This is a genomic window from Pseudomonas sp. S2_A05, assembly GCF_054668485.1.
The window spans coordinates 2,462,669-2,520,339 of the sequence record NZ_CP162775.1 but is presented as its reverse complement, the minus strand read 5'-3'; the positions used below and the strand labels follow the sequence as shown (position 1 = coordinate 2,520,339).

General features: G+C 59.2%; 38 protein-coding genes and 4 pseudogenes (2 of these 42 running past the window's edge). 11 read left to right on the top strand and 31 right to left on the bottom strand.

Annotated features, from left to right (window positions below):
* The 3 genes in view from AB4O12_RS11475 to AB4O12_RS11465 are tightly spaced (at most 9 nt apart) and all read right to left on the bottom strand, a layout consistent with a single transcriptional unit that may run on beyond the window.
* Positions 1 to 784: the start of a SpvB/TcaC N-terminal domain-containing protein gene (locus AB4O12_RS11475; protein WP_460061982.1), read on the bottom strand. The gene continues 3,827 nt to the left of window position 1, outside the view; 784 of the gene's 4,611 nt are visible here — the first part of the coding sequence; it begins with the start codon at positions 782 to 784; its stop codon lies beyond the left edge, outside the window.
* Positions 781 to 5,631, bottom strand: a complete 4,851-nt coding sequence (locus AB4O12_RS11470; RefSeq protein ID WP_460061980.1) for a Tc toxin subunit A-related protein — start codon at positions 5,629 to 5,631, stop codon at positions 781 to 783. The genes AB4O12_RS11475 and AB4O12_RS11470 overlap by 4 nt, the downstream gene beginning before the upstream one ends.
* A 9-nt stretch (positions 5,632 to 5,640) precedes the next feature.
* Positions 5,641 to 9,219: a Tc toxin subunit A gene (locus tag AB4O12_RS11465; protein ID WP_460061979.1), complete on the bottom strand. Its 3,579-nt coding sequence runs from the start codon at positions 9,217 to 9,219 to the stop codon at positions 5,641 to 5,643.
* Between AB4O12_RS11465 and AB4O12_RS11460 the strand changes: the two genes are divergently transcribed.
* The gene (locus tag AB4O12_RS11460; protein ID WP_460061977.1) at positions 9,218 to 9,406 is read left to right on the top strand and encodes a hypothetical protein; all 189 of its coding nucleotides are present in this window, start codon (positions 9,218 to 9,220) and stop codon (positions 9,404 to 9,406) included. The genes AB4O12_RS11465 and AB4O12_RS11460 overlap by 2 nt on opposite strands.
* Positions 9,407 to 9,513: 107 nt before the next feature.
* A complete protein-coding gene (locus AB4O12_RS11455) occupies positions 9,514 to 13,509 on the top strand; it encodes a fibronectin type III domain-containing protein (protein WP_460061975.1) in 3,996 nt (1,331 codons plus the stop codon).
* A 136-nt stretch (positions 13,510 to 13,645) separates the two neighbouring features.
* On the opposite strand, the pseudogene nuoN reads toward AB4O12_RS11455, so the two are convergent.
* The 22 genes and pseudogenes from nuoN to AB4O12_RS11345 form a co-directional block, all read right to left on the bottom strand.
* Positions 13,646 to 15,108: pseudogene (gene nuoN / locus AB4O12_RS11450) on the bottom strand (NADH-quinone oxidoreductase subunit NuoN).
* A 7-nt stretch (positions 15,109 to 15,115) separates the two neighbouring features.
* Positions 15,116 to 16,648: an NADH-quinone oxidoreductase subunit M gene (gene nuoM / locus AB4O12_RS11445; RefSeq protein WP_016775285.1), complete on the bottom strand. Its 1,533-nt coding sequence runs from the start codon at positions 16,646 to 16,648 to the stop codon at positions 15,116 to 15,118.
* Positions 16,649 to 16,687: 39 nt separating this feature from the next.
* The gene (gene nuoL, locus AB4O12_RS11440; RefSeq protein WP_460061972.1) at positions 16,688 to 18,541 is read right to left on the bottom strand and encodes an NADH-quinone oxidoreductase subunit L; all 1,854 of its coding nucleotides are present in this window, start codon (positions 18,539 to 18,541) and stop codon (positions 16,688 to 16,690) included.
* Entirely contained in the window at positions 18,538 to 18,846 is a 309-nt protein-coding gene (gene nuoK / locus AB4O12_RS11435; protein WP_003180046.1) for an NADH-quinone oxidoreductase subunit NuoK, read from the bottom strand. Before nuoK ends, nuoL begins: the two co-directional genes overlap by 4 nt.
* Before the next feature lie 3 nt (positions 18,847 to 18,849).
* Positions 18,850 to 19,350 (bottom strand): NADH-quinone oxidoreductase subunit J, encoded by a 501-nt coding sequence (nuoJ, locus tag AB4O12_RS11430; RefSeq protein WP_007951462.1) that lies wholly within the window; start codon positions 19,348 to 19,350, stop codon positions 18,850 to 18,852.
* 9 nt (positions 19,351 to 19,359) lie between these two features.
* Positions 19,360 to 19,908 (bottom strand): NADH-quinone oxidoreductase subunit NuoI, encoded by a 549-nt coding sequence (nuoI, locus tag AB4O12_RS11425; protein ID WP_016775283.1) that lies wholly within the window; start codon positions 19,906 to 19,908, stop codon positions 19,360 to 19,362.
* Between the two features lie 11 nt (positions 19,909 to 19,919).
* Positions 19,920 to 20,927, bottom strand: a complete 1,008-nt coding sequence (nuoH, locus tag AB4O12_RS11420) for an NADH-quinone oxidoreductase subunit NuoH (RefSeq protein ID WP_039763316.1) — start codon at positions 20,925 to 20,927, stop codon at positions 19,920 to 19,922.
* A gap of 12 nt (positions 20,928 to 20,939) precedes the next feature.
* Positions 20,940 to 23,638, bottom strand: a pseudogene (nuoG, locus tag AB4O12_RS11415) (NADH-quinone oxidoreductase subunit NuoG); the annotation flags it as partial.
* A 136-nt stretch (positions 23,639 to 23,774) separates the two neighbouring features.
* A pseudogene (gene nuoF, locus AB4O12_RS11410) lies at positions 23,775 to 25,129 on the bottom strand (NADH-quinone oxidoreductase subunit NuoF).
* A complete protein-coding gene (gene nuoE / locus AB4O12_RS11405) occupies positions 25,126 to 25,623 on the bottom strand; it encodes an NADH-quinone oxidoreductase subunit NuoE (RefSeq protein WP_003223804.1) in 498 nt (165 codons plus the stop codon). Before nuoE ends, nuoF begins: the two are co-directional and overlap by 4 nt.
* 2 nt (positions 25,624 to 25,625) lie before the next feature.
* Positions 25,626 to 27,411, bottom strand: a pseudogene (gene nuoC / locus AB4O12_RS11400) (NADH-quinone oxidoreductase subunit C/D).
* Positions 27,412 to 27,480: 69 nt separating this feature from the next.
* Positions 27,481 to 28,155 (bottom strand): NuoB/complex I 20 kDa subunit family protein, encoded by a 675-nt coding sequence (locus AB4O12_RS11395; protein ID WP_016775278.1) that lies wholly within the window; start codon positions 28,153 to 28,155, stop codon positions 27,481 to 27,483.
* A gap of 10 nt (positions 28,156 to 28,165) precedes the next feature.
* Positions 28,166 to 28,579, bottom strand: a complete 414-nt coding sequence (locus tag AB4O12_RS11390; protein ID WP_003223812.1) for an NADH-quinone oxidoreductase subunit A — start codon at positions 28,577 to 28,579, stop codon at positions 28,166 to 28,168.
* Positions 28,580 to 29,225: 646 nt separating this feature from the next.
* Positions 29,226 to 30,551 (bottom strand): isocitrate lyase, encoded by a 1,326-nt coding sequence (aceA, locus tag AB4O12_RS11385; protein WP_003223815.1) that lies wholly within the window; start codon positions 30,549 to 30,551, stop codon positions 29,226 to 29,228.
* 475 nt (positions 30,552 to 31,026) lie between these two features.
* Positions 31,027 to 31,788, bottom strand: a complete 762-nt coding sequence (locus tag AB4O12_RS11380; RefSeq protein ID WP_460061966.1) for a secretin N-terminal domain-containing protein — start codon at positions 31,786 to 31,788, stop codon at positions 31,027 to 31,029.
* Positions 31,789 to 32,075: 287 nt separating this feature from the next.
* A complete protein-coding gene (locus AB4O12_RS11375; protein WP_016775275.1) occupies positions 32,076 to 32,501 on the bottom strand; it encodes a GNAT family N-acetyltransferase in 426 nt (141 codons plus the stop codon).
* The gene (locus AB4O12_RS11370) at positions 32,494 to 33,663 is read right to left on the bottom strand and encodes a ribosomal protein uL16 3-hydroxylase (protein WP_016775274.1); all 1,170 of its coding nucleotides are present in this window, start codon (positions 33,661 to 33,663) and stop codon (positions 32,494 to 32,496) included. The genes AB4O12_RS11375 and AB4O12_RS11370 overlap by 8 nt, the downstream gene beginning before the upstream one ends.
* A gap of 86 nt (positions 33,664 to 33,749) precedes the next feature.
* On the bottom strand, positions 33,750 to 35,120 hold the full coding sequence (gene purB / locus AB4O12_RS11365) for an adenylosuccinate lyase (RefSeq protein WP_460061963.1): 1,371 nt from the start codon (positions 35,118 to 35,120) through the stop codon (positions 33,750 to 33,752).
* A 126-nt stretch (positions 35,121 to 35,246) separates the two neighbouring features.
* Positions 35,247 to 35,870 (bottom strand): high frequency lysogenization protein HflD, encoded by a 624-nt coding sequence (hflD, locus tag AB4O12_RS11360; protein WP_039763308.1) that lies wholly within the window; start codon positions 35,868 to 35,870, stop codon positions 35,247 to 35,249.
* Positions 35,867 to 36,991: a tRNA 2-thiouridine(34) synthase MnmA gene (mnmA, locus tag AB4O12_RS11355; RefSeq protein ID WP_041477077.1), complete on the bottom strand. Its 1,125-nt coding sequence runs from the start codon at positions 36,989 to 36,991 to the stop codon at positions 35,867 to 35,869. The genes hflD and mnmA overlap by 4 nt, the downstream gene beginning before the upstream one ends.
* A gap of 59 nt (positions 36,992 to 37,050) precedes the next feature.
* Positions 37,051 to 37,497 carry an NUDIX hydrolase gene (locus AB4O12_RS11350; protein WP_252867866.1) on the bottom strand — a complete coding sequence of 149 codons (447 nt, stop codon included), beginning with the start codon at positions 37,495 to 37,497 and terminating at the stop codon, positions 37,051 to 37,053.
* Between the two features lie 204 nt (positions 37,498 to 37,701).
* A complete protein-coding gene (locus AB4O12_RS11345; RefSeq protein WP_071172899.1) occupies positions 37,702 to 39,927 on the bottom strand; it encodes an NADP-dependent isocitrate dehydrogenase in 2,226 nt (741 codons plus the stop codon).
* 481 nt (positions 39,928 to 40,408) lie between these two features.
* Between AB4O12_RS11345 and icd the strand changes: the two genes are divergently transcribed.
* Positions 40,409 to 41,665: an NADP-dependent isocitrate dehydrogenase gene (icd, locus tag AB4O12_RS11340; RefSeq protein ID WP_056788899.1), complete on the top strand. Its 1,257-nt coding sequence runs from the start codon at positions 40,409 to 40,411 to the stop codon at positions 41,663 to 41,665.
* A gap of 78 nt (positions 41,666 to 41,743) precedes the next feature.
* Here the strand turns inward: icd and AB4O12_RS11335 are convergent, their stop codons facing one another.
* Positions 41,744 to 42,025, bottom strand: a complete 282-nt coding sequence (locus tag AB4O12_RS11335) for a cold shock domain-containing protein (RefSeq protein ID WP_095182061.1) — start codon at positions 42,023 to 42,025, stop codon at positions 41,744 to 41,746.
* Between the two features lie 224 nt (positions 42,026 to 42,249).
* On the opposite strand from AB4O12_RS11335, the gene clpS reads away from it, so the two are divergent.
* Together clpS and clpA are read left to right on the top strand one after the other, a co-directional pair.
* Positions 42,250 to 42,633, top strand: coding sequence for an ATP-dependent Clp protease adapter ClpS (clpS, locus tag AB4O12_RS11330; RefSeq protein WP_011334948.1), 384 nt, complete (start codon positions 42,250 to 42,252; stop codon positions 42,631 to 42,633).
* 30 nt (positions 42,634 to 42,663) lie between these two features.
* On the top strand, positions 42,664 to 44,934 hold the full coding sequence (clpA, locus tag AB4O12_RS11325; RefSeq protein WP_016775266.1) for an ATP-dependent Clp protease ATP-binding subunit ClpA: 2,271 nt from the start codon (positions 42,664 to 42,666) through the stop codon (positions 44,932 to 44,934).
* A 397-nt stretch (positions 44,935 to 45,331) separates the two neighbouring features.
* Here clpA and AB4O12_RS11320 read toward each other — a convergent pair whose 3' ends face one another.
* From AB4O12_RS11320 to aat, 4 genes are all read right to left on the bottom strand, one after another.
* Positions 45,332 to 46,303, bottom strand: coding sequence for an IS110 family RNA-guided transposase (locus AB4O12_RS11320; protein WP_056786210.1), 972 nt, complete (start codon positions 46,301 to 46,303; stop codon positions 45,332 to 45,334).
* Between the two features lie 536 nt (positions 46,304 to 46,839).
* Positions 46,840 to 47,058 (bottom strand): translation initiation factor IF-1, encoded by a 219-nt coding sequence (gene infA, locus AB4O12_RS11315; RefSeq protein ID WP_002553999.1) that lies wholly within the window; start codon positions 47,056 to 47,058, stop codon positions 46,840 to 46,842.
* A 112-nt stretch (positions 47,059 to 47,170) separates the two neighbouring features.
* Complete coding sequence (locus AB4O12_RS11310; RefSeq protein WP_041477071.1) at positions 47,171 to 47,878, bottom strand: arginyltransferase; 708 nt, start codon at positions 47,876 to 47,878, stop codon at positions 47,171 to 47,173.
* A 57-nt stretch (positions 47,879 to 47,935) separates the two neighbouring features.
* Positions 47,936 to 48,616, bottom strand: coding sequence for a leucyl/phenylalanyl-tRNA--protein transferase (gene aat, locus AB4O12_RS11305; RefSeq protein ID WP_095182060.1), 681 nt, complete (start codon positions 48,614 to 48,616; stop codon positions 47,936 to 47,938).
* A 521-nt stretch (positions 48,617 to 49,137) separates the two neighbouring features.
* On the opposite strand from aat, the gene ftsK reads away from it, so the two are divergent.
* The 6 genes from ftsK to cysG all read left to right on the top strand — a co-directional run bounded on the left by ftsK (position 49,138) and on the right by cysG (position 56,811).
* Positions 49,138 to 51,546, top strand: a complete 2,409-nt coding sequence (ftsK, locus tag AB4O12_RS11300; RefSeq protein ID WP_041477069.1) for a DNA translocase FtsK — start codon at positions 49,138 to 49,140, stop codon at positions 51,544 to 51,546.
* Positions 51,547 to 51,613: 67 nt separating this feature from the next.
* Positions 51,614 to 52,234: an outer membrane lipoprotein chaperone LolA gene (gene lolA, locus AB4O12_RS11295; protein ID WP_056788905.1), complete on the top strand. Its 621-nt coding sequence runs from the start codon at positions 51,614 to 51,616 to the stop codon at positions 52,232 to 52,234.
* A 195-nt stretch (positions 52,235 to 52,429) separates the two neighbouring features.
* Positions 52,430 to 53,752, top strand: coding sequence for a replication-associated recombination protein A (locus tag AB4O12_RS11290; RefSeq protein ID WP_051600478.1), 1,323 nt, complete (start codon positions 52,430 to 52,432; stop codon positions 53,750 to 53,752).
* Positions 53,752 to 54,126: a fluoride efflux transporter CrcB gene (gene crcB / locus AB4O12_RS11285; protein ID WP_252884463.1), complete on the top strand. Its 375-nt coding sequence runs from the start codon at positions 53,752 to 53,754 to the stop codon at positions 54,124 to 54,126. The genes AB4O12_RS11290 and crcB overlap by 1 nt, the downstream gene beginning before the upstream one ends.
* 15 nt (positions 54,127 to 54,141) lie before the next feature.
* A complete protein-coding gene (gene serS, locus AB4O12_RS11280) occupies positions 54,142 to 55,422 on the top strand; it encodes a serine--tRNA ligase (protein WP_056788907.1) in 1,281 nt (426 codons plus the stop codon).
* Positions 55,423 to 56,811, top strand: a complete 1,389-nt coding sequence (cysG, locus tag AB4O12_RS11275; protein ID WP_460061954.1) for a siroheme synthase CysG — start codon at positions 55,423 to 55,425, stop codon at positions 56,809 to 56,811. It abuts the gene before it with no gap.
* A gap of 132 nt (positions 56,812 to 56,943) precedes the next feature.
* Here cysG and AB4O12_RS11270 read toward each other — a convergent pair whose 3' ends face one another.
* Positions 56,944 to 57,671: the 3' portion of a glutathione S-transferase family protein gene (locus AB4O12_RS11270; RefSeq protein ID WP_073471294.1), read on the bottom strand. The gene runs 274 nt beyond the window's last position; 728 of the gene's 1,002 nt are visible here — the last part of the coding sequence; its start codon lies beyond the right edge, outside the window — the gene reads right to left on this strand; its stop codon occupies positions 56,944 to 56,946.

The window sequence follows — 57,671 nt, the reverse complement described above, 5'->3', positions numbered from 1 at the left end:
ACTGTTTTTCCCGGCTACCGCTGTCCCAGGCATACAGGTGCGCGGAGGCTTTTTCGTTGCCATAACACACGCGTTTGAGATAGCGCTGAGCACGATAGTCGCGATACTGCGGAGCGACTGGCAGCTCGGTTTCCGCCTTGTATTCGTAGATGATGTGTTCGCCGCGGGTATTGAGGCTTTCGTCGATCATCCAGACGCCGACGCGCTGCGGGTCGGCAGGGTCGGCCCGGCGTGAATTGGCGGTGGTGCCATAGATATGCAGGCTGCCGTCGGCACCGTGAATCAGCCAGAAACCGGCTTTGTCGGTCTCGTTCGACCAATGTTCGATCAAGGCGAATGCACCCTCGACCCGTGGCCAGTGGCGAACGACGTCATACGCTGTCCTCAGGGGCAAGCCGTTGTATTGCTCAGTGGTGCGGAAGATCAATTCACCGGTGCTTTCATTGCGCTCGGGCAGCCATACATCACCGTCAGGCCCCACGACCTGGTCAGTGCCGTCATAAGTCGGCACGCCATTGACCGTGCGCAGGGTCACCGCGTCAACCGTCAACTGCCAGCCAATCCCGCAGGAACTGTTGCCCGTGCCACTGCTATAGCCCAGACCCAATGGCGGGACAAAACCGCGTCCGGTGGAAATCGGCAACGACAGTTCCAGCGACGCAGTGCCTTTGGTACCCACGCCGGCCGATCCCTTGCCAATACTCTGGATGGCGCCGCCGCCCTTGGGCAGGCTCGGTGTGTTGATCTGCATTGTCGACTGTTGCGGCGGCGGCTGTTCGTTCATAGCGAACCGCCTTCGCATCTCGCGGTGTAGCACACATGCAGGATGATGTCGGGCAAGCGCTGGAGTATGTGCTCCTGACCCTTGGGAAACGTCAGGATCCAGCGTGAAATCGCGCCGGTGTATTCGAATGGCAGATAGCGTTCGTCCTGGAAGTTGAGCTGAAACATGCCGTTGTCTTCCAGCGAACTCGACAGGGCGATCTGTTGACTGGATCGCAGGTTTTCTTTGACGCTGCTGCCGACCGTGGGGGCCATTTCAACTTTGCTGTAGGTCTGTTTCAGCACCGCCCGAATATCTTGATAAGGCCCGAGCACGGCCGGTAGCGTCACGCTTATAGTCTTGATCCGGCGCAGGTAATGATTTTGCCCGGCGTAATCATCGTCGAACATTTGCTGAGTCAGTTCCAATTCACACGTGCCGTTGTCCATCAGCGATTGCTTGATCTGTGCCCACGGTTTATTGATGGTTGAACTCGGGTCCTTGCCGGTCAAATCCTTCAGTGACACGGTTTTCCTGATTTCCAGATCGCGGCGGTTGTGCTGCACGTAATGGCTGTACATCTGTTGCAGGCTCATCTTCAACTCTTCCCCGGCACCGAGGCCGCGGTACGTGGCATTCCACGCGCCGGGATGGACAAAGGTTCGGGTGAAATCGCCCATTTCGTATTGCCAGGAGGCCTCAGCGGCCTGGCATAGCGATTGTGCGTTGGTGAAGGCGGTATGGTAGAAACCGGCGAATTTGCTGTTGAGCCAGTCGTAGGTCTGCGATCGGCTGAAACGATTGCTGCTCAGCAGGAAATCGTGGGTGGCCTTGGCCTGGTTGAGTGCTGCTCGCGCCTGGCGCAGTTGCAGTTGCGTGGCTTTGTGTTGTTCGTCGGAGACGGCAAGTTGGGCCTTGATTTGCTCGGCTTCGAGTTTTGCCTGGTCGCGGGCCTGGGTCCATTCCTGGGCGCGGCGCCGGTATTGTTCGATGCGATCCATGGTTTGGCTTGCGCCATACGCAACGTGTGAAAACGCTTGCATATGGGCCGCGAAGCCGTTGGCAGCACCTTCCAGGCGTGCGCCACCGGCCGCCATGCCAAATATGTTCGGTGCTACAGTCATTGCCTGGCCGATTCCGTGGGCAATCGTCGCTCCGGTCTGGCCGAGACTTCCCAGCAGGTAAGAAGCTCCCGCGCCGATTTCCAAGGTGCTGACACCGTCTTTCAGCAATTTCTCGTAATAACTCACTCGGTCCAGAATGGTGTCCTGACTCGCCAGCAACGCCTCCTTGTTTTTTTCATCAATCTTCTCGGCCTGAACCTGTATTTGCACCGCCATCTCCGCGAGGTTCCACGCCTGCTGCTGTTGCAATTCCAGGTACTGCGCCTGCTCCTTGCGTTCGATCAGCGACAGTAGCGTGGCGCCGAACGCGATCACGCTGTCCACCGCGTTCTGCGCGAGTGCGAACATGAAACTGAAGCGACAATGGGGAATCTGCGGGTTCAACAAGCGGCTGAGTGCTGCCCCGGACAAGCCTTGGCCCCAAGCGGCGAGCAGTGCGCGCGGATCCAGCGGCGTGGCGAATAACGGCAGGTTCAGCGGAGCGCCGGCCATATCGAGGTTATGTCGCAGGTTAAACAAGCGGCTTTCGGCTCGATCCCAGTGCATGATCAGTTCGGGGTTGAAGGGCCGACGGAAATACTCAGTGTCCGCGCTCGCCAGTAGCGGGTCATGGCCGTCAGGCCGCAGACACAATAGTGGTGCAGGCTGCGAAGCCGGGGCCCTGCCGATACGCAAAGGTGGCTGTTGTTGCAGCTGCTGGTGGGCGCTGATCAGGCGCTGTTCGAATTGACGCAGTTGCACATTCTTCGACGAACTCAATTCGTCGAGCGTGAGCGGCAACCATTCGTCGATCTGGCGTACATCCGGGCGCGTTCCCAGCAGATCCATGATGTGGACGTAGCGCATCTTGGCTTCAGCCAGGCCGTCCGGCGTCAACTCTGCATACGCCAGATCAGCCTGGCGGCTTTCGATCTCGATAAACAGTTTCCACAGCGCCTTGCGAAAGTGCACCGGAAAACTCAAGGCAATCTGATGCGGATCGTCCGGGTACAGAATGGCCAGGCTGGGGTCGACCGGACCGGGCCATACCGGCTCTTCCAACGGTACGGCCTGCCAGTAACCGGGGTGTCCCGGGTCCGCGCTTTGTCGTGTCGGGTCAAACAGATACGCAAGCCACTGTTTCGCTTCGTCGTACTGCTGCTCTTCGTTCAAGCGGTAGGCCACCAGCCAGGGCAGGTACAGGAACAGTTCCGGGAAATACAGGTAGTAAGCGCCCGAGAAATCCATGGCTTGCGACCCCTGACCGTCCGGGATAGGTGGTTCTGTGTGCTGGGTCTGGGTTTCCCAGCTCAGCAGGGGTTCCATGCCGCTTTCGGCAAGGTTGATCAGTTGCCGGGCGAAGGTGGTGTTCATGCGCACAGCGGCCCGACGTGATCCTTCGGGTTCCTGCCCGTCGCTCAACTCGATGCCGGAGCCGCTGAAGTCAATGAATTGCGCCTTGCCCAAAGAAGGGCTGTCCCCCAGAGACGGGTCGATCATGCTGTTGATGCTGGGCGCTATTTGCAAGTTTGAGGGAGGCACTTCTGCCCATTCAACGGTCAGCGCCTTGAGTGCTCCGCCAATCAGCGTGGTTGCCAAGGAGCCTGCGTGATAAACCAGAACACCATAGATCAGCGGGATTTTCAGTTCCTTTGGATCCTCAGGCCACTCCACTGGCCAGCCGTCGGGCTGGAGGGTGGATTGATCGACCGAAAACGAATAAGTCAGCGAGGAGTCCTTCGACAGGCTATTGACGATGGCTGTAGACGCCAGCTTGCGCATTGCGCTGAATGTTTCAGGCGGCTTTGTTGACAGAACATTCAGCGGGTGTGCGATGAAAAACTGGTAGCCCACGCTGCTGTTATAGCGCCCTGCTGAAGGATGAAGATCGATTTCATTGTGATCGGTGGTAGAACGCCAAAAGGACGTAAACAAAACCATGCTGGAGCCGATCAGTTCATAGAGCACCCTTCGATTTGCATGTTTACCTGCAAGGCACGCCGTTTCTCCTTGCTTGGTGGCGGGTACCGTAAATTCAGTCGGATTCCCGACAGGGTCGGCGATCAAGCTACGCAGCCGATCAGGGTACCCCTTGAAACAGAATGCCGTATCTGCGACATCCATGAAGTCGGTACCAACAGGTTCAATGATGGAGCCTGGAAGTAGCGGAACTTCAAGGTGATTTTCCGAAGGATCGAACACCAGCGTAACTTTGATGAGCTCCTTGTTTTCGTCGTGTTTGTCGAAGACGGAAAGTTTGAAAATCAGGAGGTTGTTGAATCCTGCCGCCAGTCTTGCGGTCAACTCGATATTGGACGCCGCCCGGTTATAGACAAAGTCGACGTCTTTCACGCTGGTCTCGATTCGCGACTGCCACCCCTGATAATCCCAGGTGGTCTTTTCGCTATCCGGTGTCTGGTACTCCACTGCACCAAACATTGGCGTGCCGGAGGGAAGCCAGTATTGGAACCGACCAGCGTTGCCATTGGCGAAAATATTGCCGATCAGCCTCACGTGGGCTTCGCCGTTCTTGAGGACCTCGACGGAGGGAGGTGAGGCCGGTCTGACCTCCGGCGCCATACCGAATGACGGTGGCAGCGGTGTCACATTGAAGTTCTTGTCTATCTGTACCGTTCGCAGAAAATCATAGGTATCTGCATCGCCCGGAATCTCGGAAGGGACGCCCTGATAGTTCGAATACAGCATGAGCACCATCGACTCAGGTGACGTCGAGTGGTCATACACCGCAATGGTCTGGGTTTGCTCCGCAATTTCTTCCTGCGGTTTTTCGATCAGCGCTTTGGTCTGGCAATAACTCTCGATATAGACCCGCGGCGTACTCCAGGTCTCGTCATATTTCTTGTAGCTGGCATATAGGCGGAACCTGGGATTGACCTTGACGCTCTGGTCGGCCTTGCCGTCAACGGGGGCCTGCACGGCGTCCGCATCCTGAAGCTCCAGCTCGGCCCAGATCACGAACAGACGATTGTTGAACCAGCACGGGCGAATGGTGTGTTCCAGCGCCTTTTCCGAAATGGGCACGTTGGCTTTTTGCCAATCCGACCAGGCATTGGGCAGCGGCTTGTCATATTTGACCGGGGTTTCGCCTGCTGCACTCGCGGGCGCTTTGACCGCGCGCTGCGACATGTCCAGTGAGCGCCAGTAATAAGCATTTTCGGCAGGGGATTTGCCGATGAAATAATAAGTACTGTTGGCAAAATCTTCCCCGTCAATGTAGCCATTGCAGATTTTCAGGTTGGCAATTTCTTCGAACCTGGCAAGGTAAGCCAGCACTGCGGTTTGTACTGTTTCGGGCTGAATCTGCGCCTGGTTGAGGTCATTCTCCAGTTGCTCGAAACTGGCGCTCTTGGTCAGGCGCAAAGTCGGGTCCAGATAGATGTCCGGGAACGTGCGCAACTGCTGGAGGGCGGGCCAGATCGAGTAGCGATTGAGGCCGTCGCGCCAGGTGCTGGTTTGCAAAGGCGTAAAGCTGTCATCGCTGTAACCGGGCTCCAGGTTCAACATCATGCTGTTGATTTGCTGTTGGTAGCTGGCAATGGCGCAGGCCACCGGACTGGTCGGGACATCCTGGCTGACCAGTACATCCAGCAACCAGAATTCATAAAGGTCGTTGGCGGTCTTGATCGTTTGAGCCAGCCCTTGCTCGATCAGGTAGGGATCGCTGGGTATTGCTTCGTGCAGATACAGGGCGAGCATCGCGTCACGCAGTGCTTCGTTAAGCGGCGCATCGAAGGCAGTCGTCATGATCGTTCCTCAACCATTGTCACGTGATGGGGCGGCGTTAGAGTGGGCGGCCATGACTCCCTCACCGACGGCTTTCCAGGCCAGCAGATCGCTTTGTTCGCCCAGCGCGGTGGCTTGCAATAGGGTTTTGGCGGCCAAGCCGCTGGCCTGACAAGCGGCCTGGCAACGACGGACCCAGTCGACTTGAGCCATCGAGGTGGCGCGTTTATCGGGGAGCGAGCTGGTCAGCTCGGCAACTTGCGCCTGCGGCCAGTTCAGCAAACGAGCAAGGGCAGCATCGGCCGTTTCGCTGGCGAGCTGGCGCAGGGCCTTGTTTTTCAATTGGGCCTTGGCTGGATTGGCGCAGCTGAAATAACTCAGGACATGGTCTTCGGACTGGCTCTGGCTGTGGAACCAATGACTGAAGCGTTCAAGCAGATAGAGATCGGAAAGCGAAGGCATGCTGTTACTGCCTTCCTCGTATGCCGCGCCACCCAGCCACATCGGATTGATTGCAAACAGGCGCAGAGCGCTATTGCTCAAACGCAGCTCTCTGGCGATCTCGGCGTGGCGAGCCACCCGTTGATAATCCTCGATCAACGCTTGGGGCGGCGGGGTCTTGAGTGCTTGCTGCAAAATGCTATAGGGCGTGGCCCACGCCCAGTGAATGACCGCCCGGCAGCAATCCGGCGCGAGTTTCGCGGTTTCCTGGAAAAGCCCTTCGAGCAACTGGGCCTGACGGTCATGCACATCGAGCAGGAACTTGACGAGTCTGTCTGCGCAAGCATCTTTGACAGGTTGGGCCAGCCCTAGACCTTTGAGCGCTTGCGCGACATCGGCCTGTAACCAGGCAACGGGTTCATCTGTCAGGGTCAGTGTGCGATCAAGGCCAGACAGCAGGCCGTCAGCAGTGATCAGATGGTGTTCGATCAGCAACTGAAACCAGTTGATTTCTCCTCGCTTGCGTTTGCCATCCTCTTGCAGTGGCAGACCCAGCGCATTGACTTGCGCCTCGGTCGCCAGGCTGCGGCGCGTATCGCTCTGCAGCGTGGTCAGACGCGCCCGCAACTCATCGGGCAGGGGAGCTTGCTCGGCCAATCTGATCTGCTGATCATTTTCCTGCTCTTCGGGATTTGGCGGGGCATCGATGCCCAGGCGTTGCAATACCTGCGTCACGGTCTGCTGACTGTCTTTGAGCCAGGCGAAGGCCCAATCCAGTTGCATCAGCACATCGAGGATGTCCGGATTCGCCTCCGCAGTCGTTGCACTCAAGCGGCCGCTGGCCAGTGCGGTTGTGTAAGACGAGCCTCCGAGAAGTCCCGCCAACGCCAGCAGTTCTTCGACCGAGTGACCGAACAACCGGGCTATCCGCGCCTGGCGGTACAACGAGGAAACGGTAGGCAAGTCACGCTTGAGCGCGCCCACGTGCTTTTCGGTCTGACGGGCAATCAACAGCAAAGAGTCTTCGGTGGGTTGCACACCGAGCCCGGCACAGAGTTGCAGCAGGGTTTTCTGCGTCGCGGCATCGAGGGTGGTCAAATCGATGGGTGTTTGATCGAGAATCAGCGGTGTGTCGAACAGTTGCACATGGTTGAACAATTGATCGAACAACGGCACCGCGTCCTTGCCACTGGCATAGGGGCTGAGGTCGTGCAGCAGCGCCGCGAACTCTTCAGGTTCGATGCTGTAGCGCTGGTTCAGGTAGCGATAGACGCCCAGCGCACGCAGGCTGTTTTCGTTGAGCTCCATGCCCAGGTTTGATTCGCCCTCGGCGCGGATGGCACTGCAGATCAACGTGTCGAGCCTGGCGAAAGGAATGCCGCTCCAGCGTTGCAGGCGGATCATCCGCTGAAGACGATCGAGACGATCAAGTGAGGTTTTGGTCAGACGCCATTGTGTGTTGTCACCCGACGCTATCCGCTCCAGTCCTATGGCGTGGTCTGACTCATCGCTCAGGTCTGTTTCCGCGCCCGGTTCCGGCGCGTTGTCGGACAGTTCCGCACCGGGACCGATGCCATTGACGTAGCAGGCACCGTAGTGATTAGGAAAAGGCCCGGTCTGCGGGCCAATCCTGTCAGGGGTCGGCTGCAGGTATGGACAATTAGGCGACAATCGCACTGCAAAGCTGCGGCGGGCCACAAGTTGCTCGACCTGTTCAGCGGTGAGGCCAGTGTGCTGCATGAAGTCGGTCAACAGGGTCAATTGCTGCACAGGCGCATCGCTGGTGACTTCGACACCGTAGGCGCCTTTGAAAAAGTTCTTTTCTGTCGTCGTCAGGCGGTACTGCTCATCGAGCGTAAAGGCGAAGCGCTGTCTGGCCAGACGGACCGGTTGCTCCACCGTCCCGGTGGCGGTGATCAGATCGAATCTGGCTGTGTATTCCTGCTCGGTCGGCGTGGGAAGGGTGGCAGCCTGGAAATGCACAACGATGGGTTTATCTATCGCAGCGTGCAGACGATTTATCAGCCAGCCAGTCCCTGTGAGGTCCGGCACGTTAGAGCTCAGATCGATACTGGCAGGCACGGTCTTGTCGTCTTTACGAAAGGTCAGTGAGACAACGGTTTTGGAGCCGCCTTGATTCGTTGGTGCGTCCGCCAACGGAGTCGCGACCACGTCGTCGGGCTGCCCGGACAGGAGCAAGTAACATCTGCTTGGTGTGGTATGTGGCCGCAGGTAGGCAGTGAGAGGGTTTTGCCAGCCGTTGATGAGATTGCTGCGGGTCAGATAAAAATGGCTGAACACCGGGGGGGCGAGCAGCAATTGCTGTTGTTGTGGGCTCAACCCGCACAGCAACCGTTGTGCCTGTAGCGCCGGTTGCTGCAATTGCCCATAGTCATTGATTGCCACCTGTTTGATCGGTAGCAACAGACTGGCCCGGTAATTCAACTCGCCCAGACGCGGCTTATTATCAGCGAGCCCAAGTTGGCATTGGTGATGATAGAAGTTGTAGGGCAGTTCGAAGGGGTAGCTCCGTTCGGCCAGTACCTGATAGGTGGATTTGCTTTTGTCGGGAAGATTGCCATCCAGATAGGTGCGCAGATGACTTTCCAATACCTGCGTGACAATTTCCAGCATTGGCCTCGGTGTGAAGGTGCTCTCCTGGCTGATCAACAGGTCCTTGAGGTCAGGACGGCGTTGATCCATCAACAGCCGCTTGGGATCCTCACTGGTGGCTTCCAGTTGAAGGGAGAATCTCCGCAGTTCAGTCAGGTAGGCCACCGGACTATCGTTGGCGGCAATGGCTCCGACCTTGGTGAACTCGTCCCAGTTTTCATTGAACATGCGTTGATAGGTAGCGCCCAGCGAAACCAGCGAGCTCACACCACTGCGTTGAGCCAGTTGCTGCAACGTGCAGGAAGAGGTCTGGTATTCCCGATACAGGCGCGAAATGAGCGCCGCATATTTCATCGCATTGTCGTAGGCCACATCGGCGTTCGCGTCGCTGTGAAGGGCGAGCTGGCGAGCGAACGCTGCTTTGGATAGACGGACGATGTCGAAAACTGACGTAAAGCCCATTTGCTGCATGGCGGTGGGGAAGTCGTTGCGGTCTGTCTTCAATCTGGCGTCGGAACTGATGAGGGCGTTCATCAGGGAGGGGGTGTCGGCCATGACTTTGGATCTCCTGCCAGAAGGGGGCATTGGAAAAATGCCTGGGCAGGAACAAAGTAACGACAAAATGAGCTTGGGTAACCTGTCAAACCTGACAGGTTTTCAACAGTTTTTTAGGCCTTATGGAAATCAATCTGATTGCTGTTATGCAGTTTGGAAATGCCGATTTTTCCATGCTCAAGCATGACCGTCCGTCCGAACTGTCACAGTTGACAGGTAGGCGCAAGGGATGCCCGACATCAAGAATCGCGTCTGAAGATCGGCAATTGCGCCGGGATAACGGGAGCGATGGATATGGACGACGAGAACAAGCTGCAACCGAATGGCCTGTGGCCGGCGCCTTTGATTTTGTCACCTTTAAGCAACTCTACAGTCTCGCCAGGCGGGTTCAATATCGTCGCTCTATCTCCTGGAGGAGTCACTGATAGTTGGAAAATCGAATGCTGGGGAGAAGCAACTGACCATCATGGTTCAGAAGATGAGTGGGCAAAGCTTGAGCATTGGGTACCTGATACGTCTTTTGATCGCTTTGGTGCGTACTTCAATTTCAAAGTCAGGTACAAGCAGGTCTGGGTCTGGAGTGAATGGGCTGAATGTCACAATTTGTATGTGCCGCAACCTGTACCGCCCGATCCGGCCAAACCGCCAAAACCGACCATTTATCCGCCACCCAAGCCGGCATCAGTAAGAGAGTCACTGGGCATTGGCGGCGTTTTGCTTAATGCCAAGGTGCACATGTACACCGACAGAGACATACCGGTGCCTGGCATTTACGTTGTCAACACAGGCATTTTCATGCCAACAGCGGAGTGGGTTGCAGGTACCACTCGGGTCAAGGTTGTGCAGATCCTGAACGGCATGGCTTCGGATCCGAGCAATCTGGTTTCCGTTTCAGTGGGGCTATCCAGACCAAGCATTGACTGGCCACCGAACCCGGCCATGGGTAATCAAACGCTAAACATAACCGGCGTAGAGACAGGTGACGTCACGCTGCGAATGTTTACCGAGGCAGACGCACTTGTCGCTGGCAGTTTCACCGGTAGTGGCGCAACTCGCGTATTTACGCCCACAGAGAGATGGCGCGGTGGCACGACCGTTGTATCTGTTGTGCAGACCCTGGGCGGTGTGTCTTCCGATCCAAGCCTTTCGGTCTCCGTTAGAGTGAAGCCATTCAAACCCTACATCTCACTCCCGCCCAACCCGTCTTCCAGTACCCAGTCACTGGAAATTACCGGTGTTGCGAACGGCGACGTTACTTTGCAGATGTCTAACGCCGCCGATGGCGTGGTGGCCGGCAGTTTTACCGGCAGTGACAGCAAACGTACTTTCACCCCAACGGCGAACTGGGCTGCGGGTATCACCCGCGTCAAGGTCGTGCAGACTGTAGACGGTATGCATTCTGATCCGAGTGGACCGGTTTCTGTGCCAGTGAAACCCTCCAGACCAAGCATTGCCGAACCACCGAAACCGGCGTTGGGCAATCAAACGCTAAAAATAAGCGGTGTGGTGAGCGCTGTGGTCAGCCTGCAAATGTATACCGCCGCAAATGCCCCTGTAGCTGGCAGCTTTACCGGCAATGGCGATACTCGCATTTTTTATCCAGCGGTCAACTGGGGTGGGGGCATCACCGTGGTCACGGTTGTGCAGAGTGTTGACGGTATAGCCTCCGACCCGAGCGCCCCGGTTCCTATTGCAGTGAAGCCGTCCAAACTAACCATTACACCACCACCCAGTCCGGCTGCAGCGAAAGAGCCGTTGATCATTACCGGTGTTTCCTCGGGCGTTGCCGTCCTACAAATGTCCACCACCGGAGGTGCGCCGATAGAGGGCGAGTTCGCCGGTAGTGGCACGGAGCGTACCTTTGTATCAAAAACTGGCTGGAAGCCAGGCAGTACGGACGTCTGGGCCGTGCAAACGATAAATGGGATGGTCTCGGATCCAAGCGATCCGGTCACTGTTTCGGTAATAGAGAAGCCTCCCGCCCCCGTAATCATTCAGCCTCTACCCCACACCGTTCATCATGCCGATGTCAGGGTGCAAGGAACGTGCATTGCGGGAGCGACGATCACCTTGCAAAGTGCCGCTGGCACCTCTCTGCAAGGCGACCTGACCTACGATGCAGCGACATGGTCTTTCGAGTACCTGTGGCTGCCCGGTCCTAAACATATCAAGGCGCAGCAGAGTGTGAATGGAGATACGTCTGAAGCAACCGCTGTCCTCGAGTTCTACATCAAGCCAGCTACGCCTGACATCGAGCCGCCAACCGACCCGGCAACACCGAAACAGCCTTTGAAAATCACCGGTGTCGCGTCAGGCGTCGTCACCCTGCAAATGTTCACCCAACCCGATAGAGCTGTGCCTGGCGAATTCGCCAGCAACGGAGCCGACCGCCTCTTCACACCGGCGGAGGACTGGACGTCCGGCGAAAACACCGTCTACGTCATCCAGACAGTAAACGGCGTGGACTCTGACCCCAGTGACTTGTGCACTTTCACCGTGGAAGGGGAGGACAGGCCCGACGCCCCTCAATTCCGGCAGCCACAGGCGGGAGGCATAACCTCAAGGTATCCCACCCTCAAGATCGCCGGCCTGCCAGGCGCGCTGCAAACCGTTCGTTTTGAGAACGGCGCGACGTTGCACGAAGAGACAGCGGGTGCAGACGGGATCCTGACATTCACAGTGGTGGAACCGTTGGATCCAGGCACCATTGTCCTTGAGGCTAAACAGGCCAGCGGTGGGACTGATTCGGATTGGAGCGCGCCGCATCGGTTTACGGTCAAGGCTGCCCCGTCAACTCCATCGATCGAAGCGCCACGGGCGAACTCCGAAACATCACGCTATCCGAGGATTCGAGGCACAGGAGCAACGGGAGGTGAGATTGTCCTGCGTCATGCGCTTGATCCCAAGGAAGAGTTTGCCATCGTCGACGGTTCAACCCGGTGGAATTGGACCGCAGAAAAAGCGTGGCCCCTCGGAGACTACGCCGTGCAGGCCCGGCAGACATTCGACGGCGACTGGTCCGACTGGACTGAGGCTCGCTCCTTCAAGGTCAGCGAATCGCGGTATGCCATTGGCGACGCTACACCCGCCATCGGTACACCGGTGGTGGGCACCGAGCAGAGCGTGCTGTTGCGAATCCAGGTCATCTCCGGTGTCAGCGGGGAGGTAGCGGCTGGCGTGGAGGTGAAGTGGCGCGTCAATGGCGAGGAGGAATTGCTGGCGACAACGCAGACCGACGTCAACGGCTGGACCAGTTATCGCTATACACCTGAGACAGTCGGCAAGCATGAAATTCTGGCGGACGTCACTCAGGATAACGCCGGTGTGATTTTGACCGAACTCTATGAAGTGAATGCCGTACTGGACGATGTCTGGGCGCAGGCAGCAGAGCTTTATCTGGACGGTGAGCGCGTCGACGCTGCAAGCGAACTCGTGCTGTTGAGAAAAAACCTGCCCTATAAGCTGGAGCTGAAGATTGCCGACGACAGTGTTTTGATTGGCTCTACCGTCACTTTGCAGAACTTCTGGGGCGCGAAGGAACGAGGCCTGACTTTCAACCCTGATCTGGGCACGCCGCTGACAATAAACAAAGGATCGTCAATCCATTGGTATATTTCTACCGAAGAGGCGAACAGTGGTTTTTATGGTTTGAGTCTGGCCAGTTCGATACTGCCCGACTGGGAGCTGCCCGGGCGAGTGGAAGCGGGGGATTTGGCTGACGCCGTGAGGTTTGATCTGGATGGGTTCCGCCAGGTGTTCGGTGGCGCCCCGGCGTTCCCCTGTCTTGGGGCGACGCATACATTGACTTTGCGACCTCAGGACAGCAGTTTTTTGCTCGGCCAGGACGTGGTTCTGGAGTTGAGTGCCCACGCGGCCGATCTGGGCGTTACCTTGAGTCCGAGCATCCCGCAAACGCTCGGCGAGGACGGGGTGAGCTGGTTGCTGAACTGCGTCGACAGTACCAGTGCCGGCGATTTCGCAGTCTGGTTGAAGGTGCCGGCGCTGGAATTCAGTTCGCTGGAGTTGCCCATGTCGCTGGCGCATAACAGTGCTGAGGTATCTGAAAGATTCGGCCCTCAGCAAATGGGAGGTTCGGCCTCGTTCTGGAGATATGGCATTCGCGCGGTTTCCACTTTCACGGGGCTGCCGGCGGGGGGAGTGCCGGTGACCGTCGCGGTGACTGGCAAGCCAACCATGGAAAATGTTACTGCTCGCGATGGCTGGATATTTATCAGCTACTACGACGGAGAGTCTGCAAGCCTGACCATTCGTAACCGCTATGGAAAGTAATGGCTGAGCAAGCGTCGGCAAGAGGAGTGAGACGCGCCACTCGTCGAGGATAGCTTGCTGCGCAACAAATCCCGGAGCAAAAAAAACGGCACCTGCAAAGGTGCCGTTTTCATGTATAGCCAGATCAGCCGAGCAATCAGCCCGCCAGACCCGCCTGTTGTACCAGCACCAGCAACGGCTGCGGGTACACACCCAGGAAGAATGCGACCAGGGCGATGGCCAGCAGCATCACGCCGCCTGCTTTCTGTTCCCAGTGCAGCTGGGCGTCGTGGCGACGCAGGTTTGGCTCGATCAGGTACAGGGTGACCATCACGCGCAGGTAGTAGAACACGCCGATGGCGCTGCCCAGTACCAGTGCGCCGACCAGCCACCACTGACGCGTTTCGACGCCGCTGGCGATGATGTAGAACTTGCCGATGAAGCCGGCGGTCAGCGGGATGCCGGCCAGGGACAGCATCATCACGGTCAGCACGGCGGTCAGGTACGGACGGCGCCAGAACAGGCCGCGGTACTCGTACAGCGCGTCGGCGTCGCGGCCGTTGTACGGCGAGGACATCAGGGTGATCACGCCGAACGCGCCGAGGCTGGTGATGACATAAGTCACCAGATAGACGCCGATGGCTTCTACCGCCAGCCCCTTGCTCGCCACCAGTGCGATCAGCAGATAGCCGAAGTGCGCGATGGACGAGTAACCGAGCAGACGCTTGAGGTTGCTCTGGGTCAGGGCCAGCAGGTTACCGAACAGGATCGAGGCGACCGCGATAACGCTGAGCACATCGCTCAGCACACCACTGCTGGCAGCAGGGGAGAGCTGGAACAGACGCACCATCACCGCAAACACCGCGACCTTCGAAGCGGTGGCGAGGAACGCCGCCACTGGTGCCGGAGCACCTTCGTAGACGTCGGGCGTCCACAGGTGGAACGGTACCAGCGACAGCTTGAACGCCAGACCGATCAGCATCATGCCCAGGCCCAGTTGCGCCAGCGGGCTGGCAGGCCGGTCGCGGCCAGGGCCTGACCGATGCCGACGAAGCTCAGCGAACCGGCGTCGGCGTAGAGCAGCGCCATACCGAACAGCAGGAACGCGGAACCGGCGGCCGACAGCACCATGTACTTGATGCCGGCTTCCAGCGAACGCTTGTTGAAAAAGGCGTAAGCGACCAGACCGTAGACCGGTACCGAGAGCAGTTCCAGACCGATGAACAACCCGGCCAGGTGCTGCGCGCTGACCAAAACCAGACCACCGGCGGCGGCCATCAGGATCAGCAGGTACAGTTCTTCGCGATTGCCCGGGTAGCCCGAACCGCCATCACCCAGATAGGCGTGGGCGAGGGTGACGCAGGCGAGGGTGGCGACCAGGATCATCGCCATGTACAGACAGGCAAACGCGTCGATCTGCAGCAACGGGGTCACGGCCAGAGGCGCGACTTTCAACGCAGGCAGGATCGAAAGCAGGGCCAGGTTCAGACCCGCCACCGAAATCAGGAAGGTCTGCGAGTGGTTGCGGCGCCAGGCGATTGCCAGCATCACCACGATAATGGTGAGGCTGGTGATCAACAGTGGCGCAAGCGCAATAAAGTGTTGAATCGTGAATTCCATAGCGCTCTTACCGGGCCGAAGCGAGTTGAGAGAAGGCGGTGCCGAGCCACTGCTGCACGCCATGCATGGTGGCGGCAGAGGTGTCGAGGAACGGTTGCGGGTAGACGCCGAGGTAAATCAGCAACACCGCCAGACCGAGCACCATGATCAGTTCGCGCGCGTCCATGCCGTGCAGCACCGCGTCGGATTTCGACGGGCCGAAGTAGGCACGGTGAATCATGATCAGCGAGTAGACCGAACCGAACACCAGACCCGAAGTGGCAATCGCCGTGACCCATGGAGCGCTGGCGAAGGAACCGATCAGGATCAGGAACTCGCCGACAAAGTTACCGGTACCCGGCAAGCCCAGCGACGCCGCCGCGAAGAACAGGCTGATCGCCGGCAGGTACGCGATACGCGACCACAGACCGCCCATCTCACGCATGTCACGCGTATGCAGACGCTCGTACAACTGACCGCTGAGGATAAACAGCGCCGCTGCCGACAGACCGTGCGCCAGCATCTGGATCACTGCGCCTTGCAGCGCCAGTTGGCTGCCGGAGTAGATACCGATCAACACGAAGCCCATGTGGGAAACGGAAGAGAAGGCAATCAGACGCTTGATGTCGGTTTGTGCGAACGCGAGGAACGCGCCGTAGAAGATCCCGATCAGACCGAGGGTCATGGCGATCGGCGCGAACTCCGCCGAAGCGTTCGGGAACAGCGGCAGGGCGAAACGCAGCAGACCGTAGGCCGCAGTTTTCAGCAGGATACCGGCGAGGTCGACGGAACCGGCAGTCGGTGCCTGGGCGTGAGCATCAGGCAGCCAGGAGTGGAACGGTACGACGGGCAGCTTGACCGCGAAAGCGATGAAGAAGCCGAGCATCAGAATGTACTCGGTGGTCATCGACATCTTGGTTTTCAACAGGTCGGCGTAGTTGAAGGTGATCACGCCGGTGTTGTTGAAGTTGACCAGCACCAGACCGAGGATCGCCACCAGCATGATCAGGCCGGACGCCTGAGTGAAGATGAAGAACTTGGTCGCTGCGTAGATCCGGGTTTTCTTGCCGTCCGAAGAACTGTGACCCCAGAGCGCGATGAGGAAGTACATCGGCACCAGCATCATTTCCCAGAAGAAGAAGAACATGAACAGGTCGAGGGCGAGGAACACGCCGACCACACCGCCCAGGATCCACATCAGGTTGAGGTGGAAGAAGCCAACGTGACGTTGAATCTCTTTCCACGAGCAGAGTACCGAGAGGATACCCAGCAGACCGGTCAGCAGGATCATCAACAGCGACAGGCCGTCGAGGGCCAGGTGCACGTTGATGCCGAAACGCTGGATCCAGACATGCTTGAACTCAAGCGCCCAGGTCGGATCGGCGCCCGGCGCCGGTGCGAATGAATAGTCACCGTGGGCCCACAGCCAGAGGCCGAGCGCGAGTTCCAGGGTCATGGTCAACAGCGCAATCCAGCGCGGGAGGGTAGCGCCGAAGCGCTCACCCATCCAGCACAGCAGGCCGCCGATGAAGGGGATCAGGATTAGCCAAGGCAGAATCATGACGGGCTCGTTTCCTTTCGCAAATTCGCAAGGTTCATATCAGACCGCTACCAGCACGATGGCGCCGATCACCAGCACGGCACCAGCAGCCATCGAGGCGGCGTACCAACGCAGTTGACCGGTCTCGGTGCGGCTCAGGGCAGTGTGACCACCCTTGGCCATACGCGGGATCAGACCGATGGTCTGGTCGAGCGGGTCTTTGCGCAGTACATGGCTGATCGCAAGGTACGGCTTGACGAACAGTTTGTCGTAGATCCAGTCGAAGCCCCAGGCAGCGAACCACCAGGCCGAAAGGAAACGGCCGATGCCGCTGTTGGCGATCGCCGTGACGAAGCGGCGCTTGCCAAGGAACAGCAGCGCTGCCAGCAGGATACCGGCCAGGGCGATGGCGCCCGAGGCGATTTCCAGACTGTGCTTGGCTTCGCCACCGGCATGCCCGACGCTTTGCGGCAGTACGCCGTGCAGCGGTGGCACGATCATCGCGCCGACGAAAGTCGACAGCACGATCAGCACCGACAATGGCAGCCAGTGGGCAATGCCGTGGCCGGCGTGGGCTTCGGTCTTGGCTTCACCATGGAACGCGATGAAGATCAGGCGGAAGGTGTACAGCGACGTCATGAACGCACCGACCAGACCTGCGTAGAGCAGACCCTGGTTGCCGCTGGCGAACGCTTCCCAGAGGATTTCGTCCTTGGAGTAGAAGCCTGCGGTAACCAGTGGCAGAGCGGCCAGCGCGGCACCGCCGACGATGAAGCTGGCGTAGGCCAGTGGCAGTTTCTTCCACAGACCGCCCATCTTGAAGATGTTCTGCTCGTGGTGGCAGGCAACGATCACCGCACCGGAAGCAAGGAACAGCAGGGCCTTGAAGAAGGCGTGAGTCATCAGGTGGAAGATCGCGCCTTCCCAGGCACCAACGCCCAGCGCGAGGAACATGTAGCCGATCTGGCTCATGGTCGAGTAGGCGAGGATACGTTTGATGTCGGTCTGCACCAGCGCGGCGAAACCGGCCAGTACCGGGGTCACGCCACCGACGATGCCGACGAGGTGCAGGATGTCCGGCGCCAAGGCAAACAGACCGTGGGTACGGGCGATCAGGTAGACACCGGCGGTCACCATGGTCGCGGCGTGGATCAGTGCCGAAACCGGGGTAGGGCCGGCCATCGCATCCGCGAGCCAGGTTTGCAGCGGCAGTTGCGCCGATTTACCGACAGCACCACCGAGCAGCATCAGGGTTGCCAGAACGATCCAGAAGTCACCGACCTTGAAATGCTCCGGCGCACGTACCAGCAGTTCCTGGACGTTCAGCGTGCCCAGTTGCTGGAACAGAATGAACAGGCCGATGGCCATGAACACGTCGCCGATGCGGGTGACGATGAACGCCTTGAGTGCCGCGTTACCGTTGTTGCGGTTGCTGTAGTAGAAACCGATCAACAGGTACGAGCACAGGCCCACGCCTTCCCAACCGAAGTAGATGAACAGCAGGTTATCGCCGAGGATCAGGAACAGCATGCTGGCGATGAACAGGTTGGTGTACGAGAAGAAGCGCGAGTAACCGTCTTCGCCACGCATGTACCAGGACGCGAACAGGTGGATCAGGAAGCCGACGCCGACGACCACGCCGAGCATGGTCACCGACAGGCCATCCAGGTACAGCGCGAAGTTCGGCTGGAAACCTTCCACCGACATCCAGCGCCACAGCACCCGGGTGTACACGCCACCTTCCGGCGGCGCGACGTTGAATTGCCAGATCACGTAAGCGGTGACGATGGCCGACAGGCCGATCGAACCGACACCGATCAGCGCCGAGAGGTTTTCCGAGAAGCGGCCGCGCGAGAACGACAGCAACAGGAACCCGATCAGAGGGAATACGAAAGTCAGAAAGAGTAGGTTCATCCGCGCATCTCACTGGCAGCGTCGATATCGAGCGTGTGGAAGCGGCGATACAGTTGCAGCAGGATCGCCAGGCCAATACTGGCCTCGGCTGCGGCAAGGCTGATCACCAGGATGAACATGATCTGTCCATCCGGCTGCGCCCAGCGGGCGCCCGCAACGATGAAGGCCAGGGCAGAGGCGTTCATCATCACTTCCAGACTCATCAACACGAACAAGATGTTGCGGCGGACCATCAGGCCGACCAGACCAAGGCAGAACAGGATGCCGGCAACGGCTAAACCATGTTCGAGAGGGATAGCAGGCATGTCTTACTCCTTCGCCTCGTTACGGCCCAAATGGAACGCCGTGACGGCTGCGGCGAGCAGCAGCATCGAGGCGAGTTCGACCACCAGCAGGTACGGGCCGAACAGGCTGATGCCCACGGCTTTCGCGTCTACGGTGGTGTGGCCGATGGCCTGACCGCTCTGGTGAGCGAACAGCACATACAGCAGTTCGGCCAGCAGCAGCGCGGCAAGAATCACCGGTCCTGCCCAGATGCCGGGCTTGAGCCAGGTGCGTTCCTGCTGCACCGAGGCGGGACCGAGGTTGAGCATCATCACCACGAACACGAACAGCACCATGATGGCACCGGCGTAGGCGATCACTTCCAGCACACCGGCGAACGGCGCGCCGAGGGCGAAGAAGGTCATGGCCACGGCAATCAACGAGATGATCAGGTAGAGCAGGGCGTGCACAGGGTTGGTGTTGGTGACCACACGCAGCGTGGACACCACAGCAATACCCGATGCGAAATAGAAAGCGAATTCCATCGTTCTTCCTTAAGGCAGCAAGCTCTTCACGTTGATCGGTTCGGCTTCGTTCTGCGCAGCGCCTTTCGGCTTGCCAGCGATTGCCATACCTGCAACACGATAGAAGTTGTAATCAGGGTTTTTGCCGGGGCCGGAGATCAAAAGATCTTCTTTCTCGTACACCAGGTCCTGACGTTTGAACTCGGCCATCTCGAAATCCGGGGTCAGCTGGATTGCGGTGGTCGGGCAGGCTTCCTCGCAGAGACCGCAGAAAATGCAGCGCGAGAAGTTGATCCGGAAGAAGTCCGGGTACCAGCGACCGTCTTCGGTTTCAGCTTTCTGCAGCGAGATGCAACCCACCGGGCAGGCCACGGCGCACAGGTTGCAGGCTACGCAGCGTTCTTCGCCATCGGGGTCGCGGGTCAGGACGATACGGCCACGGTAGCGTGGCGGCAGGTAGACCTGCTCCTCGGGGTATTGCAGGGTGTCGCGCTTGCGAAAGCCATGGCCGAAGACCATGACCAGGCTGCGCAACTGGGTACCGGTACCCTTAACGATGTCGCCAATATATTTGAACATGGGTCAAATCCTCACTGAACCGCAACCGCAGGCGTGTTCAACAACACAACCGCAGCGGTCACCAGCAAATTGATCAGGGTCAGTGGCAGGCAGAATTTCCAGCTGAAATCCATCACCTGGTCATAACGCGGACGCGGGATGGAAGCGCGCAGCAGGATGAACAGCATGATGAAGAACGCGGTCTTCAGTGCGAACCAGACGAAGGACAGTTGCGGCAGGATGCCGAACGGACCGTGCCAGCCACCGAAGAACAGGGTGACCAGCAGCGCCGAGATCAGGATGATGCCGATGTATTCACCGACGAAGAACATGCCCCATTTCATACCGGCGTATTCAATGTGGTAACCGTCGGCCAGTTCCTGTTCCGCTTCCGGCTGGTCGAACGGGTGACGGTGAGTCACGGCGACGCCAGCGATGAAGAAGGTACAGAAGCCGAAGAACTGCGGAATGATGAACCACAGGTTCTGCGCCTGGTATTCGACGATGTCGCGCATGTTGAACGAGCCGACCTGCACCACGATGCCCATCAGGGCCAGGCCCATGAACACTTCGTAGGACACGGTCTGCGCCGAGGCACGCAAGCTGCCGAGCAGGGCGAACTTGTTGTTGCTCGACCAGCCGGCGAACAGCACCGCGTACACCGACAGACCGGCCATGGCGAAGAAGAACAGCAGGCCGATGTTCAGATCCGCCACGCCCCAGGTCGGGGTGATCGGGATGATCGCAAAGGCGATCAGCAGGGCGGACATGGCCACCACCGGCGCCAGGGTGAAGATCACCTTGTCGGCAAACGGCGGGGTCCAGTCTTCCTTGAAGAACATCTTCAGCATGTCGGCGGCGATCTGGAACATGCCGAACGGGCCAACGCGGTTCGGACCGTAACGGTCCTGCCACCAGCCCAGCAGGCGACGTTCGACAAAGCTGAGCAAGGCGCCCGCGACCACCACGGCCAGCAGGATCACGATGGCTTTGATGACCGTCAGGATCACATCGATCACTTCAGGGGTGAACCAGGTCATTGCGCTGCCTCCCTGCAGACCGTCGACGGATACGCCGGCGAATGCCGGTGGAATGCCGGCGATGCCCGCAGGCAATGCCACCAGACCGGCGCCCAGTTCTTCATTGATGCGCAGCGGCAGACGCAATGTCTGGCCGGCCACGTTCAGGCTCAGCAGGGCACCGTCGTTGACGCCGAGGCGATCCGCTTCGGATTTCGCCAGAGCCACGTACGGAGCCGGAATGCGCTCTCGCACCGGCGCGGCTTTCGAAGAATTTTCTTCGCTGCCGAACAGGTGGTAGAACGGCACGGCCTGCCAGGTGCCCGGCGCCGGATTGAATGCGCGCGGAGCAGCAGCGAACCAGTTCAGCGAGTCGCCAGTGCTTTCGATCAGGCGTGTGCCCGGGTCGCCAGCGCGCAGATGACCACCGACTTCGTCCTGGAACTTGTTCCACGCTTGTGGCGAGTTCCAGCCCGGCGACCAGGCGAATGGCACCTGCTGACGCGGTTCGGCGGAGCCCGAGTAACCTTCCATGGAGAAGGCGAACGCGGTGTCCTGGTCTTGCGGAGTGCGTGGTTCGTGAACGCTGATGTCGGCGCGCATTGCGGTGCGACCGGAGTAACGCAGCGGCTCACGGGCCAGTTTCAGACCCTTGATGCGGAAAGCAGCCGACGGTGCAGCATCAACGATGCGCGCCAGTTGCGCGGTGCTCGAGGCAACGGCAGCGGTGACGTGGTCGAGTTGCGTCCAGTCGACCGGCTGGTTCAGCAGGGTCGAGCGCAGGGCGTGCAGCCAGCGCCAGCCTTCGTGCACCAGGATGCTCGCGTCCAGGTATTGCGGATCGAAAACCTGGAAGAAGCGCTGGGCGCGACCTTCCTGGCTGACCAGCGTACCGTCGCCCTCGGCGAAGCTCGCCGCTGGCAGAACCAGGTGCGCGCGACCAGTGGTGGCGGTTTTCTGATGGTCAGCGACGATCACTACTTTGGCGGCGTTCAGCGCAGCATCGACCTTGGCGTTGGCAGTGCGGGTGTACAGATCGTTTTCCAGCACGACGATCGCGTCGGCCTTGCCATCGATGACCGCTTGCAGCGCGTCGTCGACCGACTCGCCACCGAGCATGGCCAGACCGAGGCTGTTGGCCTCCGGCACGATCAGGCTGATCGAACCGTTCTTCTCGCGCAGCTTCAGGGCTTTGGCGATGTTCGCGGCAGCTTCGATCAAGGCTTTGGAGCCCAGCGAAGTACCGGCGATGATCAGCGGGCGCTTGGCGGCGAGCAGGGCATCGGCGATGCGCTGCGCCAGTTCCAGGGCTTCGGTGTCCAGACCTTCAACGGCCGGCGCGCTGGCATCCAGCGCGTGAGCCACGGCGAAACCGATGCGCGCCAGATCGTCGGGAGCGGCGTGTACGCATTCTTCGGCAACGTCGTCGAGTTTGGTTTCGGCGAGGCTGGCGATGAACAGCGGGTTCAGCGCGTGCTGGCCGATGTTCTTCACCGCCGCGTCGAGCCAAGGCTGGACGCGCATGGCTTCAGCCATGTCTTCAGCCTTGCCCTTGACCGACTGACGCAGAGCCAGCGCCATACGTGCAGCGGTCTGGGTCAGGTCTTCACCGAGGACGAAGATCGCGTCGTGGTCTTCGATGTCGCGCATGTTCGGCACTGGCAGCGGGCTGTCGTTCAGCACCTGCAGGACCAGACGAATGCGCTCCAGCTCGGAGGCTTCGATACCCGAATAGAAGTGCTCGGCACCGACCAGTTCGCGCAACGCGTAGTTGCTTTCAAGACTGGCGCGCGGCGAACCGATGCCGACGATGTTGCGTCCGCGCAGCAGGTCGGCGGCTTTGTCCAGCGCAGCGTCGAGGCTGAGCTTGGTGCCATCGGCCAGCAGCGGCTGACGTGGACGGTCAGTGCGGTTCACGTAGCCATAACCGAAACGGCCACGGTCGCAGAGGAAATACTGGTTCACCGAACCGTTGAAACGGTTTTCGATGCGACGCAGTTCACCGTAACGCTCGCCCGGGGAAATGTTGCAACCGCTCGAGCAGCCATGGCAGATGCTCGGGGCGAACTGCATGTCCCACTTGCGGTTGTAGCGCTCGGAGTGGGTCTTGTCGGTGAACACGCCGGTCGGGCAGACCTCGGTGAGGTTGCCGGAGAACTCGCTCTCGAGGGTGCCGTCTTCAACGCGACCGAAGTACACGTTGTCGTGGGCGCCGAATACACCGAGGTCGGTACCGCCGGCGTAGTCCTTGTAGAAACGCACACAGCGGTAGCAGGCGATGCAGCGGTTCATTTCGTGGGAAATGAACGGGCCGAGTTGCTGGTTCTGGTGGGTGCGTTTGCTGAAGCGATAACGGCGCTCGTTGTGGCCGGTCATCACTGTCATGTCTTGCAGGTGGCAGTGACCGCCTTCCTCGCACACCGGGCAGTCGTGCGGGTGGTTGGTCATCAGCCATTCGACAACGCTGGCGCGGAACGCCTTGGATTCTTCATCGTCGATGGAGATCCAGGTGTTGTCGGTGGCAGGGTCATGCAGGACATGACGATGCGACCACGGGTGTCGTTCTCGTCGGTGTACTGCTTGACCGCGCACTGGCGGCAGGCCCCGACGCTACCAAGCGCGGGATGCCAGCAGAAATATGGAATGTCGAGGCCCAGCGACAGACATGCCTGTAACAGGTTGTCTGCCCCGTCGACTTCGAGCGCTTTGCCGTCTACGTGGATAGTGGCCATGGTTCAAAGGTCTTCGTTGGCCCGGTGTCAGCGGGCGTGGCTAATGGAATCTTGTTATGCGTCCGAATCCAAACAGCCCCGGAGGGCGTCATCGGACGAAAGGCGAAGGGCACGGACCCTTCGCCTTTTTAAGCGTTTACGCGCCGACTACGATCGGCCTTGCCAGAGGCGGGACGGCGGCGCTGACAGGCGCGATACCGGCTTCGAACTCTGGACGGAAGTATTTGATGGCGCTGCCCAGCGGCTCCACGGCACCCGGTGCGTGAGCACAGAAGGTCTTGCCCGGGCCGAGGAAACCGACCAGACCCAGCAGGGTCTCGATGTCGCCTGGCTGGCCCTTGCCCTGTTCGATGGCCATCAGCAGCTTGACGCTCCATGGCAGACCATCGCGGCACGGGGTGCAGAAACCGCAGGATTCGCGAGCGAAGAACTGCTCCATGTTGCGCAGCAGCGAGACCATGTTGACGCTGTCGTCCACCGCCATCGCCAGACCGGTACCCATCCGGGTGCCGACCTTGGCGATACCGCCGGCATACATTTGTGCGTCGAGGTGCTCGGGCAGGAGGAAACCGGTACCGGCACCCCCTGGTTGCCAGGCCTTGAGCTTGAAGCCGTCGCGCATGCCGCCGGCGTAATCTTCGAACAGTTCACGACCGGTGACGCCGAATGGCAGTTCCCACAGGCCCGGGTTCTTGACCTTGCCGGAGAAGCCCATGAGTTTGGTGCCCATGTCTTCGGAGCCTTCGCGGGCCAACGATTTGTACCAGTCAACGCCGTCGGCAATGATCGCCGGCACGTTGCACAGGGTTTCGACGTTGTTCACGCAGGTCGGCTTGCCCCACACGCCGACGGCGGCAGGGAAGGGCGGCTTGGAGCGCGGGTTGGCGCGGCGGCCTTCGAGGGAGTTGATCAGTGCGGTTTCTTCACCGCAGATGTAACGCCCGGCGCCGGTGTGGACGAACAGCTCGAAATCGAAACCCGAACCGAGAATGTTCTTGCCCAGCAGGCCGGCCGCCTTGGCTTCTTCCACGGCGCGGTTGAGGTGCTTGGCGGCGGTGGTGTATTCGCCGCGCAGGAAGATGTAGCCACGGTAGGTTTTCAGCGCACGGGCACTGATCAGCATGCCTTCGATCAGCAGATGGGGCAGTTGCTCCATCAGCATGCGGTCTTTCCAGGTGTTCGGCTCCATTTCATCCGCGTTGCACAGCAGGTAGCGGATGTTGATGGATTCGTCCTTGGGCATCAGGCCCCACTTCACACCAGTGGGGAAGCCGGCACCGCCGCGGCCTTTGAGGCCAGCGTCTTTGACGGTCTGGACGATGGCGTCCTGATCCATCTCGGCGAAGGCTTTGCGCGCAGCGGCGTAACCGTTCTTGGCCTGGTACTCGTCAAGCCACACGGCTTCGCCGTCATCGCGCAGACGCCAGGTCAGCGGGTGCGTCTCGGCCGAGCGTTGGATGCGGTTGGCTGGACCAAAGATGTCAGGGTCATACGTAGCCCTCGAGCAGTTTGGCCACGCCAGCAGGCTGCACGTCGCCAAAGGTGTCGTCGTCGATCATCAGCGCCGGTGCCTTGTCGCAGTTGCCGAGGCAGCAAACAGGCAGCAGGGTGAAACGACCGTCGGCGGTGGTCTGACCCAGGCCGATGCCCAGATTGTTCTGGATTTCGCTGACCACCGACTCGTGGCCGCCGATGTAGCAGACCATGCTGTCGCAGACGCGAATGATGTGGCGGCCGACCGGCTGACGGAAGATCTGGCTGTAGAACGTCGCCACGCCTTCAACGTCGCTGGCCGGGATGCCGAGGATCTCGCCGATCGCGTACAAGGCGCCATCCGGCACCCAGCCGCGTTCCTTCTGAACGATCTTCAGGGCTTCGATCGACGCCGCGCGCGGGTCTTCGTAGTGATGCAGCTCGTGCTCGATGGCCGAGCGCTCGGTTTCACTCAAGGTGAAACGGTCTGTCTGGATAAGCGTGCTGTTCATGCTTAGCGGTCCACGTCGGCCATAACGAAGTCGATACTACCCAGGTACGCAATCAAGTCCGCGACCATGCTGCCTTTGATCACCGAAGGGATCTGTTGCAGGTGCGGGAAGCTCGGAGTACGGATCCGGGTACGGTAGCTCATGGTGCCGCCGTCGCTCGTCAGGTAATAACTGTTGATGCCCTTGGTCGCTTCGATCATCTGGAAGGATTCGTTGGCCGGCATGACCGGGCCCCACGAAACCTGCAGGAAGTGCGTGATCAGGGTTTCGATGTGCTGCAGCGTGCGCTCTTTCGGCGGCGGCGTGGTCAGCGGGTGATCCGCCTTGTACGGGCCTTCCGGCATGTTGCGCATGCATTGATCGATGATCTTGATGCTCTGGCGCATCTCTTCGACGCGGACCATGCAGCGGTCATAGGCATCGCCGTTGACGGCCAGTGGCACTTCGAATTCGAAGTTCTCGTAGCCCGAGTACGGACGCGCTTTGCGCAGGTCGAAATCGCAACCGGTCGAACGCAGGCCGGCACCGGTGACGCCCCATTCCGGGGCCTCTTTGGTGTTGTAGGCAGCGACGCCGACAGTACGCCCCTTGAGGATGCTGTTCTGCAGGGCGGCCTTGGTGTATTCGTCCAGACGCTTGGGCATCCACTCGACGAAATCCTTGACCAGTTTTTCCCAGCCGCGCGGCAGGTCGTGGGCGACGCCACCGATGCGGTACCAGGCCGGGTGCAGACGGAAACCGGTGATCGCCTCGATCACCGTGTACGCCTTCTGGCGGTCGGTGAAAGTGAAGAACACCGGGGTCATGGCGCCGACGTCCTCGGATGTAGGTACCGAGGAACAGCAGGTGGCTGGTGATCCGGAAGAATTCGGCCATCATGATGCGGATGACATCGACCTTCTGCGGCACCTTGATGCCGGCGAGCTTCTCGACCGAGAGCACGTACGGCAGGTTGTTCATCACGCCGCCGAGGTAGTCGATACGGTCGGTGTACGGAATGTAGCTGTGCCAGGACTGACGCTCGCCCATCTTCTCGGCGCCACGGTGGTGGTATCCGATGTCCGGGACGCAGTCGACGATCTCTTCACCGTCCAGCTGCAGGATGATGCGGAACGCACCGTGCGCCGAAGGGTGGTTCGGGCCGAGGTTGAGGAACATGTAGTCCTCGTTGGCTCCGGAACGCTTCATGCCCCAGTCTTCCGGACGGAAACGCGCGGCTTCTTCCTCAAGCTGCTGCTTGGCGAGGTTGAGGCTGAACGGATCGAATTCGGTGGCGCGCGCCGGGAAGTCCTTGCGCAGCGGGTGACCTTCCCAGGTTGGCGGCATCATGATGCGCGACAGGTGCGGGTGGCCTTTGAAGTCGATGCCGAACATGTCCCAGACTTCGCGCTCGTACCAGTTGGCGTTGGGCCAGATGCTGGTGACGGAAGGCATGCTGAGGTCGCCTTCGGACAAGGCCACCTTGATCATCACGTCACTATTACGCTCCAGCGACATGAGGTGATAGAACACGGTGAAATCGGCGCCGGTCGGCAGCCCTTGACGCTTGGTGCGCAGACGCTCGTCCACGCCGTGCAGGTCATAGAGCATGACGTACGGCTTGGGCAGGTTGCGCAGGAAAGTCAGGACTTCAACCAGTCTGGCACGGGCCACCCACAGCACCGGCATGCCGGTGCGGGTTGCCTGCGCGGTGAACGCTTCGGCGCCAAAACGGTTGTTCAGTTCGACGACCACATCCTGGTCGTCTGCCTTGTAAGGCGGGATGTACAGAGCACTGCCTGTAGTCATGGTTATTTTTTCGCTTTCGGTCAACGTAAAGAATGAAGCCAGCTTCTCGTTACTTGGAACAGAACTGGATCAGACTTCGTCAGGGCTGCGCAGATTGGTGACTGCGATTCGCTGTTCGCGGCGCTGTTCCTTCTGCGATGGCATGTCGGCGCGATACACGCCTTGATCACCAACGACCCAGGAAAGCGGACGACGCTCCTGTCCAATCGATTCCTGCAACAGCATCAAGCCTTGCAGAAATGCTTCCGGACGGGGCGGGCAGCCAGGTACGTAGACGTCCACGGGCAAGAACTTGTCCACCCCTTGAACCACGGAGTAGATGTCGTACATGCCGCCGGAGTTGGCGCACGAACCCATGGAGATAACCCATTTCGGTTCGAGCATTTGCTCGTAGAGACGCTGAATGATCGGCGCCATCTTGATGAAGCAGGTACCGGCGATAACCATGAAGTCGGCCTGACGCGGCGAGGCCCGGATGACTTCGGCGCCAAAGCGCGCGATGTCGTGGGGCGCCGTGAAGGCGGTGGTCATTTCCACGTAGCAGCACGACAGGCCGAAGTTGTACGGCCACAGGGAGTTCTTACGTCCCCAGTTGACCGCGCCACTCAGCACGTCTTCCAGCTTGCCCATGAAAATGTTTTTGTGGACTTGATCTTCTAACGGATCGGCAACGGTTTCCCGCTGGCCAATCGGATACTGCTCGTTAGGAGCATCGGGGTCGATCCTGGTGAGATTGTATTGCATTGCCAAAGCCTCATTGTTTCAGCTTCGCCTGCCGCTTGCGACGAGCTTCCGGAGCCCAGTCAAGGGCGCCCACTCGGAACAGGTAGACAAGACCTGCCAACAGAATTGCTATGAAAACGAGAGCTTCGACGAATCCGGTCCAGCCGCTTTCGCGGACGGACACAGACCATGCAAAGAGAAAGAGGGCTTCGATATCGAAGATCACGAAGAGCATCGCGACCAGATAGAATTTGGCTGAGAGCCGCAAGCGGGCGCCACCGGTAGGTAGCATGCCCGACTCGAACGGTTCGTTTTTGCTGCGACCCCAGGCTTTTGACCCGAGGAGGCTGGAGACGCCAAGCATGAAGGCACACAGGCCGACGACACCCAGAAGGAAAATGGCAAAGCCCCAGTTGTGGGCCATGAGTCCTGTCGCTTCGGGCATGCTGGTAATCCTTAACAGAGAGCAAAGGTCTCTGAGCTTGATAAAGAAATAAGGCAGTGACGATATGTCGCAGCAATCAATCGGGCTGATTTTATGGCTAAACACCCGGCAAGTAAAATTCCAAAGGCGAAATTATTTACCGGATTAAGGACATAGCGCCTCCTGAAGGCGCTGCGGCCCATGCGTTGCGGGCATTAGCCGGGTTTCCGTCAATTATGTTTTGTAGGGTTTGTAACGAACATAGTTGCGGCTAAATGATAATTGATATCGTTTGGCGTGGTTTTGTAACTGTTTAACGAGTGAGTGGCTGGGAAGTTGTCTTACTTGCGCGTTACTGCAAGTAGCGAAGCCTACCGTTTTAGCGGAAATTTCTGACGCTTGTACCGCTTCAGATCAATGTTCCATCTCTCGGCTGACGGTAGCCCTGTGGGAGCGCGCCTGCTCGCGAAAGCGGTGGATCAGCCTCCAGATGTGCAAGCTGACTTATCGCCTTCGCGAGCAGGCTCGCTCCCACAGGAAATTTATGGGGGCTTTGAGATTCCAACAGGCAAAAAAACGCCCCGATCCAGTCGGGGCGTCAGTCTTGCGGCTTTGCGGTTAGCTTTTTATTCGATCCGCAAAGGCCGTTTGCTCAGGTGAAGCCGAATCAGTGGAACTGTTCTTCTTCGGTCGAACCGGTCAGCGCGGTCACCGAGGACGAGCCGCCCTGGATCACGGTGGTCATGTCGTCGAAGTAGCCAGTACCCACTTCCTGCTGGTGCGCAACGAAGGTGTAACCCTTGGCGGCGTCAGCGAATTCCTGCTCTTGCAGCTTCACGTAGGCGGTCATGTCGTTGCGGGCGTAGTCGTGCGCCAGGTTGAACATGCTGTGCCACATGTTGTGAATGCCGGCCAGGGTGATGAACTGGTGCTTGTAGCCCATGGCGGACAGTTCGCGCTGGAACTTGGCGATGGTCGCGTCGTCCAGGTTCTTCTTCCAGTTGAAGGAAGGCGAGCAGTTGTACGACAGCAGCTGGTCCGGGTATTCCTTCTTGATTGCTTCAGCGAAGCGACGGGCTTCTTCCAGATCCGGCTTGGCGGTTTCGCACCAGATCAGGTCGGCGTACGGAGCGTAAGCCAGGCCACGGGCGATCGCTTGATCCAGGCCGGCACGTACCTTGTAGAAACCTTCCTGAGTACGCTCGCCGGTCACGAATGGCTGATCGTACGGGTCGCAGTCGGAAGTCAGCAGGTCAGCCGCGTTGGCGTCGGTGCGGGCCAGAATGATGGTCGGCGTGCCAGCGACGTCAGCGGCCAAACGGGCAGCGGTCAGCTTCTGCACGGCTTCCTGGGTTGGCACCAGAACCTTGCCGCCCATGTGGCCGCACTTCTTCACCGAAGCCAGTTGGTCTTCGAAGTGAACGCCGGCGGCGCCTGCTTCGATCATGCTCTTCATCAGCTCGTAGGCGTTGAGTACGCCGCCGAAGCCGGCTTCAGCGTCGGCCACGATTGGCGCGAAGTAGTCGATGTAGCCTTCATCGCCCGGATTCTTGCCGGCTTTCCACTGGATCTGGTCAGCGCGACGGAACGAGTTGTTGATGCGCTTGACCACGGTCGGTACCGAGTCAACCGGGTACAGCGACTGATCCGGGTACATCGATTCGGCGGAGTTGTTGTCCGCAGCCACCTGCCAGCCGGACAGGTAGATCGCCTGGATACCGGCCTTGACCTGCTGAACAGCCTGGCCGCCGGTCAGGGCGCCCATGCAGTTGACGAAATCTTTCTCTGGACGGAAGGACGGCTTGGCACCCTGGGTGACCAGGTTCCACAGCTTCTCGGCGCCCATCTTCGCGAAGGTGTGCTCAGGCTGAACCGAGCCACGCAGGCGGACCACGTCAGCAGCGGAGTAAGTGCGAGTCACGCCTTTCCAGCGCGGGTTCTCGGCCCAGTCTTTTTCGAGGGCTGCAATTTGCTGTTCGCGTGTCAGTGCCATGGAGATAAACCTCGTCGCGTCTTTTATGAAAAGTTGTTCTGCGGTGGAAAATTCCTGCGCTCGCTGACCAGAAGCTTAGGTGGTCAAGTCGGATTCGGCGGGGTAGGCGACGGGATGAACGATGGGCTCGAGGGGAAGTGAGCAGGTAGTGGCGCGGTGCGGGCGCATTCCGGCGTCGTGGGCCTTTATACGTTCTGCAGCGTGAAGCCGGGTTACCTAAATACGCTTCCGTCCCTCGGGACAACTTCGTTCCAGTCGGCAACCTCGTCAAACACACCTTGTGGGCGGTACAGACACGAAACGGTTCGCGGGATAGGTGCGAACGGCGCTTCGAAAGGCCCTTGCCAGGGCCTCTGATTAGCGGGAGCGAGGCCATCATGCCTTCGCTTTTTGGCCTCGTCAAACGTTTTGTAGTGCTTGTTTTAAGGCACTACATCTTTCGTCTAATACGACTAATCAGTCAGTTTTCGGTGCTTTAGTCCAGTGTGTCGACTTTCACCCGCAAGGTCATGTCATCCCGGCCTTGAGTCGAGTAGCTGCGGGTCAGCCCCTGTTTGTCGGCCTGAGTCTGGCTGTTGACGCCCGCCAGGGTGATCCATTCGCCGAGGCGTCCGGTGACCGTTGTGTCGGTGCTTTGCACGTTCACTACATCGGGACGTTCCTGGCTCATGCGGTCACGGTTGGTACTGATCGCCAGATGAACGGTCTCGCCGGTGACGCTGGCGGTGACGTAGAAACCCTGGGTGACGTTGCGGTATTGGGTCTCGCTGCTGTAACCGCCGTAGGAATCGCTCTGGGTGTTGGTGATCGGCACGCTCTGGCCAACCTGAATCAGCGCCGGAGTGCCTTCACTGGTCTGCACTTGCTGAACTCCGCCATTGCGGCTGGTGGTGCTGCGGCTGATGATCCGGGTCTGGTTCGGCTGGGCGCCGTTGACCGAATAACCTTCGTCGCCACGGCCATTGTTTTCGTTGGTGTCGACGGTGATCAGCAAGCGCTTCGGTGCGGTATCGAGTTGCGCCAGCAGATCTTTCAGTTCCTGTATCTTGCCCGGCTCGGCTTTGACGATCAGCTGATTGCCGTAAGCGCTGACCTGACCTTCCTGGCCGATGAAATCCTGCGCCACTGGCAACATGTCAGCGCTGGTGTGGTATTTGAGGGGGACGATTTCTGTGGCTGCCAGCACCGAAAAACTGCAGCCGAGCAGCAGGGTGGTGAGCAGGGTGCGTAGGGACATGTCCGTTATCTCCGCGTTCGAAAGGCTTGATATTGCCAGTTTGTCGGCCCGGGGTGGGGCAAGTTGAATCGTAGACAGCAAAACGCCCCGGCATCCGAAAATGGCGGGGCATTTTGTGGTGTGCTTGCGGCCATTGTGGCGAGGGGATTTATCCCCGCTCGGCTGCACAGCAGTCGCCGACCCAGCGCGCTCGATTTAACTGACTCACCGAGTTTTCTGGATTTGGGGCTGCTTCGCAGCCCAGCGGGGATAAATCCCCTCGCCACGGGGATCTAGAGGTCTCGGAATCAGGCCGAATGCCGAACCATGTCGACATGCGGAATGCCGGCCTCGAGAAACTCCTCGCTGACCAGGCTGAAGCCCAGGCGCTCATAGAACGCCGTGGCCTGCACCTGAGCGCTGAGCTTTTGTTGCTTCAAGCCGCGCGCTTCGGCTTCGGCGATGACCGCTTGCATCAGCGCGTCACCGACCTTCATTCCGCGCCAGTCTTTGAGTACCGAAACACGACCGATATGCCCATCGGGCAGCAGTCGCGCCGTGCCGATCGGGAAGTCGCCTTCGAACGCCAGAAAATGCACGGCGGTCGCGTCATCGGCGTCCCACTCAAGCTCGGGTGGCACCGATTGTTCGGCGATGAACACCGTTTCACGAATGCGCCGGATCTCGGCGATATCCTTCTGCCAGTCTGCGACACGAACGCGAATTTTATTCATCGGCGAACCCCAGGCTTCCTTGCTTGACCAGTTCGCAGAGCAGGCTGCGGCCGTCTTCATCGCTCAGCCATTCGCCGAGGTTGTCGGCGTGCAGGGCGTCAGCGGCGCAGATCAGCTTCAACAGTTCGCGCAGCTTGCCCGGCAGGTAACGGCTCTGGCCGCTGGCGAACAGCAGCAGATCGTCGTCGACTTCCGACCAGGCCAGGCGCGCACTCGGGTTGCGGATCAGCACAGCGCCGTCCTGCAGGGCGGCGAGGAAGTCTTCTTCTTCGACGTCTTCCGGGCCGACCACCAGTTCCGGGTAGCGCGGCTCGGTCATGTACTGGCCGAACCAGGTCAGCAGCAGGCGCTCATCGCTCATGTGTTCGGCGAGCAGGCTTTTCAGACGATCCAGTGCATCGTGTTGGATCTGATGTGGATCGACCGCCGGCTTGGCGTCGGCATCGGTGTAGCGCTCTTCGTCGGTCAGGAACTGGCTGAGGAAGTCGGTGAAGTGGGTCAGCACTTCAGCAGCGCTCGGCGCGCGGAAACCGACCGAGTAAGTCATGCAGTTGTCGACCGCGACGCCGCAATGGGCCAGACGCGGCGGCAGGTAGAGCATGTCGCCTGGCTCCAGCACCCATTCTTCGGTCTCGTGGAATTCAGCGAGGATGCGCAGGTCAGCGTGCTGCAGGAGCGGGCTCTCGGAATCGCACATCTGGCCGATTTTCCAGTTGCGCTTGCCATGGCCCTGCAGCAGGAACACATCGTAGTTGTCGAAATGCGGGCCGACGCTGCCACCCGGTGCGGCAAAGCTGATCATCACGTCATCGACGCGCCAGCTCGGCAGGAAGCGGAAGTTTTCCAGCAGTTCGCTGACTTCCGGCACGAACTGATCAACCGCTTGCACCAGCAGTGTCCACTCTTTTTCTGGCAATTTGCTGAACTCGTCTTCGGCGAACGGGCCGCGACGCAGTTCCCATGGACGCTCGCCATGTTCGATCACCAGGCGCGATTCGACTTCTTCTTCCAGGGCCAGGCCGGCCAGTTCGTCGGCGTCGATCGGGCTTTCGAAGTCAGGAATCGCCTGACGAATCAGCAGCGGTTTTTTCTGCCAGTAGTCACGCAGGAATTCGCGTGCTGTGAGGCCGCCCAGAAGTTGAAGAGGAATATCGGAATTCATATGTAACCTATTGAAAAAAAGCACTTTTCAGACGGGAATAAAAACGCCCGGCGCGGCCGGGCGTCTCAAACGGAGCAAACGGTCGATCAGATGCGTTTGGCTTGTGCCACTGCGTTGCCGATGTAGTTGGCCGGCGTCAGTTGCTTGAGCTCGGCTTTGGCTTCGGCTGGCATGTCCAGGCCATCGATGAAAGTCTGCAACGCTTCAGGGCTGATGCCCTTGCCGCGGGTCAGTTCTTTCAGCTTTTCGTACGGGTTTTCGATGTTGTAGCGACGCATCACGGTCTGGATCGGCTCAGCCAATACTTCCCAGCAAGCATCGAGGTCAGCGGCAATCTTCTGCTCGTTGAGCTCGAGTTTGCTGATGCCTTTGAGGCTGGCTTCGTAAGCGATCACGCTGTGGGCGAAGCCGACACCGAGGTTGCGCAGGACGGTGGAGTCGGTCAGGTCGCGCTGCCAGCGGGAGATCGGCAGCTTGCTCGCCAGGTGCTGGAACAATGCGTTGGCGATACCCAGGTTGCCTTCGGAGTTTTCGAAGTCGATCGGGTTGACCTTGTGCGGCATGGTCGACGAACCGATTTCACCAGCGATGGTGCGCTGCTTGAAATAACCCAAGGAGATATAGCCCCAGATGTCGCGGTCGAAGTCGATCAGGATGGTGTTGAAGCGTGCGATAGCGTCGAACAGCTCGGCGATGTAGTCGTGCGGTTCGATCTGCGTGGTGTACGGGTTGAAGCCCAGGCCCAGCTCGTCTTCGATGAAGGCGCGGGCGTTGGCTTCCCAGTCGATCTGCGGGTAGGCCGAGAGGTGTGCGTTGTAGTTGCCGACAGCGCCGTTGATCTTGCCCAGCAGCGGCACGGCAGCGACTTGAGCGATCTGACGCTCGAGACGGTAAACCACGTTGGCCAGTTCTTTACCCAGAGTAGTCGGCGAAGCCGGCTGGCCGTGGGTGCGCGACAGCATCGGCACGTCGGCGAAACGGATGGCCAGTTCGCGGATGGCGTTGGCGGTCTGGCGCATCAGCGGCAGCATCACGTCGTCACGACCTTCGCGCAGCATCAGGGCGTGGGACAGGTTGTTGATGTCTTCGCTGGTGCAGGCAAAGTGGATGAATTCGCTGACCTTGGCCAGCTCCGGCAGCTTGGCCGCCTGCTCTTTGAGCAGGTATTCGATGGCTTTGACGTCGTGGTTGGTGGTGCGCTCGATCTCTTTGACGCGCTCGGCGTGCTCCAGCGAGAAGTTTTCAGCCAGTTCATTGAGAACGGCGTTGGCCTCGGCGGAGAAGGCTGGCACTTCAGGGATGCCAGCATGGGCGGCCAGGCGCTGGAGCCAGCGCACTTCAACCAGAGCGCGGGCACGGATCAGGCCGTACTCGCTGAAAATCGGGCGCAGGGCCTGGGTTTTGCCGGCGTAGCGGCCGTCAACAGGGGAAACCGCAGTGAGCGAAGAGAGCTGCATGGGGTGTTCTCGGACAGTCGGGCAACGAAATGGGGCGCGTATCATACATGAAAAAATCCGCCGGTCCGTCGCCAACTGACCGGCGTATTACGCGTTACAGACTACAAAGCCTTCGTGACGCGGCGTTTACTCGCTGCGCATCAACGGATAAAGCTCTTTAAGCAACTTGCGGCGGCTGATCACCAACTGCCAGCGATGACCACCGAGCTGCCGCCACAGGCGCGCCGAGCGGATACCGGCGAGGAGCAGGGCGCGGATCTTCGAGGCATTGCTCGGCTGTTGCAGGTTGCGCATGTCGCCGTGCACCTGAATGCGCTGGCGCAGAGTGCTCAAAGTGTCCTGGTACAACGCACCGCAAGCGGCCACGACGTTTTCGTGGGCCGGGCCAAAATGCTCCACCTGCGACTGGATCTGCGGCAGGCGTTTGGCAATCGTCTCAAGCATGTCGTCACGCTTGGCCAATTGCCGCTCCAGACCGAGCATCGACAGGGCGTAGCGCAACGGCTCGCGCTGCAAGGTGCTCGGATCGCGCTCAAGGGCGCCAATCAGCGCGCGATAACCCTCGCGCAGATTGATGTCGTCGCCGCCGTACACGTCCAGCGTATCTTTCGGGTCGCGGACCAGCAGGCTGCCGAGCATGCAACTCAGGCCGGCCTCGTTGGTCTGGCCGGTCTTGGCGATGCGATCGACCAGCACGGCGGCGAGAAACACACCGCCCAGCGCTGTCAGTTGCTCCTGAGTCGGGCTCATGCCTGGCCGCTCCACGGCTCGGCCACTTCGATCACGCCGCCACCCAAGCAGATTTCACCGTCATAGAACACCACCGATTGGCCCGGCGTCACCGCGCGTTGCGGTTCGTCGAACACGGCGCGATAACCGCTGGCGGTTTTTTCCAGGGTGCAGGCCTGATCGCTCTGGCGATAGCGCACTTTCGCCGTCAGGCGCAGCGGCTGGCTCAGGTCGATCGGGTTGACCCAGTAAATTTCCGAAGCGAGCAGGGCGCTGGAGAACAGCCACGGATGGTTGTTGCCCTGGCCGACGATCAGCTCGTTGCTCTGCAGATCCTTGCGCAGCACGTACCACGGCTCGTCACCGGCATCCTTCAAGCCGCCGATGCCGAGGCCCTGACGCTGGCCGATCGTGTGGTACATCAAGCCGTGGTGACGGCCGATGACTTCGCCTTCGGTGGTCTTGATCTCGCCCGGTTGTGCCGGCAGGTATTGCTTGAGGAAATCGCTGAAACGGCGCTCGCCGATGAAGCAGATTCCGGTGGAATCCTTCTTCTTGGCGGTGGCCAGTTCGTATTTCTCGGCAATCGCGCGCACTTCAGGCTTTTCCAGTTCGCCGACCGGGAACAGGGTCTTGGCGATCTGTTCGCCACCAACGGCGTGCAGGAAGTAGCTCTGATCCTTGTTCGGATCGAGGCCCTTGAGCAGTTCGGTGCGGCCATCGATGTCGCGGCGGCGCACGTAGTGACCGGTGGCGATCAGGTCGGCACCGAGCATCATCGCGTAGTCGAGAAACGCTTTGAACTTGATCTCGCGGTTGCACAGGATGTCCGGGTTCGGCGTACGCCCGGCCTTGTATTCGGCGAGGAAGTGCTCGAACACGTTGTCCCAGTATTCGGCTGCGAAGTTGGCGGTGTGCAGCTTGATGCCGATCTTGTCGCATACAGCCTGAGCATCCGCCAGGTCGTCCATGGCGGTGCAGTATTCCGTTCCGTCGTCTTCTTCCCAGTTCTTCATGAACAGGCCTTCCACTTCATAACCCTGCTCGATCAGCAGAAGGGCGGAAACGGAAGAGTCCACGCCGCCGGACATGCCGACAATGACGCGCTTCTTGGATGTGTCAGAAGGGGCTGGATCACGCATAGGGATTCAATGAGTGTCTTGGAAAAGGGCGCGATTCTATCAGGCTCGCGGCCGCAAGGCTAAAGAGAAGGGCGGATCAGTTCGAGGCTGAAGTGATGACCGGCCAGATAATCGTCGATGCAACGGATGATCAGTTCACTGCGCCAGTTGTCGCGCTGGGCGATTAATTCGTCGCGGGTCAGCCACTTGGCGCCGACAATTCCGTCGTCAAGCTGGAAATCCGGGTGATGCTGCACGGCTTTGGCGCTGAAGCATATGCGCTGGTAAGTCACGCCGTTGCTCGGCGCTGTATACAGATAAATGCCGATCACGCCGGTAGGTTCGACGTCCCAACCGGTTTCTTCGAGGGTTTCGCGAATCGCCGCGTCGATCAGGGTTTCATCCGGATCGAGATGGCCGGCGGGCTGGTTGAGCACATTGCGCCCGCCTTTGTGCTCTTCGACCATCAGGAAGCGGCCGTTGTCCTCGACGATGGTGGCGACGGTGATGTGGGGGAGCCATTCCATAAAGCCTTCCTCAATCTATTGGTTAAACCCCAATCCCTGTGGGAGCTGGCTTGCCAGCGATAGCGGTGGTCAGTCACCATCCATGCTGGATGATAAACCGCCATCGCTGGCAAGCCAGCTCCCACAAAGTTTTGTGGTGATCACAAAACCCGGAAACACAAACCCCGGCACAAGGCCGGGGTTTGTGATGTTCCCATTACAGCCTTAAACCAGCGCAGCAATCGCCGCGTTGAAGGTTGCGCTTGGACGCATGGCCTTGCTGATCAGCTCGGCGTCGGCGTGGTAGTAACCGCCGATGTCGACTGGCTTGCCCTGAACGGCGTTGAGCTCGGCAACGATGGTTGCCTCGTTCTCGGTCAGGGTTTTGGCCAGAGTCGCGAACTGCGCTTGCAGTGCAGCGTCTTCGGTCTGGGCAGCCAGGGCCTGAGCCCAGTACATCGCCAGATAGAAGTGGCTGCCGCGGTTGTCGATGTTGCCGACCTTGCGCGATGGCGACTTGTTGTTGTCGAGGAACTGGCCGGTGGCCTGGTCCAGGGTTTTCGACAGCACCAGTGCTTTCGGGTTGTTGTAGTTCACGCCCAGGTGCTCAAGGGAAGCGGCGAGGGCAAGGAACTCACCCAGCGAATCCCAGCGCAGGAAGTTTTCTTCAACCAGTTGCTGCACGTGCTTCGGAGCCGAACCGCCGGCGCCGGTTTCGAACAGACCACCGCCGTTCATCAGCGGCACGATCGACAGCATCTTGGCGCTGGTGCCCAGTTCCATGATCGGGAACAGGTCGGTCAGGTAGTCGCGCAGTACGTTGCCGGTCACCGAAATGGTGTCCTTGCCTTCGCGGGTGCGCTGCAGGGTGTACTTCATCGCGTCGACCGGCGCCATGATCTGGATGTCCAGACCGCTGGTGTCGTGGTCCTTCAGGTAGGCCTGAACCTTCTCGATCACCACGCCATCGTGAGCGCGCATCGGGTCGAGCCAGAAGATCGCCGGCGTGCTGCTCGCGCGAGCACGGTTGACGGCCAGTTTGACCCAGTCCTGGATCGGCGCGTCTTTGGTCTGGCACATGCGGAAGATGTCGCCGGCTTCGACAGCCTGTTCCATCAGCAGCTTGCCCTTGCTGTCGGTGACGCGAACAACGCCGTCAGCCTTGATCTGGAAGGTCTTGTCGTGGGAACCGTACTCTTCGGCTTTCTTCGCCATCAAACCGACGTTCGGCACGCTGCCCATGGTGGTCGGGTCGAAAGCACCATTAGCTTTGCAATCTTCGATCACAGCCTGGTAGATGGTCGCGTAGCAACGATCCGGGATCACAGCCTTGGTGTCGTGCAGCTGACCGTCGGTGCCCCACATCTTGCCGGAGTCACGGATCATCGCTGGCATCGAGGCGTCGACGATGACGTCGCTAGGCACGTGCAGGTTGGTGATGCCTTTGTCGGAGTTGACCATCGCCAGCGACGGACGAACGGCGTAGACCGCTGCGATATCGGCTTCGATCTGCGCTTGCTGCTCGGCCGGCAGGGCCTTGATGCGCGCGTACAGATCGCCGATGCCGTTGTTCAGATTGAAGCCGATCTGGTTCAGCACGTCAGCGTGCTTGGTCAGTGCGTCTTTATAGAACTCGGCAACGATCTGGCCGAACATGATCGGGTCGGAGACCTTCATCATGGTCGCTTTCAGGTGAACCGAGAGCAGCACGCCCTGGGCCTTGGCGCTTTCGATCTCGGCAGCGATGAACGCACGCAAGGCGTTTTTGCTCATCACGGCGCAGTCGAGGATCTCGCCAGCCTGAACGGTGGTTTTTTCTTTCAGAACGGTGGCAGCACCGTCCTTGGCGATCAGTTCGATCTTCACGGCGTCAGCGGCGTCGATCAGGACAGCTTTTTCGCTGCCGTAGAAATCGCCGGTGCTCATGTGCGCGACGTGAGACTTGGAGTCCTTGGCCCAGGCGCCCATCTTGTGCGGGTGCTTGCGCGCGTAGTTCTTCACCGACAGCGGAGCGCGGCGGTCGGAGTTGCCTTCACGCAGAACCGGGTTCACGGCGCTGCCCTTGACCTTGTCGTAACGCGCCTTGGCGTCTTTGTCGGCGTCGCTGGTCACGGTTTCCGGGTAGTCCGGCAGGTTGTAGCCCTGCGCCTGCAGCTCTTTGATCGCGGCTTGCAGCTGTGGCACCGAAGCACTGATGTTCGGCAGCTTGATTATGTTGGCTTCAGGCGTAACGGCCAGGTCGCCCAGTTCGGCGAGGTGATCGGCTACGGCTTTGTCGCCCAGTTGCTCGGGGAAGCTTGCCAGGATGCGCGCTGCAAGAGAGATATCGCGGGTTTCCACGGCGATATCGGCCGAGGCGGTGTAAGCCTCGATGATCGGCAGCAGGGAATAGGTGGCGAGGGCAGGAGCTTCGTCGGTGAAGGTATAGATGATCTTCGAGCGGGTGGGCATATTCGGATTAACTCTCTCTTCTTTGCTAAAGCGTGCGCAGAAACTCGAGGGGCGCCGGGTAAGCGCGTTCGTTCAAAGTCATCCATGAACCGAATGTCGAGATTCTTCGCGGTGATGTTGGGTGCATCAGTAGAGCGTCAAGCAGTCAGGCTGCGGTAACAACCCGACCAATCAGGCGGAAAGTCTCGTGCTAGAGAGGCCAGCCGTCGTGACCCTGTGGTCAGCGGGCGGCATTATACATAGGTAGCTGGCAATCTGCCGATGGTTCATATGCAACGATTCTCGTCCATTGGTCTAAAGGTCGCAGGGCGCGACCGGGCAAAGACTCGTTACGAATGCTGGAGTTTGGCGCTTTTCCCTTTGCTTTCAGGCTTGTAGGAAACGAGATGTGCGCGGCGCAGGAACATAGGGTTTGCGTGTTGATTCAACTGGGTTACGCTCGAAGCAAGCCAGGTGTTCAATCCAAACAATGGAGTTCAGCATGGGTTACAAGAAGATTCAGGTTCCAGCCGTCGGCGACAAAATCACCGTCAATGCAGACCATTCTCTCAATGTTCCTGATAACCCGATCATCCCCTTCATCGAAGGTGACGGTATTGGTGTCGACATCAGTCCGGTGATGATCAAGGTTGTCGATGCTGCTGTTGAAAAGGCCTACGGCGGCAAGCGCAAGATTTCCTGGATGGAAGTCTATGCCGGCGAGAAAGCCACTCAGGTTTATGACCAGGACACCTGGCTGCCGCAGGAAACCCTCGACGCGGTCAAGGATTACGTGGTCTCCATCAAAGGCCCGCTGACCACTCCGGTCGGTGGCGGTATCCGCTCGCTGAACGTGGCCCTGCGTCAGCAACTCGACCTGTACGTCTGCCTGCGCCCGGTGCGCTGGTTCGAAGGCGTGCCGAGCCCGGTGAAAAAGCCCGGCGATGTCGACATGACCATCTTCCGCGAGAACTCCGAAGACATTTACGCCGGTATCGAATGGAAGGCCGGTTCGCCGGAAGCAACCAAGGTCATCAAATTCCTTAAAGAAGAAATGGGCGTCACCAAGATCCGTTTCGACGAAAACTGCGGCATCGGCGTCAAGCCGGTCTCCCGCGAAGGCACCAGGCGTCTGGCGCGCAAGGCTCTGCAATACGTGGTCGACAATGACCGCGACTCGCTGACCATCGTGCACAAAGGCAACATCATGAAGTTCACCGAAGGTGCCTTCAAGGAATGGGCCTACGAAGTGGCGGCCGAAGAATTCGGTGCGACGCTGCTCGATGGCGGTCCGTGGATGCAGTTCAAGAACCCGAAAACCGGCAAGAACGTTGTGGTCAAGGACGCCATCGCCGACGCCATGCTCCAGCAGATCCTGCTGCGCCCGGCCGAATACGATGTCATCGCTACGCTTAACCTCAACGGTGACTACCTGTCTGACGCCCTGGCGGCGGAAGTGGGCGGTATCGGTATCGCGCCGGGTGCCAACCTGTCCGACACCGTAGCGATGTTCGAGGCGACCCACGGTACCGCACCGAAATACGCCGGCAAGGATCAGGTCAACCCGGGCTCGCTGATTCTCTCGGCCGAGATGATGTTGCGTCACATGGGCTGGACTGAAGCGGCGGACCTGATCATCAAGGGCACCAACGGTGCGATCGGCGCGAAGACTGTTACTTATGATTTCGAGCGTTTGATGGATGGCGCGAAGCTGGTTTCGTCCTCCGGGTTCGGAGATGCGCTGATTTCGCATATGTAAAAGTTGCAGGCACGCAAAAACCGCCTGACTCGATGGGTTGAGTCAGGCGGTTTTTTTATGACCGAATGTTTTGAGGCTTCAACTGGTTGCCGTTTGTTTTTCCGTGGCAATCGAGCTCGGCGCCGAAGCGACTTCGACCGAAGTTATCTTCACGGCATGCAAGCCTTTAGGGCCTTGAACGATCTCGAAGTTCACCGCCTGACCTGCTTTCAGGGTCTTGTACCCATCCATTTCAATGGCCGAGTAGTGGGCAAAGAAATCAATGTCCTTGCCATCCTCATCGCGACCTTCCCGGGCGTCGGTATTGATAAAGCCGAATCCCTTGGCATTGTTGAACCATTTCACCTTGCCGACAGCCATGCTCAAATCCCTCTGCAACAGACTCCATCGCTGGAGTATCATCCACGACATCCGCAATCGAATTCGATAAAAGAATTGACTCCGCGGATCTTTTTTACCCACTGTGGGCTCTATTGGTTGTAACACCGTTTTCCCGATAGTCAAGGTGACCGGGCAGTCGTAGTTGAAAACGTGTGCAACCGCCCCCACCACTGTATTCGCACAACTGACGAACCTTTTTTTCCATGCATGCAATCAGCCAGATTCGACTAACATTCAATCAGGATCGCCCGCTTCTCCAAAAGGATCTTCCACAGGAGCACGACGACGATTCGGCAGGCGTTGCTGTTCAGGAAGCAAAGCCCGCGTTACAGGCGCCGCCGATGTACAAGGTGGTTTTGTTCAACGATGACTACACACCGATGGATTTCGTCGTCGAAGTGCTCGAGGTGTTTTTTAACCTGAATCGCGAGCTGGCGACCAAGGTCATGCTGGCCGTCCATACAGAAGGACGGGCAGTATGTGGAGTGTTTACCCGCGACATCGCCGAGACAAAGGCCATGCAGGTCAACCAGTACGCCAGGGAAAGCCAGCATCCGCTACTCTGTGAAATCGAGAAGGACGGTTAATCGCCGACCACTTGGGTATGAGGTGAAGCTATGTTAAACCGCGAGCTCGAAGTCACCCTCAATCTTGCCTTCAAGGAGGCTCGTTCGAAGCGTCATGAGTTCATGACCGTCGAACATCTCCTGCTGGCCCTATTGGATAATGAGGCTGCCGCCACCGTTTTGCGTGCCTGCGGCGCAAACCTCGACAAACTCAAGCATGATCTGCAGGAGTTCATCGACTCCACCACGCCATTGATCCCCGTCCATGACGAGGATCGCGAAACCCAGCCAACCCTGGGCTTCCAGCGTGTCCTGCAGCGTGCTGTTTTTCACGTACAGAGCTCGGGCAAGCGCGAAGTGACCGGCGCCAACGTGCTGGTCGCCATCTTCAGTGAGCAAGAGAGTCAGGCCGTGTTCCTGCTGAAACAGCAGAGCGTGGCGCGCATCGATGTCGTCAACTACATCGCCCACGGCATTTCGAAAGTACCGGGGCACGGCGATCACTCTGAAGGTGAACAAGATATGCAGGACGACGAGGGCGGTGAGTCTTCTTCTTCAGGCAATCCCCTGGATGCTTATGCCAGCAACCTCAACGAACTCGCGCGCCAGGGTCGCATTGATCCGTTGGTTGGTCGTGAGTCGGAAGTCGAGCGTGTCGCGCAGATTCTTGCGCGCCGGCGCAAGAACAATCCGCTGCTGGTGGGTGAGGCAGGCGTGGGTAAAACCGCGATTGCCGAGGGCCTGGCCAAGCGCATCGTCGACAATCAGGTGCCGGATCTGCTGGCCAATGCGGTTGTTTATTCGCTCGACCTCGGCGCTCTGCTCGCGGGTACCAAGTATCGCGGTGATTTCGAGAAGCGCTTCAAGGCGCTGCTCAATGAACTGAAGAAACGTCCGCAGGCGATCCTGTTCATCGACGAGATCCACACCATCATCGGTGCGGGTGCTGCGTCCGGTGGCGTGATGGATGCGTCCAATCTGCTCAAGCCGCTGCTGTCGTCTGGCGACATTCGGTGCATCGGTTCGACCACATTCCAGGAGTTTCGCGGCATCTTCGAGAAGGACCGTGCCTTGGCACGTCGATTCCAGAAGGTCGATGTCGTCGAGCCGTCGGTGGAAGACACCATCGGTATCCTGCGTGGCCTGAAAGGGCGTTTCGAGCAGCATCACAATATCGAATACAGCGATGAGTCGTTGCGTGCCGCTGCCGAACTGGCGTCGCGCTACATCAATGACCGGCACATGCCAGACAAGGCCATCGACGTGATCGATGAGGCGGGCGCCTACCAGCGTCTGCAACCGGTGGAGATGCGCGTTAAGCGTATCGAAGTGCCGCAGGTCGAGGACATCGTCGCGAAAATCGCGCGGATTCCGCCGAAGCATGTCACCAGTTCCGACAAAGAGCTGCTGCGTAACCTGGAGCGTGACCTGAAGCTGACGGTGTTTGGTCAGGACGCGGCGATCGATTCGCTGTCCACTGCGATCAAATTGTCCCGTGCCGGGCTCAAATCGCCGGACAAGCCGGTCGGTTCGTTCCTGTTTGCCGGGCCTACCGGTGTCGGTAAAACCGAGGCCGCGCGACAACTGGCCAAGGCGCTGGGCATCGAGCTGGTGCGCTTCGACATGTCCGAGTACATGGAGCGTCACACCGTATCGCGTCTGATCGGTGCGCCTCCAGGCTATGTCGGTTTCGATCAGGGCGGTCTGCTGACCGAAGCGATCACCAAGCAGCCACATTGCGTATTGCTGCTCGATGAAATCGAGAAGGCGCATCCGGAAGTCTTCAACCTGTTGTTGCAGGTCATGGACCACGGCACGCTGACCGACAACAACGGGCGCAAGGCGGACTTCCGCAATGTGATCGTGATCATGACCACCAACGCCGGTGCCGAGACGGCCGCGCGGGCTTCGATCGGTTTCACCCATCAGGACCACTCGTCCGATGCGATGGAAGTGATCAAGAAGAGCTTCACGCCGGAATTCCGTAACCGTCTGGACACCATTATCCAGTTTGGTCGCCTCAGTCATGAGGTCATCAAAAGTGTGGTGGACAAGTTCCTCACCGAGCTTCAGGCGCAGCTGGAAGACAAGCGTGTGTTGCTTGAGGTTACTGATGCGGCACGCAGCTGGCTGGCGGCGGGTGGTTATGACTCGGCGATGGGCGCACGTCCGATGGCGCGTCTGATCCAGGACAAGATCAAGCGTCCGCTGGCGGAGGAGATTCTGTTTGGCGAGCTGGCCGAGCATGGCGGTGTGGTGCACATCGACATCAAGGATGGGGAGTTGACGTTCGACTTCGAAACCACGGCTGAGATGGCCTGACGGTCGTATATCAAGAGGGCGCCTTCGGGCGCCTTTTTGTTGCTCGTTGTTTGATAGTTTTGGGTGTATATCCGTTGCTGCGGTTACGGCTGCTTAGGGTTTCGCCCTTACGGCGACTCACTTTTTTTACAAACGCCTAAAAAAAGTAAGCAAAAAAACGCTTGCTCCTGCGTTCGGCCCTCGCAGGCTCGGGTTCCTTCGCTCCGGGATCGATCCGGGCGCAGCGGCTCCGGTTTGCTTCGCTGCACCTCCTTCCGCTGTGTCTGGCTGCGCCAGACGGTCGCTGCGCTCCCACCCCCGGATCAATCCCTCCACTCAGCCTTCCGACGTCGCCGGTGAATCAAGATCAAAAGCGGTACTCGAGCTAAAGCTCATTGTGTAGATACCGTCTTGAGCCTCACCGGGCAAGCGCAAGTTTCGGGTCATATGGCAGTCCTGACTTGAGCACTCCGTAAACGAAGTGCAGCAGCTTGCGCATTGCTGCGCAGATGATCTGCTTGGGGGCCTTGCCATTGGCTTCCAGGCGTTCTTTCATCGCCTTGATCGCCTTATTGTGTTTCAGCGCCACCATGCCAGGCATGTAAAGGCCTGCACGCAGCCGTGCTGACCCTACTCTTGAGATCAGGGTGTGACCTTTGAGCTTTCCTGATTCCTGCAGCTTTGGATTGAGCCCTGCAGCAGCGACCAGTTGGCGAGGATCACTGTATTTGCGCAAGTCACCCAGTTCGGCGAGCAATCGTTCAAGCGTTTTTTGTCCGATGCCGTCGATGGTTACGATGAGATCCCGCATCTGACGCATATCCGGGTCGTCATCGATGTGTTTTTTGATCGCCTTATGCGTTTCTACGATCTCTTTTTCGATATGGCGCAGAACGGAGTTGATCGAGTCTTTGACCTTTTCGTCGGAAACGTCCAGACGATTAAGCTCCATTTGTTCCATTTCCTGAAGGTCATCCAGGCGGCGCACCATTGCTTTTAACTGGCGGTATTTCAGCGGCTCAGGCGCCCATGGGTGAAGTTTTTGATCCTTTTCCCGGGCAAAGTCGGCGATCAGTTTGGCATCGCTTTTATCAGTCTTGATGCGGCGCAGTTCGCTGTCAGCGTACGCTTTGGTCGTAGCCGGGTTCACGACGCAGACCCGGAAGCCTTTGTTGTAAACGAATTCCGCGAGTTCCAAGTGGTAGACGCTGGTGGCTTCCATCACGATCAGGGCCGAACGCTCGGCGTTTTTTTCTAGCCACGCCTCAAACTCTTTAAAGCCCTTTGGATCGTTGGCCAGCTTGGCCTTGGTTTTGTGCTTGCCGTTGGGCTGGTGTGTAGCGATATCAAAGGTGTTCTTTGCGATGTCGACGCCAACGAAACCGGACATGATCGTTTCTCCACTTGTTCCCTGTTGCGATCATCACGTCACTCTGTCCAACCTTGCGAATGCGGGCTCTCGCCGCAGGCGGGCCCAAGATACCGTGCGAACTGTACGAGTGAGTGTGGAGGGCTGGAGCACGATCTACGTCACAGGCAAAAAGCCTAAGGAGCTGCGCGGCTTCCAAGTCCCTCCCTCGATGATCAGTCGAGAACTATCGCTCCTGACGGAGCGTTAGTCGAGATACAAGGAGCTGCCGGAGGCTGCGATCTTTTGCCTTTGCCTTTGCCTTTGCCTTTGCCTTTGCCTTTGCTTTTCTGTGGGAGCGAGCCTGCTCGCGAAGTCGGCCTGCAGGTCAACCCGTTTCTATCGAATTCACGCGATCCAACCGGAGCTGCCGAAGGCTGCGATCTTTTGATCTGCTTGCTGTAGAGCGAAACCGCCAGCGGCAACACCCGCAGCAACGATTAAGTCCCCAGCCTCCAAACCTCAAAACGCAGACACAAAAACGCCCGGCATAACCCGGGCGTTCTGTATTGACTTGATTAACGAGCGCGGTAAGTGATCCGCCCTTTGCTCAAGTCATAGGGCGTCAGCTCGACGCGCACTTTGTCACCGGTAAGAATACGAATGTAGTTCTTGCGCATCTTGCCGGAAATATGCGCGGTTACGACGTGCCCATTTTCCAACTCCACACGAAACATGGTGTTGGGCAGGGTGTCGACGACAGTGCCTTCCATTTCGAAGCTGTCTTCTTTCGACATGCAGTAAAGCCCTCGGTATCCAATGAATGGCCCGGTGCAACTGCGCCAGGCAAAAGCGGCGTGCATTGTGCCCGAAAAATGGTGTTTACGCCAAGGGGTTTAGGCCGCAGGTTCAGTTCAGGATGACCCAGCGCTGATTGATCAGCAATTCGATGGGCCGATATTGCGTCTTGTAGTTCATCTTTTTGCAGTTCTTGATCCAGTAACCCAGGTACACGGCCTCAAGGCCCAGACGCTGGCTCTCGGCGATTTGCCAGAGGATTGCGTAACGGCCGAGGCTGCGGCGTTCTTCGTTCGGTTCGTAGAAGGTGTACACCGCTGACAAACCGTTGGGCAGCAGATCGGTCACCGCCACCGCGAGCAACCGTCCGTCGAGTCGAAACTCGTAGAAGCGCGAGAAGGGCAGGTCACGCACCAGGAACGTCGAGAACTGATCGCGGCTTGGCGGGTACATGTCGCCGTCGGCATGGCGCTGTTCTATGTAGCGCTGGTACAGGTCGAAATATTCTTCGCTGAAGTGCGGTTTGACCGGCTGCACCTGCAAATCCGCGTTGCGTTTGTAGATGCGCTTTTGCTGGCGATTAGTGATGAATTGTGCGGAGGGAATGCGCGCAGGCACGCACGCATTGCAATTCTGGCAATGCGGCCGGTACAAATGATCGCCGCTGCGACGAAAGCCCATTTCCGACAGGTCTGCGTAGACATGCACATCCATGGGCTGACTCGGGTCGAGAAACAGCGTCGTGGCCTGCTCCTCGGGCAGATAACTGCAAGAGTGGGGCTGAGTGGCATAAAACTTCAAACGCGCCAACTCGGTCATGAATCAACCCTCGGGATAAGCTGGTGGATTAAGTGTAAGCCACCTGCGCAAAGTCGCTCAGCAAACCCAGGTCGCTGAATTCGGTTGATCTAGATGGCGCCGCAGATAGTCGGCGAATTCGCCGCGCGGAATCGACCGCGCACCGAGGCTGTGCAGGTGATCGGTCGGCATCTGGCAGTCGATCAGCACAAATCCGGCGGCTTTCAAATGCTGGACCAGCGTGGCAAAGCCATATTTGGACGCGTTGTCAGCGCGGCTGAACATCGACTCGCCAAAAAACAGTTGGCCCATCGCCAGGCCGTACAGGCCGCCGACCAGCTGTCCCTCGTCCCAGACCTCAACCGAATGCGCGAAACCGCGCCGATGCAATTCTACGTAAGCATCCTGCATGGCCTCGGTGATCCAGGTGCCGTCGGCGTAATCACGCGGTGCAGCGCAGGCGCGGATGACGGCGTCGAAATCCTGATCGAAGGTCACTTGATAGCGTTGCTTGCGCAGCAGCTTGCCGAGACTGCGCGAGACGTGCAGTTCGTCGGGAAACAGCACGGTGCGAGGGTCTGGCGACCACCAGAGAATCGGCTGGCCCTCGGAGAACCAGGGGAAGCAGCCATGGCGATAGGCCTGGATCAGTCGATCGGCGGAAAGATCGCCGCCGGCGGCGAGCAATCCGTTCGGCTCGCGCATGGCTTTTTCCAGTGGCGGAAAGGTCAGGGAGTTACGTTGTAACCAAGTCAGCATGGCATCCAGGCTTGCAGAAGGGGAGGGCAGTCAGGGGCGTGCAGGCCCCGCGAAAGAGTTTGCCGCGAAACGGCGCCGCTGTCCTGCACAGATGTCTGCTGCAGTGAGCATTGAGCTGCAACTTGATGTGTCGCCCGTGGTCGTAAGCGTCACCGTACCGATGCTGTCGAGCATTCCTGTGAGCCTGATCCGGCCAGGTTCGCTACGTTCATCAAATACAGCTCATAAGCCTTTGTCACAAAAGACAATGCATGCTCCAATTGCAACGCAGTGCATGTACGTTTGGCTATGCTCAAGGCTGGGGTCTCAAACATGGCATCGGACGCACAAACCCGTACAATGCCGGGTTGTGACAGGCTATACGCTGCGCACAGTGTTTATGGCTGTGTTTATAAAACCAGTGGCACAGTGTTAAAAGTAGTCCCAGTTGAGCTTTTCACCTTTTTTACCTGCCTGGATTGGGCAGTTTTTTATCGTCATTCAATAGATGGACGCGCCTCGGGCGCAGGAAAAGAAGCGTTTTGAAGAAGACCACCGAAGCACCCAAAACAGTCGTTCCGCTCTGGCGCCAGCAACTGCACTACCGGCTCAAGGAAGGTGCATTGATCGCCATTGGCGCTTTGTGCCTGTTCCTGATGATGGCTTTGCTGACCTACGGCAAGGACGATCCGGGGTGGAGCCATAACAGCAAGATCGACGATGTGCAGAACTTCGGCGGCCCGGCCGGCTCGTACAGCGCCGATATCCTGTTCATGGTGCTCGGTTACTTCGCCTATATCTTTCCGTTGCTGCTGGCGGTCAAGGCGTACCAGATCTTCCGTCAACGCCACGAACCATGGCAGTGGAGCGGCTGGCTGTTTTCCTGGCGTCTGATCGGCCTGGTATTCCTCGTGCTCTCCGGTGCTGCGCTGGCGCACATTCATTTCCATGCCGCGACCGGTCTGCCGGCCGGTGCTGGCGGTGCCTTGGGCGAAAGCCTTGGCGATCTGGCGAAGAATGCGCTGAACATCCAGGGCAGCACGCTGTTGTTCATCGCTCTGTTCCTGTTCGGCCTGACCGTATTCACCGACCTGTCGTGGTTCAAGGTGATGGACGTCACCGGCAAGATCACCCTCGATCTGTTCGAGCTGTTCCAGGGCGCGCTCAACCGCTGGTGGTCGGCGCGCACTGAACGCAAGCAACTGGTTGCGCAACTGCGTGAGGTTGATGACCGCGTCCACGATGTGGTCGCACCGACTGTCACCGACAAACGCGAACAGGCCAAGGTCAAGGAACGCCTGATCGAGCGTGAGCAAGCGTTGAGCAAGCACATGTCCGACCGCGAGAAGCAGGTGCCACCGGTGATCGCGCCGGCACCGGCCAAGGCGCCGGAGCCGAGCAAGCGCGTGCAGAAAGAGAAGCAGGCGCCGTTGTTCGTCGACAGCGCGGTCGAAGGCACCTTGCCGCCGATCTCGATTCTTGATCCTGCGGAAAAGAAACAGCTCAACTATTCGCCTGAGTCCTTGGCAGCAGTCGGCCACTTGCTGGAAATCAAGCTCAAGGAATTCGGCGTCGAAGTCACCGTTGATTCGATCCATCCGGGTCCAGTGATTACCCGATACGAAATCCAGCCTGCCGCCGGGGTAAAAGTCAGCCGCATCGCCAACCTGGCCAAAGACCTGGCGCGTTCGCTGGCGGTGACCAGTGTGCGGGTGGTCGAGGTGATTCCGGGCAAGACCACTGTCGGTATCGAGATTCCCAACGAAGACCGCCAGATCGTACGTTTCTCCGAGGTGCTGTCGACCCCCGAGTACGACAACTTCAAATCCCCGGTCACCCTGGCGCTCGGTCACGATATCGGCGGCAAGCCGGTCATCACCGACCTGGCGAAGATGCCGCACCTGCTGGTGGCCGGTACCACCGGTTCCGGTAAGTCCGTGGGCGTGAACGCGATGATCCTGTCGATCCTGTTCAAGTCCGGGCCTGACGACGCCAAGCTGATCATGATCGACCCGAAAATGCTTGAGCTGTCGATCTACGAAGGCATTCCGCACCTGCTCTGCCCGGTTGTGACCGACATGAAGGACGCTGCCAACGCCTTGCGCTGGAGCGTTGCCGAGATGGAGCGTCGCTACAAGCTGATGGCGAAAATGGGCGTGCGTAACCTGTCCGGCTTCAACGCCAAGGTCAAGGAAGCCCAGGATGCCGGCGAGCCGTTGAGCGATCCGCTGTACAAGCGCGAAAGCATTCATGACGAGGCGCCGCTGCTGCAGAAACTGCCGACGATCGTCGTAGTGGTGGACGAATTCGCCGACATGATGATGATCGTCGGCAAGAAGGTTGAAGAACTGATCGCGCGTATTGCGCAAAAGGCGCGTGCGGCGGGGATTCACTTGATTCTTGCGACCCAGCGCCCGTCGGTGGACGTGATCACTGGTCTGATCAAAGCCAACATCCCGACACGTATGGCGTTTCAGGTATCGAGCAAGATCGATTCGCGAACCATCATCGACCAGGGTGGCGCCGAGCAACTGCTCGGTCACGGTGACATGCTCTACATGCCGCCCGGCACCAGTTTGCCGATCCGGGTTCACGGCGCGTTCGTCTCCGACGATGAGGTTCACCGCGTGGTCGAGGCCTGGAAATTGCGCGGTGCGCCTGAGTACAACGACGACATTCTCAACGGTGTCGAAGAGGCGGGCAGCGGCTTTGAAGGCAGCAGCGGTGGTGGCGACGGTGATGATCCGGAAGCCGACGCGCTGTATGACGAAGCGGTGCAGTTCGTCCTCGAAAGTCGTCGTGCGTCGATTTCCGCTGTGCAGCGCAAGCTGAAGATCGGCTACAACCGCGCCGCGCGTATGATCGAGGCGATGGAAATGGCCGGCGTCGTTACCTCAATGAACACCAACGGTTCGCGTGAAGTCCTGGCCCCTGGCCCGGTACGCGACTGAAACGCAACGACTCGAGTGGCGCAATGACGCGCCACTCGCTCTCCCACGAGTATTCAAGAGGACTCTCATGCGCCTTATCCGCATGCTGTTGCCAGTACTGGCGCTGACCACACTCACGGCCCACGCCGATGAAAAGGACGTGGCGCGTCTGACCCAATTGCTCGAAACATCGAAAACCCTGTCGGCAAACTTTTCGCAGTTGACCCTCGATGGCAGCGGCACCCAGTTGCAGGAAACCACCGGCAACATGACCCTGCAGCGTCCGGGCCTGTTCTACTGGCACACCAATGCGCCGGCCGAGCAGACCATGGTCTCCGATGGCAAGAAAGTCACCCTGTGGGACCCGGATCTGGAGCAGGCAACCATCAAGAAGCTCGATGAGCGTCTGACCCAGACGCCGGCCTTGCTGTTGTCCGGCGATGTCTCGAAGATCAGCCAGAGCTTCGATATCAGCGCAAAAGAGGCGGGCGGTGTCATCGACTTCACCCTCAAGCCGAAAACCAAGGACACCCTGTTCGACAATCTGCGCCTGTCGTTCCGCAATGGCCTGCTCAATGACATGCAACTGATTGACAGCGTCGGCCAGCGCACCAATATCCTGTTTACCGGGGTCAAGGCCAACGAAGCGGTGCCTGCGTCCAAGTTCAAATTCGACATTCCCAAAGGTGCCGACGTTATCCAGGAATAAACACCGGCCCTTTGTGTCAGGGCCTTTGTGGTGAGGGCCTGTCATTGAGGGGCTATTGTGGCGAGGGGATTTATCCCCGTCCGGCTGCGCAGCAGTCGTCGCTTTTGGGGCCGCTTCGCAGCCCAACGGGGATAAGTCCCCTCACCACAGGTACTTCAGCAGATTTCAGAAAATCAGAGGTTTCAACGCTACGTGATGGATCTGTTTCGCAGTGCACCGATTGCCCAACCCTTGGCCGCCCGTCTGCGTGCGGCCAATCTGGATGAGTACGTCGGTCAGGAACACGTGCTCGCTCGCGGCAAGCCTTTGCGTGAGGCGCTGGAGCAGGGCGCGCTGCATTCGATGATCTTCTGGGGACCGCCGGGCGTGGGCAAGACCACCCTGGCGCGCTTGCTCGCAGAAGTCTCCGATGCGCACTTCGAAACGGTCTCGGCGGTGCTCGCCGGGGTCAAGGAAATCCGTCAGGCCGTTGAAATTGCCAAGCAGCAGGCCGGCCAGTACGGCAAGCGCACGATCCTGTTTGTCGATGAAGTGCACCGCTTCAACAAGTCGCAGCAGGACGCGTTTCTGCCCTACGTTGAAGACGGCACGCTGATCTTCATCGGCGCCACCACCGAAAACCCTTCGTTCGAACTGAACAACGCCTTATTGTCTCGGGCCCGCGTCTACGTGCTGAAAAGCCTCGACGAAGCGGCCTTGCGCAAACTGGTCCACCGCGCACTCACCGAAGAGCGCGGCCTGGGCAAGCGCAACCTGACCCTGAGCGATGAAGGCTTCCAGATGTTGCTGTCGGCCGCGGATGGCGATGGCCGGCGTCTGCTCAATTTGCTGGAAAACGCCTCTGATCTGGCAGAAGACAACAGCGAAATCGGCATCGAGCTGCTGCAAAGTCTGCTCGGCGATACGCGCCGGCGGTTCGACAAGGGCGGTGAAGCGTTCTACGACCAGATCTCGGCGCTGCACAAATCCGTGCGCGGCTCCAATCCCGACGGCGCGCTGTACTGGTTTGCGCGGATGATCGACGGCGGCTGTGATCCGCTGTATCTGGCCCGGCGCGTGGTGCGCATGGCCAGCGAAGACATTGGCAACGCCGACCCGCGTGCGCTGAGCCTGTGCCTGGCGGCATGGGAGGTGCAGGAGCGTCTCGGCAGCCCTGAGGGCGAATTGGCAGTCGCCCAGGCCATTACTTATCTGGCCTGCGCACCGAAAAGCAATGCGGTGTACATGGGCTTCAAAACCGCGCTGCGCGCAGCGGCTGAGAACGGCTCGCTGGAAGTCCCGCTGCACCTGCGCAATGCACCGACCAAGCTGATGAAGCAATTGGGTTACGGCGACGAATACCGCTATGCCCATGATGAACCGGATGCTTATGCTGCCGGTGAAGACTATTTTCCGGAAGAACTCGAGCCGATTCCGTTCTATCAGCCCGTGCCCCGCGGCCTGGAGTTGAAGATCGGCGAAAAACTCAATCACCTCGCTCAACTCGATCGTCTGAGCCCTCGGCAGCGGAGAAAATAGTGGTTCCATTGATACTCGCAGTGTCGGTCGGCGGTGTTGCCGGCACCTTGTTGCGCTTCGCCACGGGTAATTGGGTCAGCGCCAATTGGCCGCGGCACTTCTATACCGCGACGCTGGCCGTTAATATCGTGGGCTGCCTGCTGATTGGCGTGTTGTACGGCCTGTTTCTGATACGCCCGGAGATGCCGATCGAGGTGCGCGCCGGGTTGATGGTCGGCTTCCTCGGGGGGCTGACGACTTTTTCATCCTTTTCACTGGATACGGTGCGCCTGCTGGAAAGCGGGCAAGTGTTGCTGGCCCTGGGCTACGCCGCACTCAGCGTATTCGGCGGGCTGCTCGCGACGTGGGCCGGCCTGTCCCTGACCAAACTTTGATAACGAGAAACCGACATGCTCGATTCCAAACTGTTACGTAGCAACCTTCAGGACGTAGCGGACCGCCTGGCTTCCCGTGGCTTTGCCCTGGACACCGCGCGCATCGAAGCGCTGGAAGAACAGCGCAAGACCGTCCAGACCCGCACCGAAGCACTGCAGGCTGAGCGTAACGCGCGTTCCAAATCCATCGGGCAGGCCAAGCAGCGCGGCGAAGACATCGCGCCGCTGATGGCGGACGTCGAGCGCATGGCAGGCGAGTTGAGCGCTGGCAAGGTTGAGCTGGACGCGATCCAGACCGAACTCGATTCGATCCTGCTCGGTATCCCCAACCTGCCGCACGAATCGGTTCCGGTCGGCAAGGACGAAGACGACAACGTCGAAGTACGCCGTTGGGGCACCCCGACTCAGTTCGATTTCGAAGTGAAAGACCACGTCGCCCTCGGCGAGAAGTTCGGCTGGCTGGACTTCGAAACCGCCGCCAAGCTGTCCGGTGCTCGTTTCGCCTTGCTGCGCGGCCCGATCGCGCGTCTGCATCGCGCACTGGCGCAGTTCATGATCAACCTGCATGTCACCGAACATGGCTACGAAGAGGCTTACACGCCTTATCTGGTTCAGGCTCCGGCGCTGCAAGGTACCGGCCAGCTGCCGAAGTTCGAAGAAGATCTGTTCAAGATTGCCCGCGAAGGCGAAGCTGATCTGTACCTGATTCCAACCGCCGAAGTGTCGCTGACCAACATCGTTGCCGGCGAAATCGTCGATTCGAAGTTGTTGCCGATCAAGTTTGTCGCCCACACCCCATGCTTCCGCAGCGAAGCCGGCGCGTCGGGTCGCGACACGCGTGGCATGATCCGCCAGCACCAGTTCGACAAAGTCGAAATGGTCCAGGTCGTCGAGCCGTCGCAATCGATGGAAGCGCTGGAAAGCCTGACTGCCAACGCCGAAAAGGTTCTGCAACTGCTCGGCCTGCCTTACCGCACCCTGGCGCTGTGCACCGGCGACATGGGCTTCAGCGCCGTCAAGACCTACGACCTCGAAGTGTGGATTCCGAGCCAGGACAAATACCGCGAAATCTCCTCGTGCTCCAACTGCGGTGACTTCCAGGCGCGTCGCATGCAGGCGCGTTTCCGTAACCCGGAAACCGGCAAGCCTGAGCTGGTGCACACCTTGAACGGCTCTGGTCTGGCGGTCGGTCGTACTCTGGTTGCGGTACTGGAAAACTACCAGCAGGCCGACGGTTCGATCCGTGTGCCGGACGTGCTGAAGCCGTACATGGGTGGCCTTGAGGTCATCGGCTAAATGAAATATCTGCCGCTGTTTCACAACCTGCGCGGCAGTCGTGTGTTGGTTGTCGGTGGGGGGGAAATTGCCTTGCGCAAATCCCGCCTGCTGGCCGATGCCGGTGCGCTGCTGCGGGTGGTCGCACCTGAAATCGAAACGCAACTGGCCGAACTGGTCGCTGCCAGCGGCGGTGAATGCCTGTTGCGCGGTTACGCCGAAACGGATCTGGACGGTTGCGGGCTGATCATTGCCGCTACCGACGACGAAACGCTCAACGCGCAAGTCTCCACCGACGCCCACCGCCGTTGCGTGCCGGTCAACGTGGTCGATGCGCCGGCCTTGTGCAGCGTGATCTTCCCGGCGATCGTCGATCGCTCGCCGTTGATCATCGCCGTGTCCAGCGGCGGCGATGCGCCGGTACTGGCGCGCCTGATCCGCGCGAAAATCGAAACCTGGATTCCTTCCACTTACGGTCAGTTGGCTGGATTGGCTGCGCGTTTTCGCAATCAGGTGAAAAACCTGTTTCCGGATGTTCAGCAGCGTCGCGGCTTCTGGGAAGACGTTTTCCAGGGCCCGATTGCCGATCGTCAACTGGCCGGGCAGGGCGCTGAAGCCGAGCGCCTGTTGCAGGCCAAGGTCGATGGCGAGCCCATGGTCACCACTGGCGAGGTTTATCTGGTCGGTGCCGGCCCCGGTGATCCGGATCTGTTGACCTTCCGCGCACTGCGCCTGATGCAGCAAGCCGATGTGGTGCTCTATGACCGCCTGGTGGCACCGGCGATTCTCGAGTTGTGCCGTCGCGATGCCGAGCGGGTGTATGTCGGCAAGCGTCGCTCCGAACACGCCGTGCCGCAGGATCAGATCAACCAGCAACTGGTCGATCTGGCCAAGGCTGGCAAGCGTGTGGTGCGGTTGAAGGGCGGCGATCCGTTTATCTTCGGCCGCGGTGGCGAAGAGATCGAAGAACTGGCGGCCCACGGTATTCCATTCCAGGTGGTGCCAGGCATCACGGCGGCCAGCGGTTGCGCCGCTTATGCGGGGATTCCCCTGACCCACCGTGACCATGCGCAGTCCGTGCGGTTTGTCACTGGCCACTTGAAGGATGGTTCCACCGATCTGCCATGGGCTGACCTGGTGGCTCCGGCGCAGACGCTGGTGTTCTACATGGGCCTGGTGGGCCTGCCGATCATCTGCGAGCAGTTGATCAAGCATGGTCGCGCGGCGGATACCCCGGCGGCGTTGATTCAGCAGGGCACTACAGTCAATCAGCGGGTTTTCACCGGAACGCTGGCGGATCTGCCGCGAATGGTGGCGGAGCATGAAGTGCATGCGCCGACCCTGGTGATCGTCGGCGAAGTAGTGCAACTGCGCGAGAAGCTGGCATGGTTCGAAGGGGCGCAGGTCTAAACACCGCGTCGCCCCAATCGCTGGCAAGCCAGCTCCCACAGGTATTGTGTCAAAGCTGCAATCTTCAGCATTACACAAGACTTTGTGGGAGCTGGCTTGCCAGCGATGGCGCCCTTAAGAGCTGCTCGAATTTCAACCCCGGCGCCAAACCCCTTTCCCGATCAACCGCTCGCGATCATGCGCCACGCTGAAATCCTGCTGCGGCCCCTTCGGCACCACGCCGGTCGGGTTGATGGTCTTGTGGCTGCCATAGTAGTGATGCTTGATGTGCTGAAAATCCACCGTCTCGGCAATCCCCGGCCACTGATACATCTCGCGCAGCCAGTTCGACAGGTTCGGGTAGTCGGCAATCCGCCGCAGGTTGCACTTGAAGTGTCCGTGGTACACCGCGTCGAAACGAATCATCGTGGTGAACAAACGCACATCGGCCTCGGTCAGGTATTCCCCGCTCAGGTAGCGATTGGCACCCAGCAGTTGCTCCAGATGATCCAGTTCGGCGAAGACTTCATCGAATGCCTGTTCGTAGGCCTGCTGCGAAGTGGCGAATCCGGCACGATAGACACCGTTGTTCACCGCCGGGTAGATCCGCTCGTTCAGCGCATCGATCTCGTTGCGTAGCGGCGCCGGGTAGAAGTCCAGATCGTTGCCAGTGATCCCGTCGAAGGCGCTGTTGAACATGCGGATGATTTCCGCCGATTCATTGCTGACGATGCGCTTGAGTTTCTTGTCCCACAACACTGGCACCGTCACGCGCCCGGTGTAGTCAGGCGTTTCAGCGGTGTAGCGCTGATGCATGAAGTCGAAGCCGTCGAGCTTGTCGCCGGTCGAGCCGAGCGCTTTGTCGAAAGTCCAGCCGTTTT

Excerpts from the sequence above, each read along its gene's own strand:
- AB4O12_RS11470 (WP_460061980.1), bottom strand. The coding sequence starts at position 5,631 with ATGACGACTGCCTTCGATGCGCCGCTTAACGAAGCACTGCGTGACGCG.
- AB4O12_RS11460 (WP_460061977.1), top strand. The coding sequence starts at position 9,218 with ATGACTTTGGATCTCCTGCCAGAAGGGGGCATTGGAAAAATGCCTGGG.
- AB4O12_RS11465 (WP_460061979.1), bottom strand. The coding sequence starts at position 9,219 with ATGGCCGACACCCCCTCCCTGATGAACGCCCTCATCAGTTCCGACGCC.
- AB4O12_RS11455 (WP_460061975.1), top strand. The coding sequence starts at position 9,514 with ATGGACGACGAGAACAAGCTGCAACCGAATGGCCTGTGGCCGGCGCCT.
- nuoM (WP_016775285.1), bottom strand. The coding sequence starts at position 16,648 with ATGATTCTGCCTTGGCTAATCCTGATCCCCTTCATCGGCGGCCTGCTG.
- nuoL (WP_460061972.1), bottom strand. The coding sequence starts at position 18,541 with ATGAACCTACTCTTTCTGACTTTCGTATTCCCTCTGATCGGGTTCCTG.
- nuoK (WP_003180046.1), bottom strand. The coding sequence starts at position 18,846 with ATGCCTGCTATCCCTCTCGAACATGGTTTAGCCGTTGCCGGCATCCTG.
- nuoJ (WP_007951462.1), bottom strand. The coding sequence starts at position 19,350 with ATGGAATTCGCTTTCTATTTCGCATCGGGTATTGCTGTGGTGTCCACG.
- nuoI (WP_016775283.1), bottom strand. The coding sequence starts at position 19,908 with ATGTTCAAATATATTGGCGACATCGTTAAGGGTACCGGTACCCAGTTG.
- nuoH (WP_039763316.1), bottom strand. The coding sequence starts at position 20,927 with ATGACCTGGTTCACCCCTGAAGTGATCGATGTGATCCTGACGGTCATC.
- nuoE (WP_003223804.1), bottom strand. The coding sequence starts at position 25,623 with ATGAACAGCACGCTTATCCAGACAGACCGTTTCACCTTGAGTGAAACC.
- AB4O12_RS11395 (WP_016775278.1), bottom strand. The coding sequence starts at position 28,155 with ATGCAATACAATCTCACCAGGATCGACCCCGATGCTCCTAACGAGCAG.
- AB4O12_RS11390 (WP_003223812.1), bottom strand. The coding sequence starts at position 28,579 with ATGCCCGAAGCGACAGGACTCATGGCCCACAACTGGGGCTTTGCCATT.
- aceA (WP_003223815.1), bottom strand. The coding sequence starts at position 30,551 with ATGGCACTGACACGCGAACAGCAAATTGCAGCCCTCGAAAAAGACTGG.
- AB4O12_RS11380 (WP_460061966.1), bottom strand. The coding sequence starts at position 31,788 with ATGTCCCTACGCACCCTGCTCACCACCCTGCTGCTCGGCTGCAGTTTT.
- AB4O12_RS11375 (WP_016775275.1), bottom strand. The coding sequence starts at position 32,501 with ATGAATAAAATTCGCGTTCGTGTCGCAGACTGGCAGAAGGATATCGCC.
- AB4O12_RS11370 (WP_016775274.1), bottom strand. The coding sequence starts at position 33,663 with ATGAATTCCGATATTCCTCTTCAACTTCTGGGCGGCCTCACAGCACGC.
- purB (WP_460061963.1), bottom strand. The coding sequence starts at position 35,120 with ATGCAGCTCTCTTCGCTCACTGCGGTTTCCCCTGTTGACGGCCGCTAC.
- hflD (WP_039763308.1), bottom strand. The coding sequence starts at position 35,870 with ATGAGCCCGACTCAGGAGCAACTGACAGCGCTGGGCGGTGTGTTTCTC.
- mnmA (WP_041477077.1), bottom strand. The coding sequence starts at position 36,991 with ATGCGTGATCCAGCCCCTTCTGACACATCCAAGAAGCGCGTCATTGTC.
- AB4O12_RS11350 (WP_252867866.1), bottom strand. The coding sequence starts at position 37,497 with ATGGAATGGCTCCCCCACATCACCGTCGCCACCATCGTCGAGGACAAC.
- AB4O12_RS11345 (WP_071172899.1), bottom strand. The coding sequence starts at position 39,927 with ATGCCCACCCGCTCGAAGATCATCTATACCTTCACCGACGAAGCTCCT.
- icd (WP_056788899.1), top strand. The coding sequence starts at position 40,409 with ATGGGTTACAAGAAGATTCAGGTTCCAGCCGTCGGCGACAAAATCACC.
- AB4O12_RS11335 (WP_095182061.1), bottom strand. The coding sequence starts at position 42,025 with ATGGCTGTCGGCAAGGTGAAATGGTTCAACAATGCCAAGGGATTCGGC.
- clpS (WP_011334948.1), top strand. The coding sequence starts at position 42,250 with ATGCATGCAATCAGCCAGATTCGACTAACATTCAATCAGGATCGCCCG.
- clpA (WP_016775266.1), top strand. The coding sequence starts at position 42,664 with ATGTTAAACCGCGAGCTCGAAGTCACCCTCAATCTTGCCTTCAAGGAG.
- AB4O12_RS11320 (WP_056786210.1), bottom strand. The coding sequence starts at position 46,303 with ATGTCCGGTTTCGTTGGCGTCGACATCGCAAAGAACACCTTTGATATC.
- infA (WP_002553999.1), bottom strand. The coding sequence starts at position 47,058 with ATGTCGAAAGAAGACAGCTTCGAAATGGAAGGCACTGTCGTCGACACC.
- AB4O12_RS11310 (WP_041477071.1), bottom strand. The coding sequence starts at position 47,878 with ATGACCGAGTTGGCGCGTTTGAAGTTTTATGCCACTCAGCCCCACTCT.
- aat (WP_095182060.1), bottom strand. The coding sequence starts at position 48,616 with ATGCTGACTTGGTTACAACGTAACTCCCTGACCTTTCCGCCACTGGAA.
- lolA (WP_056788905.1), top strand. The coding sequence starts at position 51,614 with ATGCGCCTTATCCGCATGCTGTTGCCAGTACTGGCGCTGACCACACTC.
- AB4O12_RS11290 (WP_051600478.1), top strand. The coding sequence starts at position 52,430 with ATGGATCTGTTTCGCAGTGCACCGATTGCCCAACCCTTGGCCGCCCGT.
- serS (WP_056788907.1), top strand. The coding sequence starts at position 54,142 with ATGCTCGATTCCAAACTGTTACGTAGCAACCTTCAGGACGTAGCGGAC.
- cysG (WP_460061954.1), top strand. The coding sequence starts at position 55,423 with ATGAAATATCTGCCGCTGTTTCACAACCTGCGCGGCAGTCGTGTGTTG.